This window comes from Arhodomonas sp. KWT2 (assembly GCF_041949875.1).
GTDB lineage: Bacteria > Pseudomonadota > Gammaproteobacteria > Nitrococcales > Nitrococcaceae > Arhodomonas > Arhodomonas aquaeolei.
In genome coordinates, this window is record NZ_JBHFPQ010000039.1 from 57,672 (window position 1) to 114,460 (window position 56,789).

General features: G+C 68.6%; 51 protein-coding genes, 1 tRNA gene and 2 CRISPR repeat arrays (2 of these 54 cut by a window edge). Of the genes, 10 read left to right on the forward strand and 42 right to left on the reverse strand.

What is annotated here, in order from left to right:
* From ACEZHJ_RS07130 to ACEZHJ_RS07145, 4 genes are all read left to right on the forward strand, one after another.
* Positions 1–2,422 carry the 3' portion of an inverse autotransporter beta domain-containing protein gene (locus ACEZHJ_RS07130; RefSeq protein WP_375036368.1) on the forward strand. Its footprint begins 530 nt before the window's first position, so only the last 2,422 of its 2,952 coding nucleotides appear in the window; the start codon falls outside the window, past its left edge; the stop codon is at positions 2,420–2,422.
* A gap of 296 nt (positions 2,423–2,718) precedes the next feature.
* Complete coding sequence (locus tag ACEZHJ_RS07135) at positions 2,719–3,729, forward strand: methionine ABC transporter ATP-binding protein (RefSeq protein ID WP_018718570.1); 1,011 nt, start codon at positions 2,719–2,721, stop codon at positions 3,727–3,729.
* The gene (locus ACEZHJ_RS07140; protein WP_018718571.1) at positions 3,726–4,403 is read left to right on the forward strand and encodes a methionine ABC transporter permease; all 678 of its coding nucleotides are present in this window, start codon (positions 3,726–3,728) and stop codon (positions 4,401–4,403) included. Before ACEZHJ_RS07135 ends, ACEZHJ_RS07140 begins: the two co-directional genes overlap by 4 nt.
* Before the next feature lie 39 nt (positions 4,404–4,442).
* A complete protein-coding gene (locus ACEZHJ_RS07145; protein WP_018718572.1) occupies positions 4,443–5,222 on the forward strand; it encodes a MetQ/NlpA family ABC transporter substrate-binding protein in 780 nt (259 codons plus the stop codon).
* A gap of 307 nt (positions 5,223–5,529) precedes the next feature.
* Here the strand turns inward: ACEZHJ_RS07145 and ACEZHJ_RS07150 are convergent, their stop codons facing one another.
* Both ACEZHJ_RS07150 and uvrB read right to left on the reverse strand, forming a co-directional pair.
* A complete protein-coding gene (locus ACEZHJ_RS07150) occupies positions 5,530–6,504 on the reverse strand; it encodes a radical SAM protein (protein ID WP_375036369.1) in 975 nt (324 codons plus the stop codon).
* A gap of 106 nt (positions 6,505–6,610) precedes the next feature.
* Positions 6,611–8,635, reverse strand: a complete 2,025-nt coding sequence (uvrB, locus tag ACEZHJ_RS07155; protein ID WP_163139174.1) for an excinuclease ABC subunit UvrB — start codon at positions 8,633–8,635, stop codon at positions 6,611–6,613.
* Between the two features lie 137 nt (positions 8,636–8,772).
* On the opposite strand from uvrB, the gene ACEZHJ_RS07160 reads away from it, so the two are divergent.
* Together ACEZHJ_RS07160 and ACEZHJ_RS07165 are read left to right on the forward strand one after the other, a co-directional pair.
* A complete protein-coding gene (locus ACEZHJ_RS07160) occupies positions 8,773–9,966 on the forward strand; it encodes a pyridoxal phosphate-dependent aminotransferase (protein WP_205599749.1) in 1,194 nt (397 codons plus the stop codon).
* Between the two features lie 63 nt (positions 9,967–10,029).
* Positions 10,030–10,104, forward strand: a tRNA-Asn gene (locus ACEZHJ_RS07165).
* Between the two features lie 137 nt (positions 10,105–10,241).
* Here the strand turns inward: ACEZHJ_RS07165 and ACEZHJ_RS07170 are convergent.
* From ACEZHJ_RS07170 to ACEZHJ_RS07185, 4 genes are all read right to left on the reverse strand, one after another.
* Positions 10,242–11,045, reverse strand: coding sequence for a ComEA family DNA-binding protein (locus ACEZHJ_RS07170; RefSeq protein ID WP_375036370.1), 804 nt, complete (start codon positions 11,043–11,045; stop codon positions 10,242–10,244).
* Positions 11,046–11,163: 118 nt separating this feature from the next.
* Positions 11,164–11,415, reverse strand: a complete 252-nt coding sequence (locus ACEZHJ_RS07175; protein WP_205599747.1) for a hypothetical protein — start codon at positions 11,413–11,415, stop codon at positions 11,164–11,166.
* A gap of 134 nt (positions 11,416–11,549) precedes the next feature.
* The gene (locus tag ACEZHJ_RS07180) at positions 11,550–12,038 is read right to left on the reverse strand and encodes a hypothetical protein (RefSeq protein WP_375036371.1); all 489 of its coding nucleotides are present in this window, start codon (positions 12,036–12,038) and stop codon (positions 11,550–11,552) included.
* Positions 12,035–12,976, reverse strand: a complete 942-nt coding sequence (locus tag ACEZHJ_RS07185) for a metallophosphoesterase (RefSeq protein WP_163139172.1) — start codon at positions 12,974–12,976, stop codon at positions 12,035–12,037. Before ACEZHJ_RS07185 ends, ACEZHJ_RS07180 begins: the two co-directional genes overlap by 4 nt.
* 96 nt (positions 12,977–13,072) lie before the next feature.
* Between ACEZHJ_RS07185 and ACEZHJ_RS07190 the strand changes: the two genes are divergently transcribed.
* Positions 13,073–14,062, forward strand: coding sequence for a YafY family protein (locus ACEZHJ_RS07190; RefSeq protein WP_163139171.1), 990 nt, complete (start codon positions 13,073–13,075; stop codon positions 14,060–14,062).
* Positions 14,063–14,157: 95 nt separating this feature from the next.
* On the opposite strand, the gene ACEZHJ_RS07195 is transcribed toward ACEZHJ_RS07190, so the two are convergent.
* The 35 genes from ACEZHJ_RS07195 to mtnA form a co-directional block, all read right to left on the reverse strand.
* The gene (locus tag ACEZHJ_RS07195) at positions 14,158–14,766 is read right to left on the reverse strand and encodes a hypothetical protein (protein WP_375036372.1); all 609 of its coding nucleotides are present in this window, start codon (positions 14,764–14,766) and stop codon (positions 14,158–14,160) included.
* 326 nt (positions 14,767–15,092) lie between these two features.
* Positions 15,093–16,245: direct repeats of the CRISPR family, unit length 36 nt; unit sequence GTCTTAATCCCTTTTCCAACAGGGCACCGTTCAGAC.
* A gap of 67 nt (positions 16,246–16,312) precedes the next feature.
* Positions 16,313–16,633 (reverse strand): CRISPR-associated endonuclease Cas2, encoded by a 321-nt coding sequence (gene cas2 / locus ACEZHJ_RS07200; RefSeq protein WP_163141071.1) that lies wholly within the window; start codon positions 16,631–16,633, stop codon positions 16,313–16,315.
* Between the two features lie 3 nt (positions 16,634–16,636).
* A complete protein-coding gene (locus tag ACEZHJ_RS07205) occupies positions 16,637–17,428 on the reverse strand; it encodes a hypothetical protein (protein WP_375036373.1) in 792 nt (263 codons plus the stop codon).
* The gene (gene cas1 / locus ACEZHJ_RS07210) at positions 17,415–18,398 is read right to left on the reverse strand and encodes a CRISPR-associated endonuclease Cas1 (RefSeq protein WP_375036374.1); all 984 of its coding nucleotides are present in this window, start codon (positions 18,396–18,398) and stop codon (positions 17,415–17,417) included. The genes ACEZHJ_RS07205 and cas1 overlap by 14 nt, the downstream gene beginning before the upstream one ends.
* Before the next feature lie 18 nt (positions 18,399–18,416).
* On the reverse strand, positions 18,417–18,698 hold the full coding sequence (locus ACEZHJ_RS07215) for a CRISPR-associated endonuclease Cas2 (RefSeq protein WP_163141062.1): 282 nt from the start codon (positions 18,696–18,698) through the stop codon (positions 18,417–18,419).
* Between the two features lie 80 nt (positions 18,699–18,778).
* A complete protein-coding gene (csx16, locus tag ACEZHJ_RS07220) occupies positions 18,779–19,078 on the reverse strand; it encodes a CRISPR-associated protein Csx16 (protein ID WP_163141059.1) in 300 nt (99 codons plus the stop codon).
* Positions 19,075–19,986 (reverse strand): CRISPR system precrRNA processing endoribonuclease RAMP protein Cas6, encoded by a 912-nt coding sequence (cas6, locus tag ACEZHJ_RS07225; RefSeq protein ID WP_163141056.1) that lies wholly within the window; start codon positions 19,984–19,986, stop codon positions 19,075–19,077. The genes csx16 and cas6 overlap by 4 nt, the downstream gene beginning before the upstream one ends.
* Positions 19,986–21,188, reverse strand: a complete 1,203-nt coding sequence (gene csx2, locus ACEZHJ_RS07230; protein WP_375036375.1) for a TIGR02221 family CRISPR-associated protein — start codon at positions 21,186–21,188, stop codon at positions 19,986–19,988. The genes cas6 and csx2 overlap by 1 nt, the downstream gene beginning before the upstream one ends.
* A gap of 3 nt (positions 21,189–21,191) precedes the next feature.
* A complete protein-coding gene (cmr6, locus tag ACEZHJ_RS07235; RefSeq protein ID WP_163141050.1) occupies positions 21,192–22,403 on the reverse strand; it encodes a type III-B CRISPR module RAMP protein Cmr6 in 1,212 nt (403 codons plus the stop codon).
* A 3-nt stretch (positions 22,404–22,406) separates the two neighbouring features.
* A complete protein-coding gene (locus ACEZHJ_RS07240; RefSeq protein WP_163141047.1) occupies positions 22,407–22,823 on the reverse strand; it encodes a type III-B CRISPR module-associated protein Cmr5 in 417 nt (138 codons plus the stop codon).
* A complete protein-coding gene (gene cmr4, locus ACEZHJ_RS07245; protein ID WP_163141044.1) occupies positions 22,820–23,731 on the reverse strand; it encodes a type III-B CRISPR module RAMP protein Cmr4 in 912 nt (303 codons plus the stop codon). The genes ACEZHJ_RS07240 and cmr4 overlap by 4 nt, the downstream gene beginning before the upstream one ends.
* Positions 23,732–23,743: 12 nt before the next feature.
* Positions 23,744–24,892: a type III-B CRISPR module-associated Cmr3 family protein gene (locus tag ACEZHJ_RS07250; RefSeq protein WP_375036376.1), complete on the reverse strand. Its 1,149-nt coding sequence runs from the start codon at positions 24,890–24,892 to the stop codon at positions 23,744–23,746.
* Between the two features lie 2 nt (positions 24,893–24,894).
* Positions 24,895–27,834: a type III-B CRISPR-associated protein Cas10/Cmr2 gene (cas10, locus tag ACEZHJ_RS07255; protein ID WP_375036377.1), complete on the reverse strand. Its 2,940-nt coding sequence runs from the start codon at positions 27,832–27,834 to the stop codon at positions 24,895–24,897.
* 17 nt (positions 27,835–27,851) lie between these two features.
* A complete protein-coding gene (locus ACEZHJ_RS07260) occupies positions 27,852–28,862 on the reverse strand; it encodes an RAMP superfamily CRISPR-associated protein (RefSeq protein ID WP_375036378.1) in 1,011 nt (336 codons plus the stop codon).
* Between the two features lie 73 nt (positions 28,863–28,935).
* Complete coding sequence (gene csm6, locus ACEZHJ_RS07265) at positions 28,936–30,081, reverse strand: CRISPR-associated ring nuclease Csm6 (protein ID WP_163139609.1); 1,146 nt, start codon at positions 30,079–30,081, stop codon at positions 28,936–28,938.
* Positions 30,082–30,218: 137 nt separating this feature from the next.
* Positions 30,219–31,382 carry a Card1-like endonuclease domain-containing protein gene (locus ACEZHJ_RS07270; RefSeq protein WP_375036379.1) on the reverse strand — a complete coding sequence of 388 codons (1,164 nt, stop codon included), beginning with the start codon at positions 31,380–31,382 and terminating at the stop codon, positions 30,219–30,221.
* 133 nt (positions 31,383–31,515) lie between these two features.
* On the reverse strand, positions 31,516–32,226 hold the full coding sequence (locus tag ACEZHJ_RS07275) for a hypothetical protein (RefSeq protein ID WP_163139605.1): 711 nt from the start codon (positions 32,224–32,226) through the stop codon (positions 31,516–31,518).
* A gap of 184 nt (positions 32,227–32,410) precedes the next feature.
* Positions 32,411–32,937: a CRISPR direct-repeat array (repeat unit 36 nt; unit sequence GTCTTAATCCCTTTTCCATCAGGGCATCGTTCAGAC).
* 182 nt (positions 32,938–33,119) lie between these two features.
* Positions 33,120–35,117 (reverse strand): UvrD-helicase domain-containing protein, encoded by a 1,998-nt coding sequence (locus tag ACEZHJ_RS07280; protein WP_375036380.1) that lies wholly within the window; start codon positions 35,115–35,117, stop codon positions 33,120–33,122.
* Positions 35,118–35,689: 572 nt separating this feature from the next.
* Positions 35,690–36,577, reverse strand: coding sequence for a UTP--glucose-1-phosphate uridylyltransferase GalU (gene galU / locus ACEZHJ_RS07285; RefSeq protein WP_375036381.1), 888 nt, complete (start codon positions 36,575–36,577; stop codon positions 35,690–35,692).
* A gap of 124 nt (positions 36,578–36,701) precedes the next feature.
* Positions 36,702–36,959 (reverse strand): helix-hairpin-helix domain-containing protein, encoded by a 258-nt coding sequence (locus tag ACEZHJ_RS07290; RefSeq protein WP_163139599.1) that lies wholly within the window; start codon positions 36,957–36,959, stop codon positions 36,702–36,704.
* 115 nt (positions 36,960–37,074) lie between these two features.
* The gene (gene pyrF / locus ACEZHJ_RS07295) at positions 37,075–37,800 is read right to left on the reverse strand and encodes an orotidine-5'-phosphate decarboxylase (RefSeq protein WP_259202192.1); all 726 of its coding nucleotides are present in this window, start codon (positions 37,798–37,800) and stop codon (positions 37,075–37,077) included.
* Position 37,801: 1 nt separating this feature from the next.
* Positions 37,802–38,977 (reverse strand): lipopolysaccharide assembly protein LapB, encoded by a 1,176-nt coding sequence (gene lapB / locus ACEZHJ_RS07300; RefSeq protein WP_018718585.1) that lies wholly within the window; start codon positions 38,975–38,977, stop codon positions 37,802–37,804.
* A gap of 2 nt (positions 38,978–38,979) precedes the next feature.
* A complete protein-coding gene (locus ACEZHJ_RS07305) occupies positions 38,980–39,273 on the reverse strand; it encodes a lipopolysaccharide assembly LapA domain-containing protein (protein WP_026321136.1) in 294 nt (97 codons plus the stop codon).
* Between the two features lie 119 nt (positions 39,274–39,392).
* Positions 39,393–39,695 carry an integration host factor subunit beta gene (locus ACEZHJ_RS07310; RefSeq protein ID WP_018718587.1) on the reverse strand — a complete coding sequence of 101 codons (303 nt, stop codon included), beginning with the start codon at positions 39,693–39,695 and terminating at the stop codon, positions 39,393–39,395.
* Positions 39,696–39,800: 105 nt separating this feature from the next.
* On the reverse strand, positions 39,801–41,480 hold the full coding sequence (rpsA, locus tag ACEZHJ_RS07315; RefSeq protein ID WP_018718588.1) for a 30S ribosomal protein S1: 1,680 nt from the start codon (positions 41,478–41,480) through the stop codon (positions 39,801–39,803).
* Between the two features lie 116 nt (positions 41,481–41,596).
* Entirely contained in the window at positions 41,597–42,280 is a 684-nt protein-coding gene (gene cmk / locus ACEZHJ_RS07320; RefSeq protein WP_018718589.1) for a (d)CMP kinase, read from the reverse strand.
* Positions 42,277–43,620, reverse strand: a complete 1,344-nt coding sequence (aroA, locus tag ACEZHJ_RS07325) for a 3-phosphoshikimate 1-carboxyvinyltransferase (RefSeq protein WP_018718590.1) — start codon at positions 43,618–43,620, stop codon at positions 42,277–42,279. Before aroA ends, cmk begins: the two co-directional genes overlap by 4 nt.
* Positions 43,621–43,633: 13 nt before the next feature.
* Positions 43,634–44,509, reverse strand: coding sequence for a prephenate dehydrogenase/arogenate dehydrogenase family protein (locus tag ACEZHJ_RS07330; protein WP_018718591.1), 876 nt, complete (start codon positions 44,507–44,509; stop codon positions 43,634–43,636).
* Positions 44,506–45,648 (reverse strand): histidinol-phosphate transaminase, encoded by a 1,143-nt coding sequence (gene hisC / locus ACEZHJ_RS07335; RefSeq protein WP_163139595.1) that lies wholly within the window; start codon positions 45,646–45,648, stop codon positions 44,506–44,508. Before hisC ends, ACEZHJ_RS07330 begins: the two co-directional genes overlap by 4 nt.
* Before the next feature lie 35 nt (positions 45,649–45,683).
* Positions 45,684–46,772 carry a bifunctional chorismate mutase/prephenate dehydratase gene (gene pheA, locus ACEZHJ_RS07340; RefSeq protein ID WP_375036382.1) on the reverse strand — a complete coding sequence of 363 codons (1,089 nt, stop codon included), beginning with the start codon at positions 46,770–46,772 and terminating at the stop codon, positions 45,684–45,686.
* Between the two features lie 9 nt (positions 46,773–46,781).
* Positions 46,782–47,951, reverse strand: a complete 1,170-nt coding sequence (locus ACEZHJ_RS07345; RefSeq protein WP_018718594.1) for a phosphoglycerate dehydrogenase — start codon at positions 47,949–47,951, stop codon at positions 46,782–46,784.
* Between the two features lie 39 nt (positions 47,952–47,990).
* Positions 47,991–49,073 (reverse strand): 3-phosphoserine/phosphohydroxythreonine transaminase, encoded by a 1,083-nt coding sequence (gene serC, locus ACEZHJ_RS07350; RefSeq protein ID WP_018718595.1) that lies wholly within the window; start codon positions 49,071–49,073, stop codon positions 47,991–47,993.
* A gap of 47 nt (positions 49,074–49,120) precedes the next feature.
* Positions 49,121–51,673 carry a DNA gyrase subunit A gene (gyrA, locus tag ACEZHJ_RS07355; RefSeq protein WP_018718596.1) on the reverse strand — a complete coding sequence of 851 codons (2,553 nt, stop codon included), beginning with the start codon at positions 51,671–51,673 and terminating at the stop codon, positions 49,121–49,123.
* A gap of 123 nt (positions 51,674–51,796) precedes the next feature.
* Positions 51,797–52,354, reverse strand: a complete 558-nt coding sequence (locus ACEZHJ_RS07360) for a peptidylprolyl isomerase (protein ID WP_018718597.1) — start codon at positions 52,352–52,354, stop codon at positions 51,797–51,799.
* 35 nt (positions 52,355–52,389) lie between these two features.
* On the reverse strand, positions 52,390–53,406 hold the full coding sequence (gene mtnA, locus ACEZHJ_RS07365) for an S-methyl-5-thioribose-1-phosphate isomerase (RefSeq protein ID WP_018718598.1): 1,017 nt from the start codon (positions 53,404–53,406) through the stop codon (positions 52,390–52,392).
* A gap of 199 nt (positions 53,407–53,605) precedes the next feature.
* Here mtnA and ACEZHJ_RS07370 point away from each other — a divergent pair, with 199 nt between their 5' ends.
* The 3 genes from ACEZHJ_RS07370 to ACEZHJ_RS07380 are packed head-to-tail and all read left to right on the forward strand — an operon-like array spanning position 53,606 to position 56,343.
* Entirely contained in the window at positions 53,606–54,928 is a 1,323-nt protein-coding gene (locus tag ACEZHJ_RS07370) for a TRZ/ATZ family hydrolase (RefSeq protein WP_018718599.1), read from the forward strand.
* A gap of 13 nt (positions 54,929–54,941) precedes the next feature.
* The gene (gene ubiG, locus ACEZHJ_RS07375; protein WP_259202186.1) at positions 54,942–55,673 is read left to right on the forward strand and encodes a bifunctional 2-polyprenyl-6-hydroxyphenol methylase/3-demethylubiquinol 3-O-methyltransferase UbiG; all 732 of its coding nucleotides are present in this window, start codon (positions 54,942–54,944) and stop codon (positions 55,671–55,673) included.
* Positions 55,674–55,677: 4 nt separating this feature from the next.
* Positions 55,678–56,343, forward strand: a complete 666-nt coding sequence (locus tag ACEZHJ_RS07380) for an HAD-IA family hydrolase (RefSeq protein ID WP_375036383.1) — start codon at positions 55,678–55,680, stop codon at positions 56,341–56,343.
* Between the two features lie 107 nt (positions 56,344–56,450).
* Here the strand turns inward: ACEZHJ_RS07380 and ACEZHJ_RS07385 are convergent, their stop codons facing one another.
* On the reverse strand, positions 56,451–56,789 hold the 3' portion of the coding sequence (locus ACEZHJ_RS07385; protein ID WP_375036384.1) for a hypothetical protein. It continues 255 nt past the right edge of the window; only the last 339 of its 594 coding nucleotides appear in the window; the start codon falls outside the window, past its right edge — the gene reads right to left on this strand; the stop codon is at positions 56,451–56,453.

Below are 56,789 nucleotides of genomic sequence, written 5' to 3' on the forward strand. Positions count from 1 at the left end.
CTACCGCATTATCAACGGTGACGGCTATGACGTGCGCGCCTATGCCGGCGGCTTCCGCTTCGATGCCGACGGTGTCGATCCGGTGACCGGCCCGCGTGGCCGCCTGGAGCTGTCCCTGGACAACGCCTTCGGCATCGAGGGCGGCCGCGTGACGTTCGGCGGCGAGGTCCGTGACGATGACATGCGCGGAACGGACGGCTTCGCGGAGGTCCGCCTGGAGATCCCGCTGGGCACGCCCGCCGAACGGCCGAGCCTGTCGCCCATCGAGCGCCGCATGACCGAACGCGTGCGCCGCGACCCGGACGTCGTGCTCGCCAGCGGCCATGACCGCTCCGCCGAGCCGCTGCGCTCCCCGGATGGTGAGCGGATCCGGGTCCTGCACGTGGACAGCAACGCCGGCACCAACGGCGACGGCGGCGTGGACTCGCCCTACCAGCTGCTCACGAGCGCCGACGGCGACACCTCCGGGGCGGACATCGTCCTGCTCTGGTCCGGCAGCACCTTCAACGGCGAATCGATCACGCTCGAACCCGGCCAGCGCCTCCTCGCCGACGACACCGACCTGACCTACCGAGTGACCACCCAGGACGGGACGGTCACCCTCCCCTCCCCCACCGGCGGCGACCAGGGCGCGGAGATCGCGGGTGCCACGGACGCGGCCGTCACCCTGACCGGCGACAACGAGGTCCGGGGCCTGACGATCAGCGCCACCCAGTCGGACACGTTCCCCGGGCATGCGGTCTTCGGTGAACCGACCCTGTCCGGTGACGTCGCCATCCGCGACAACCGCTTCGTGGACAATAACGGCTCCGGCGTCTTCCTGGAGGGCAGCGACGCGGACCTGCACCTGAGCGTCACCGGCAACACCGTCGAGAACGGCAACGGCAACAGCGAGCCCGGCCTCGCCCTGACCGACATGAACGGCCGCCTGACGTTCTCCGGCAACCATGTCGCGGACAACCCCATCGGCACGCGCTCGATCCGCATCACCGGCGACAGCGCACTGACCATCACGGGATTCGCGGACAACAGCGTCGCCGGCGGCTCCGGGCGCTTCTCCGTGCGCAATGCCACCTTCGACGCCGACCCGGATGCCAGCGGTATCCAGGCCGTGAGCGGCGGTGCCACGCAGCTCGGCACCTCCGGCAATCGTGTCTTCGCCGGTGGAACGAGCTCCGGCGCCCTGGCGCTCGACAACGTCTCCGGCCGCATCGACTACGACAGCCTCGCCGTCTTCTCCGACGGTGACGCCGTGCACGTGCGTGGCGGCAACGACTTCACCGTCACCGCGGACGCCGGGCACGTGACCGCCCACACCGGGACGGCACTCGACATGCGCGAGACCGCCATCGACCTGGAGCTGGCCTCGGTCGCCTCGATCAACCAGTCGGGGGACGACATCAGCCACGGCGTCGATCTGCAGGATGTAAACGGTCCGCTGACCGTCGGTGAGACGACCGTGCAGAACACCTCCGCCGCCGGCGTGAACCTCTCGGACGCCGACTCCCGCATCGACCTCGGCCAGGTGGACATCAGCAGCACCGGCGGGGAGGGCGTATCGCTGTCCAACGCCAACCAGGTCGGTAGCTTCCATATCAGCGGCGGCACGATCATGGACACTGACCTCGCGGGCGTCGATCTCACCAACGTTTCCACCGGCTCCATAAACGGAGTCGCCATCGATAACGCACTTCGCGGCAGCGGCATCCGCCTTTCCGGCGTAGGCAGCTTCGATGGTTCGGCGACCAATGACTTCGTCATTGACGGCGTCACCATCTCGAATGTCGGTGATACCGACAGCACCAACGGCGCCCCCAATGGCATGGAGCTGATCTCGGACACCCAAGCAGTACGGGTCGCCAACTCGACCATCACCGGTGGGGAGGGCAACGGCATCGAGATCCGGGGGATGGCCATCGATATTGTCAACACGACGATCGACAGCCCCGGCAGTGACGGCATACATGTCGGCCTCAGCGACGGCTCGATCGGGGACACCTATGGTGCTGTGAATATCATCAACAGCACTATCACCGGCATCAATCAAAGCGAGAGCGGCGTCGAGATCTCCGACGGACCGGTGCGGATCGACGCAACCACCATATCGGGCGGCGTCGGAGTGGCACTATTTGGCAGCGGTACCATATTCAACCGCGTGGAACTCGATGGGCTGACGATGGATGTCAACAATGCCGGCCTCCTTGTCAGCGGCACCGGCGGCGGCGCGGAGGTGACGGTCGACAACACCACCATCCGCAACACGCAGGGCGGCAGCAGCGACGCCTTCCGGCTTGCCGACAACATCACGATCGGCGGCAGCGGCAACACCGTGGAGTCGAGCGTGTCGACCGCCTGCGACACCACGAACGCCGGCACCGTCACCGGCAGCATCGCCTACAACGGCGGCAACTCCTGCCCGTAACGGCGGCAAACCGGGCCCCGGCCACGCCGGGGCCCGGCCCTGACGCCTCCCCCGCCGTGACGTCCCACGGCGTTGCCACCGTGCCCGCCCATCGCTACCCTGTCGCCCCGGCCGCGCGACACAGCGCCGCACCGGGTGTACCGGCATCCCTGTCTGCCTGCATCCGCACTCAGTACCAGCCGCTATTTGCAAAGCATGAATCGCGTTATCGGCGGTCGGCGTCACTGATTTATAATTTTTCGGTTGCGGCGATACCGTTTTTATAACCCATCAACATTCAGCCCATCGATGACGCAGTGATCGAATTCCAGGGTATCGACAAGACATACGAGATCGAGGACCGCCGCATCGAGGCACTCCGGGACGTCTCCCTGGACATCCGCCCCGGCGAGGTCTTCGGCATCATCGGCCACTCCGGTGCGGGCAAGTCGACGCTGCTACGGATGATCAATCTCATCGAGCGGCCGAGCAGCGGGCGGGTGCGGGTCAACGACCGCGACGTCACCGACTACCGCAACGAGCGCCTGCGCACCCTGCGCCGCGAGACGGGGATGATCTTCCAGCACTTCAACCTGCTCTCCTCGAAGAGCGTGCGCGCGAACGTCGCCTTCCCCATGAAGCTCGCGGGCGGCTACAGTCGCGGGCAGATCCGCGAGCGCGTCGACTCCCTGCTCGAGCGCGTCGGGCTCGCCGGCCAGGCAGACAAGTACCCCGCGCAGCTCTCCGGCGGCCAGAAGCAGCGCGTGGGCATCGCCCGCGCGCTGGCCTGCCGACCGGGCATCCTCCTCTGCGACGAGGCCACCAGCGCGCTGGACCCGCAGACCACGCAGTCCGTGCTGCAGCTGCTCGCCGACCTCAACGAGGAGCTCGGCATCACCGTGGTGCTGGTCACCCACGAGATGGACGCGATCCGCCGGATCTGCCACCGCGTCGCGGTGATGGACGACGGCGCCGTGGTGGAGAGCGGCGACACCGCCGAGGTCTTCCTCCACCCGCGGCACCCGACGAGCCGCCGGTTCGTCTTCGAGCGCGAGCACGTGGACGAGGACGAGCGGCGGGACGACTTCCACAACGTCGAGGGGCGCATCATCAAGCTCACGCTCCGCGGCGAGGCCACCTACACCCCGATCCTCGGCGAGCTCGCCCGGGAGACGGGCGTGGACTTCAGCATCCTCTCCGGCCGGGTGGACCACATCCGCAACACCCCCTACGGCCAGCTCACGCTCTCCATGGTCGGCGGTGACGTGGACGAGGCGCTGCGCCGGCTCGACGCCGAGGACGTGCACGTGGAGGTGGTCCGGCGATGAGCGGGCTGATGAACGAGCTGTTGCCCAACGTCCAGTGGTGGGAGCTCGGCAGCGCCACCTGGGACACGGCGCTGATGGTGGGCGGCTCACTGCTGTTCATCGTCGCCTTCGGCCTGCCCCTGGGCGTGCTGCTGTTCCTCACCGGCAAGCGCCAGCCGCTGGCGCAGCCGGCGGTCTACGGCGTCGTCTCCTTCGTGGTGAACGTGCTGCGCTCGGTGCCGTTCATCATCCTGCTGATCGTGATGATCCCGGTGACGGTGCTCATCGTCGGCACCTCGCTGGGCGTGGCCGGCGTGATCCCGCCGCTGGTGGCGGCGGGCACACCGTTCTTCGCCCGCCTGGTGGAGACCTCGCTGCGCGAGGTCGACCGCGGGGTGATCGAAGCGGCGGAGGCCATGGGCGCGACCACGCCCCAGATCGTCTTCGGCGCGCTGCTCCCGGAGGCCCTGCCCGGGATCATCGCCGGGGTCACCGTCACCGCCATTACCCTGGTCTCCTACGCCGCGATGGCCGGCGTGGTCGGTGGAGGCGGCCTCGGCGACCTGGCCATCCGCTACGGCTACCAGCGCTTCCAGACCGACGTGATGATCGTCACCGTCATCCTGCTGGTGGTGCTCGTGCAGCTGCTGCAGATGCTCGGCGACCGGCTGGTGCTGTACTTCAGCCGCCGCTGAGCCATCCCCTATCCGGATACACCGACACGGAGGACCCCCATGAAACGTCTGCTCCTGATCGCCCTCGTGGCCCTCGCGACCCCGTTCGCCAGCGCCGGTGCCGAGACCCTCAGCGTCGCGGCAACACCGGTGCCCCACGCCGAGATCCTGAAGTTCATCAAGCCCCGCCTCGCGAAGGAGGGTGTGGACCTCGAGATCCGTGTGTTCACCGACTATGTGCAGCCCAACGTGCAGGTCGCGGAGGGACGCATCGACGCCAACTACTTCCAGCACACGCCCTATCTCAAGGAATTCAACAAGGGCCGCGGCACCTCGCTCGTGCCGGTGACCGGCGTGCACATCGAGCCCTTCGGCGCCTACTCCAGCGAGGTCGACTCCCTGGACGCCCTCCCGGACGGCGCGACCGTTGCCATCCCCAACGATCCGACCAACGGCGGGCGGGCGCTGCTGCTGCTGGAGAAGGCGGGCGTGATCGGGCTCTCCGACGAGGCGGGCATCCTGGCCACGCCGCAGGACATCACCGCCAACCCGAAGGACCTGACGTTCCAGGCGCTGGAGGCGGCCATGCTGCCCCGCGTGCTCAACCAGGTGGACCTGGCGCTGATCAACACCAACTACGCGCTGGAGGCGGACCTCAACCCGACGGAGGACGCGCTGGCGATCGAGGGCGCGGACTCCCCCTACGTCAACGTGCTGGTGACCCGCGAGGACAACCGCGACAGCGAGGCGGTGCAGAAGCTCGCCGACGCGCTCACCAGCCAGGCGGTGGCGGACTTCATCGAGCGCAAGTACGACGGCGCGGTCGTGCCGGCGTTCTGACCCGCCCCGCCGCATGCGGGCCATCGGGGCCATACCCCGGCGGCCCGCTCGTCACGGGACCGCCATGCCCTCGCACCGGCGGCCCCGACACCCGCCCGGGTGGCACCCCCTGAACGGCATACGCTCCCCGATCCGCACCGGGGTCGTCGCTCGACCTGCAAAAGGATCCGTGACGCACCTGCACGGGAAGCTGCCCCCGCCCCGCGCTCGCACGGCGGACATCGCGCCACGGTCTCGTGAATGACGCAGCCCGACGCGTGCCCCGGAGGACCCGCGGGGCGCACGGACGCGGCGGCAGCGCGCCGGCTCAGTCGCCGGCGCTGCAGCTCGCGCCGCCGAGCACGCAGAACTGCGCGCAGAAGGGATGGTTCAGCGCCACCTCGCCGGCCGCCTCGGCCAGGGTGCTGCCGAGCTCGAAACCGGGGTCGTAGGGCAGCAACGTGCAGGCGACCACCGACGGGCGCTCGGCGCCGCGGTGCTTGACCACCATGCGCGAGCCGGCGCACATGACGCTGTCCGGCGAGCGCCCGAGCTTCGACCAGCAGCCCTCGGTGATCTCGGGCACGTCCACGGCCGTGTCCATCTCCGGGAACAGCACCAGCGCCGCGGGATCGCCGGCATCAATGGCAATGCCCTCGCGCTCGAAGTGCGCGGCAAAGCCGGCACGGACCACGGCCTCCGTCTCACCGGAGAACAGCCGCCCCGCGACGGCGATATTGAAGCCCTCCGCCGAGAGCCAGCGCAGGCCGTCCATCGCCGGGCGCCAGGTACGCGCCCCGCGCTCCCACTCGTGCCACTCCGGCGTGTAGTGGTCCATGGACACGCGCATCACCAGCCGCCCGCCGTAACGGGCGTTGAGCGCCGCCAGGGCCTCGGCGTGCTTCATCATCGGGCGCATGGCGTTGGTGAGCACCAGCGCCCGGTAGCCCCGGGCGAGCACCGTCTCCAGCATCGCCAGCATGTCCGGGTTCATGAACGGCTCGCCACCGGTGAAGCCGATCTCGGTAGTGCCCATGCCCTGCGTCTCGATCTCGTCGAGATACGCGACGACCTCCTCGTGAGCGATATAGACCAGGCGGTCGTTGCGGGGCGAGGATTCGATGTAGCAGTTCCGGCAGGTGAGGTTGCACAGGGTGCCGGTGTTGAACCACAGCGTCTCCAGGCGGCGCAGGGCCACCCGGGCACGTGCCTCGCCGTCTGCGGTGGTCACTGGATCACTGAACTTGCCCGGCTGCAGGAAGTAGCCGGTCTGCGCGGCGGTCTTTTCGGCGTGGGTACTCAAACGGCCCGCTCCTTGTCGCTGCCCTGCCCGGGCGCGCCGGGCCACGGGGTCGTTATAGCCCGCGGACGCGCGGGCACGGAATACGCCGGATTACGTACGCAGGCGTTCACGCGCTCTGGCGGCCCGGCTCGCCCAGGGCATGGGTCTCCAGCCGACGGATCTCGTCGCGCCGCCTCGCGGCCTCCTCGAACTCCAGGTTGCGGGCGTGCTCGTGCATCTCCCGCTCCAGGCGCTTGATCTCCTTGACCGCCTCCGCAGCGGAGAGCCGGGCGTACGGCAGCGCGGAGTCCGTCTCCTCGGCGAAGTGCTCGGCCGTGTCCGGGGCACCGGGCGCCTCGCGCTCCATCACGTCCGCCACCGCCTTGCGGATGGTCTGCGGGGTGATGCCGTGCTCCTCGTTGAAGGCGAGCTGCTTCTCGCGCCGACGCTCGGTCTCGTCCATGGCCCGGCGCATGGAGTCGGTAACCGCGTCCGCGTACAGGATCGCCTTGCCGTGGACATTGCGCGCCGCGCGGCCGATGGTCTGGATCAGCGAGCGCTCCGCGCGCAGGAAGCCCTCCTTGTCCGCGTCGAATATCGCCACCAGCGAGACCTCGGGGATATCCAGGCCCTCGCGCAGCAGGTTGATGCCCACGAGCACGTCGAACACCCCCAGGCGCAGGTCGCGGATGATCTCCACGCGCTCGACGGTGTCGATGTCGGAATGGAGGTAGCGCACCTTCACGCCGTGCTCGTGGAGGTACTCGGTGAGGTCCTCCGCCATGCGCTTGGTCAGCGTGGTGATCAGCGTGCGCTCGCCGGCCCCGACCCGGTCGCGGATCTCGGAGAGCACGTCGTCCACCTGGGTGGAGGCGGGACGCAGCTCGATGGCCGGGTCCACCAGCCCCGTGGGCCGCACCACCTGCTCGGCGGTGGCCGCCGAGTGGCGCGCCTCGAACGGCCCGGGCGTGGCCGAGACGTAGATGGACTGCGGCTGAAGCCGGCGGAACTCCTCGAACTTCAGCGGCCGGTTATCCAGCGCCGAGGGCAGCCGGAAGCCGTACTCCACCAGCGTCTCCTTGCGCGCCCGGTCGCCCCGGTACATACCGCCGAGCTGGGGTACGGTGACGTGGGACTCGTCGACGAACAGGATCGCGTCCTCGGGCACGTAGTCGAACAGGCACGGTGGCGGCTCGCCGGCGGCACGGCCGGAGAGGTAGCGAGAGTAGTTCTCGATGCCGTTGCAGTAACCGAGTTCCTGCATCATCTCCAGATCGAACAGGGTGCGCTGCTCCAGGCGCTGGGCCTCCAGCAGCTTGCCCGCGCCCTTGAGCTCGTCGAGGCGCTCGCGCAGCTCGACCTTGATGTCCTCCACCGCCGCGATCAGCCGCTCGCGGGGGGTGACGTAGTGGGTCTTGGGGTAGATCGTCAGCCGCGGCACCCGGCGCAGAACCTCGCCGGTGAGCGGGTCGAACCAGGCGAGCTGCTCGATCTCGTCGTCGAAGAGCTCGACGCGCACCGCCTCCTCGTCGGACTCCGCGGGGAAGATGTCGATGACGTCGCCGCGGGCGCGGTAGGTGCCACGGGAGAAGTCCTGATCGTTGCGCCGGTACTGCAGCTGCGCGAGCCGGCGCAGGATCTGGCGCTGGTCGATGCGCTCGCCCCGGGAGAGGTGCAGCACCATCGACAGGTAGGCCTGCGGGTCGCCGAGGCCGTAGATCGAGGACACCGAGGCGACGATGATGGTGTCCCGCCGCTCCAGGATGGCCTTGGTGGCGGACAGGCGCATCTGCTCGATGTGCTCGTTCACCGAGGCGTCCTTCTCGATATAGGTGTCCGAGGCGGGCACGTAGGCCTCGGGCTGGTAGTAGTCGTAGTAGGAGACGAAGTACTCCACGGCGTTGTCGGGGAAGAATGCCTTGAACTCGCCGTAGAGCTGCGCGGCGAGCGTCTTGTTCGGCGCGAGGATCACCGCCGGGCGCTGCTCGCGCGCGATCAGGCTCGCCATGGTGAAGGTCTTGCCGGAGCCGGTCACGCCCAGCAGGGTCTGGTCCAGGTGCCCGTCCTCCAGGCTCTCTGCCAGGGTCTCGATGGCCGCCGGCTGGTCGCCGGCCGGCTCGAAATCGGAATTCAGGACGAATTCATCAGCCATAGGGGATTTCGGCCTCCGTTGGCCGTTGGCGTATCATCCCCGGCATTATGCCGGGTAACGGACCCGGTGCGGCGTGTCGCCGCCGGACGGCGGCGTCGCGCTACCCGCGTGTGTGCCGGTACAGGTGGAGGTGGATCTTGGCGTTTCAACTCGCACGACGGGTGCAGCGGGTGCGGCCGTCGCCGACCATGAGCGTGACCGCGCGGGCCGCGGCACTACGGGCCGACGGCCGCGACGTGATCGGCCTGAGCGCCGGCGAGCCCGACTTCGACACCCCCGAGCCTATCAGGGAGGCGGCGGTCGCGGCGATCCGCGCCGGCGAGACCCGCTATACCCCGGTCCCGGGCACGGACGCGCTCCGCGACGCCGTCGCCGCCAAGCTGGCGCGCGAAAACGGCCTGCACTACGGGCGCGACGAGGTCATGGTCAGCACCGGCGCCAAGCAGTGCCTCTACAACCTCGCCGCCGCCGTCCTCGACGCCGGTGACGAGGCCATCATCCAGGCGCCGTACTGGGTCTCCTACCCGGACATCGTGCGCCTGGTCGACGGCGTGCCGGAGATCGTGGAGACCGACGAGCGCACGCACTTCCGCCTTACCCCGGACACCCTGGATGCCGCGGTCAGCGACCGCACCCGGCTGCTGATCCTCAACAGCCCCGCCAACCCGACCGGGATCGCCTACACCCGCGACGAGCTGGCCGCCCTGGGCGAGGTCCTGCAGGGCTATCCGGACGTGCTCGTCGCCAGCGACGACATCTACGAGCACATCCACTGGGGCGGCGCGCCGTTCGCGAACATCGTCAACGCCTGCCCGGCGCTGCGCGAGCGGACCGTGGTGATCAATGGCGTGTCCAAGGCCTACGCCATGACCGGCTGGCGGATCGGCTACGCCGCCGGCCCGGCGCCGGTGATCACCGCGATGGCACGGGTCCAGTCCCAGTCCACCTCCTGCGCCAGCAGCGTCTCCCAGGCCGCGGCCCTCGCCGCCCTGGAGCACGGCGGCGAGGCGATCGCGCCCATGCGCGAGGCCTTCCGGCGCCGCCACGACCTGCTCGTCTCGCGCCTGGACGCCCTGCCCGGCGTGCGCTGCCGCCCCGCCGAGGGCACGTTCTACTGCTTCCCGGACTGCCGCCGGCTGATCCGCGAACTGCCGCAGGTCGGCGACGATACGGCGCTCGCCGAGTGGCTGCTGGAACACGCGGAGGTCGCGGTGGTACCCGGCTCCGCCTTCGGCCTGCCCGGGCGGCTGCGCTTCTCCTTCGCCACGAGCGAGGAGCGCCTGAGCGAGGCCGTGGACCGGATCGAACGCTGCCTGGCGGAGGCCCTCTGAGGGCCGCGGGTATTGACGCCACCGGCGCGGCCATTACAATACGCAGCTCACGGCTAACGCCATTCCCCGGTAGCTCAGCGGTAGAGCAAGTGGCTGTTAACCACTGGGTCGGCGGTTCGAATCCGTCCCGGGGAGCCAAATTCCACAGGGGCTCGCACGAAGCCCCTGGTCCCCCCAAAGCCTTCCCCGCAATCGAAACGTTTCCCTGCGGACGCGGGATCCACGGGTAGGCACAGCGCGCAGACCTCCCGCTCGGCCGTCACCCTCGGTGCCCGTCACGCCGAAATCCCGAATCTCTGCAGCCGCTTCGGGCTGATACCGCCGAGGGCGGTGAGCTGCTCGATACCCTCGAGCGGACGCCTGCCGATGATCGCCTGCGCCCGCTCGGGCCCGATGTGCGGGATGGCATGCAGGCAGTCGAAATCCGCGGTATCGATGTCGATGTCCCCGCTCTCCGAGTAGGCGGTCGTCCCCGACGTTTCGGCCCGCCTCTGCGCCTGCCCCTGTTCCTGGTCCTCTTCCTGCGGTACCAGGTGCAGGCCGGCCGCATCCGCGAAGACCTCCAGCATCCAGTCCTGGAGACGCGTTCGCGGCCCGTTCTCGCGCGCCAGGTCGTCCACCTCGTACAGGAGCCCGGTCACCGTCTCCGCCGGGAGCCGTACGCCCAGCCGTCGCCCGACGAGAACGAGCAAGGCGAGGGCGTCCTCCGTCCCGCGGTTCGCCGCCACACGCCGCCCGTCCAGGGCCGCGGCGATTCCGGGCAGACGATCGCTGGCCCCAACCAGGGGGGCGCTGTTGGCGTGCCGTCGCAGTGTCTCCGCCAGTCGCGCGACCGCCGCGCCGGCCTGCTCGCCCCGCCCACGCGCCGCGACGATCAGCACAAGCGCAGCGACGGCCTCGGCCGGTGTCCACTCCGCCGCGGCCCTGTCGCCGCGTTCGATCTCCCGTGCCCGCCGCTCGAGGCGTGCCGACTGCCGCCGTCGCCGCCACTCCCGAACAAGCACCGGCACGGCGGCGGCCCCGCGGGCCAACAACGCGAACGCCGCCAGTGCCAGCTGCAAGGCCAGCAGCCCGGCCATGACCGCCGCCCGCGCACCTGTATACCCGCGAACTTCGCGGAAGAGCGCAGCGGATTCGTCCAGTTGAACGAATCCAGCGCGTTGCGCGAGGACAGCGACAGCCCGCTCTTCGAGAGATTCACCCGGAGGGGCCGCTGCCATAACGGCCCCGGAGTATGAACCGGCCGTTCTGGAGGGCGACCTGGGTATTGCGTGCCGGGGTCATCGACACCCGAACCCCGCGGGCGGTATTGCCCGTAAGCGTCAGGCCCGCGGCCTTCATCTGCGCGCGCAGCGCGATGCCGCCGGTCCGGCTGGCCCGCAGGTGCCGGCCACGATGCTCGATGCGGCGCTGACGTCCGTAGCTGTCGTTCCTGCCGATGTTGAACAAAGTGGGCCTCCCTGATCCCCGGCTGTTTCTGTCCACCTACCGATCCCGTGCCGGTCATGATAGGGAATCGGCATGATCGCGATCACGGAGAGACTCACCGGGAGGCATGCCGCCGACCATGCCGACAGGTCCCTTCAGCCCTCCCCCGCGATATCCTCGATGCGCAGCCAGCCCGCGGGTTCCGGCGACGGGAGGTCGGCCGCGTGGATCTCGAGGACCTCGCCGACGCCGCCCGAGAACTCGGCGTTCTCCCGTTTTGAGAGCTCGACGAGGTGCAGGCGGTCCAGCGGATGCAGCTTGCCAGCGGCGACCTTCCGGGCACCCCAGGCACGGAGGCGGTCGCGCACATCCCCCGACAGGCGATGCACGGTCACGGAAACGTATCCCCGGTGGCCCCGGATCCGAATCCAGCCGGAGCGCAGCACGCGCGCGATGAGCGCACCACGCGCCGCACCCTCGCGGACGGCCGACCGGGGCTCGCCGTGCGAGGCGAAGGCCCTGTCGATATCGGCCTGGCTCAGGCCGAAACACTGCGGGTACACCACGACATCGGAGATGTGGTACTGACGCGCGCGCACGATGCGCCCGTCCGGGGTGATCCATTCCCCGCGCACGCGTATCACGACGACGCCTCCACCCACACGAAGTTGTCCGCGCTGAGCCTGGACTCACCGTTCCAGCGGTAGGCGCAGAGCCTCCCCTGCTCTGCGACGCTGTAATCCAGGCACGCCACCTGTGGCGCCATGGGCGCCGGAGCGCCGCGCATCCAGTAGTGGCCCACGAACATCGGCTTGTCTCCGTCATAGCCCAGCCGGCCCGTTTCCGGCATGGGGCTGTCGGGCAGTGTCTGCCGCGTTGCTTCGTCGATGACGGCACCGTCTCGGTAGGTCATTGGCGGGTGGGACCACCAGCGCACCCGCACCGCCTCGCGGGGATGGCCGTCCTTGTCCCTGAACGAGTGCCCCTCGGGCAGCGGAACCTCCAGGCCCTTGAGCAGGGTCTCCAGCGCCTCGTACTCGGGGGTGCCGCGCCGCGACGTGGCCACGTAGCCGGCCGTGGTGAGGCGGTTACCCGCGTCCAGGAAGGGCGCGAGGGCACGCTGGTGGCCGGGATGCCAGCAGGCGTGCACCACGCGCAGGCCCTCCTCCTCGAGCCACAGCGGGAGCGTGCTGAACCAGTCCACCCATTCCCGGTGGGCGACCGACCAGACCTCCAGCGCCGCCATCTGCTCGAGAAAGCGGCGATGCTGACCGACGTTCTTTTCGCTGTGGGGCCGCAGGTGCTCGCCGGGACGGGCCGGATCGGGCGTGGCGAAACACACGGCGTTGTATTCGTGGTTACCCATGACCGCCCGCGCCTGGCCGGCATCGCACATCCGCCGCACCACCTCCAGGACCCGCTGCTGCATCGGGCCGCGATCGATGAAGTCCCCGACGAAGATCACGCGGCGCTCGGCATGACGATACACGCCGCCGACTTCCCGGTAGCCCAGCTTCCCCAGCAGCGCTTCCAGGGCGTCGGCGTGCCCGTGGATGTCTCCGATGAGGTCGATACCCGGCATGGCGCCTCCTTGTCGTCCATTCGCGTCCATGATATCCAGCCTGTGCGACATATCACGTCGCACACGAGAAGTGCCGCACAGGGAGCATGGTGACACATGGCCGAGGCGATCACGCGGCAATGGTGGATGCTGCAGCGGATCCCCCGCGCACCCCGCAAGATTTCGGCGAACGCGCTCGCCGAGGAGCTCGCTGCGGCGGGCTACCCCGTCAGCAGGCGCACCGTCGAGCGCGACCTGCGCACGCTCTCCGCGGTCTTCCCGCTGATTTCCGACGAGCGCAGCCGGCCCTTCGGCTGGTCCTGGGCGGACGGGGCGGCAACCATCAGCATTCCGGCCATGACCCCGCAGGCGGCCCTGGTCCTGCGCATGGCCCGCGAGCACCTCACACGGGTATTACCCGGAAACACGCTGGAGACCCTCGCGCCGCAGTTCGAGCAGGCACGGCGGGCACTCGCACACGCCCCCGAGGGGCTGGCCTCCTGGCCGGACAAGGTCCGCACCGTCTCCCGCGGCCAGCCGCTGATCCCCCCGGCGATCGCGACCGAGACGCTGGAAACGGTCTATGCCGCCCTGCAGTCGGGGCACCAGCTCGCCATCCGGTATCGCCGGCGACGCGAACCGCGGGTGCGGGACTATGTCGCTCACCCCCTCGGGGTGGTCCTGCGGGACGGCATGGTCACGCTGGTGGCGACCCTGTTTCACTACCGCAACCCCGTTCAGCTGCACCTGCACCGGGTCCTGCAGGCCAATGCACTGACCGAGCCCGCCCGCGTCCCCACGGATTTCGATCTCGACGCCTGGCTCGCGCGCGATCCACTGGGCTTTCGCCTCGGCGAGCGGCTGCACCTGCGCATGCGCATGGCCGTGGAACCGGCGAAACACCTGGAGGAGACGCCGCTATCCCGCGACCAGGTGATCGGTCCGGTGGAGAACGGCTGGCGGGAAATCACGGCCACCGTGGAGGACACCGCCCAGTTACGCTGGTGGCTGCTCGGCTTCGGCCCGCGCGTGGAGGTCCTGGGCCCCGACGCCCTGCGCGGGGAGATCATCGGGGAGCTCAAGCGGGCCGTGGCGACCTACGGCTGATGGGTGCCCCGCGCAAGGCGTCGCCGGCGCCGCCGGGCTCGGGGCCCTGCGCCGGGACGCGCCCGGTCAGCGCCCTACCCTGCTCACGGTCAGGCTCAACCGATCGAGACCCCGGATTGCGGCTCGTTGACCAGCCCCTGGTCCCCGGAGACGATGCGGCCATCGAGTGACACCGCGTAGCTCTGCTCGTAACGAGGCCGGTAGAGGTAGCCGACAGTCCGTCCCATGGAGAACACCGGGCGCCCCTCGCCACACTCCGCCGCGTGCGCCTCGACGGCCTCACGCACGAGGCGCCGCTGCACGCCGGTACCGCGTTCGGCGATGTCCTCCGGCAGCGGCAGCTTCAGCCAGCGGTCCACCCCGCCCGAGAGGCCGAACATCGTGATCTGACGCGGACGCGAGCGTTCGGTGCGGATGAACAGATGCGGGCGAAACAGCGCCTTCATCGCGGCATGCCGTTGCGCCACCCGCTCGGCACGCGTCTGTTCAATGGCGATGGACAATGCCTCCCTGTCCTCCGGGAACGCCTGCAGGAGGCGCTCCGCCAAGTCCGGCGGGCACGCCCCGTCGTCGACGAGCGCGTGGACACGCCGGAACGCCTTGTTCCGGTTGCCCGGGCCCAACCGATCAACCAGGGCGCGCGCGAGCGCACGCCGATCCGCCGTGTTCAGCAGACGGGCAAGCAGGTCCACAACAGCCGACATGACACACCGCAAGGCGACGAATGACGCCTTCACCGTAGCGAGTGCGGAATCCCGAAAACAACAGGCACGCCACCACCATGCGACGTGGGCTGTCGCACCCGAACGCCGCCGAGTGAACGAATCCGGCGGGGACCCGGATTCCTATAAGGCGAAGACGCTCCGGCTACCCATTCTTTCAGCGTGGCGGCGCCGCACACTCCGACATGGGGTCACGCCATCGCCCGGGCACACAACATCCAGACCATGCCGCTCCCCTTCTCATATCCACAGCACCCCCTCATGAGGACCTGAACTCAGGTCGCCACCGCGAGCGAACTGGCGCAGTGGTCTTAATCCCTTTTCCAACAGGGCACCGTTCAGACCTTTGTCCGTGGTGCCCTATAACGGGCGGATTGTCTTAATCCCTTTTCCAACAGGGCACCGTTCAGACACGGTGAGACGGTCTACTCCGATAAGCCGTGTGGGTCTTAATCCCTTTTCCAACAGGGCACCGTTCAGACCCGCCCTCTTCGCCTGCTATGTCGCGCGTCACCGGTCTTAATCCCTTTTCCAACAGGGCACCGTTCAGACAAAAGCCCGCCTGCAACCCCCGTGCCAGAGCGCACGTCTTAATCCCTTTTCCAACAGGGCACCGTTCAGACGTGTTGGTGCCGCCCAAGGCTTAACCCGTAGCGCTGTCTTAATCCCTTTTCCAACAGGGCACCGTTCAGACGCGACACCACGATTACGTTTGCGCCACCATTGCCGTCTTAATCCCTTTTCCAACAGGGCACCGTTCAGACATGGACAGAACTGTAAGTTACTGGTCCGTATATCGTCTTAATCCCTTTTCCAACAGGGCACCGTTCAGACGGGCAGCCGGCTGCCAGCTTTGCCAAAAGTTGGCGTCTTAATCCCTTTTCCAACAGGGCACCGTTCAGACCCGGACGGCCATCAACACGCTGTTGGACGCTGCGTCTTAATCCCTTTTCCAACAGGGCACCGTTCAGACGCCCGTCGTGGTGAGCTGCCGGCTGAGGTGGTCGTCTTAATCCCTTTTCCAACAGGGCACCGTTCAGACAGGCGCTCGCGCTCGCTATGTTCTGTGTTGCGGGTCTTAATCCCTTTTCCAACAGGGCACCGTTCAGACGCGTGGTGCCTTAGCAAGGTGGCCAGCGGGGGGCCGTCTTAATCCCTTTTCCAACAGGGCACCGTTCAGACCACTAACCCCAAGCGCCCCAACACGGCCGCCTAGTCTTAATCCCTTTTCCAACAGGGCACCGTTCAGACCCCGCAATTCGCTTACAATTGACGTTTCGCAAGCGTCTTAATCCCTTTTCCAACAGGGCACCGTTCAGACATGGCGTCCGACGCTGACATGAAGGCGAACGATAAGTCTTAATCCCTTTTCCAACAGGGCACCGTTCAGACAACCGCTATGTAGAAAAGCAGTCCATTCCACAGGTCTTAATCCCTTTTCCAACAGGGCACCGTTCAGACTGCTGGCTCTATAAAACGCTTATTGATCAGAGTCTTGCAGACGGGGTTGGAACAACCAGCCCTCTGCTCAGAGTTGAGAACCGCTCTCATCTCGTTGCAGCCGCAAGCCACTGATATTCAACCCCTCTGGTAGTGGACTCCGACCCTGAAAGTGTATCGTCCCCCTAGACTGCATGCTATAGATACGGACGTCATCTGCGCGGTCGTCGATACGCTCGCGCAGCTCGGCGATCAGCGCTTTTCTCAGGGCGGGCGTAAGCCGGCAGTAGAACACGCTGTACTGCAATGGCAGCCCCCAACCACGCATACAGCGATGAACTCTTCGCAGACGCTTCGGGTCACGAATGTCGTAACACACCAGGTAATTGCCACTCCGGTCGTCGCCCATCGCTCACTCCTGTCCGGAGGCGCCTTCAATACGATTCCAGCTGCTGTGGTACTCGTGGGCGAGGGCGCGTAAGTGGCGGTCCAGCTGCCTCGGTAGCGCGGCGACCGTACGTAACTCGAAAAAACGGGTCAGCTCCCGGTCCGTCACGTGCCGAGGCTGCTCGCGCCTCCAGCGGACATAGGCCCAACAACTCGTCAACGAGAGGCACTGATGCAGCGTCCGGAGCAGATCGCCGCCGTGCTCCGCGAGGGCGCGGACGACCGGCTGGAGTCCCTGGCGGGCGAGTTCCGCCTGAATCCAGGCGTGGAGCTTACCATCCAGGCGGTGACGTTCCTGCTCGACCGGTACGCCGGGCACCATCACCCCGAGGTAGGTCATAAGCCGGTCGTAACCACGCTCGAAATCCCCCCTCAAAGTGCGCCGAAACACGACGCTCCAGGCGTGGCGACGCTGGGCGTCCTGCCACCAATGAAACGGACCAAGGCCACCGTGTTGCTCGATGATACCGGCAAGTTCACGGGCCGATCGGTTTTCGGCGGGATTGGCATGCTGCATTATCGCGCGCATGCCGCCGTCACGGCCCTCGAAATGGACGACTCCTCCCCGGGCCACTATTGCGAGGCACGCCTCGAGCAGGCCGCGATCGCTGCCACGAACCACGACCCGTCCGACACGGCTCAACGGGATGTAAGCAGGCGCCGAGTCCGGTGTATCCATGCGAAGCGCACCACTGTCCAGCCTGACCTCGGTCGAATCGGCGTCGACGTACACGGTCTTCGCATCATCGCGGCGCATCATTTCCCCCGGCCGCTGCCCCCGGTATGTCGGACAGATCCTGGCAGGCCCTGGCAAAGTGTCGTGCGATCCGGAACAACCAGCGCCGATGGAGGCGGGCGCCGCCCTCGTACGCACGGAAGAACGCCTCGCGCCCCGATTTGGCGAGTAGCACTCCGCTCTGCGAGCTGGCGAAATTGTGCTCGCTGAGTTCCCTTTCAGCGAACAGCCGCCAGACCAAGCGTTCCGCTCGGGTGCGGGCGACCTCTGCGAGGTCGCAGGCGAGGGAGTCCCGGCCGTAGAACGGCTCGTGGAGCACCCCCAGTGTCGGCTCGAGTCCATTCGCTGACACCGCCTTTAGGGCGTCACCGTGGACCAGCGTGTATGCGAGAGAAAGGGCCGCGTTCACCGGGTCCCGTGGTGGCCTGCGATTGCGCTGCTCGAAGCACAGGCTCGCCGGGAAAAGGGTCCTGTAACCACGGAAGAACGTTGCCGTGGCCGCCCCCTCCCGGCCCCGAAGGCCCGACGCCGCCACCCCCTGCGAACGGATCCCGGCCATTGCCATGTGCAGATCACTCAGGGCGCCTCCCAGGGGATGTCGCAGGTCAGGCCGCGTACGCATTGCCGCATTCAGCAGCCGGCGCTGTCCGGCAAGGCGCAACCAGACCAGCCGTCTCGCCCACTCGGTCTTCAGTGCGACATTCGTGACGAGACGGTATTGGCCAATTCGCCGATCAACGTCCCCGTGGCCATGGGCATTCAGGAACGTCCCCCGACGCCCGCCCCGTCCGGGCAGGATGGTTACGCCACTGCCGTTCTCGGCGAGACGGGTCAAGAGACGCGCGCTGAGCTGAACGTCACCCACGACGACCAGACGCTCCACCAGCGACAGCGGTACGGACCGCGGTGTCGCGTCCGGCTCTCGAACGACCATTGCACCGCGGTCGAACTCCAGGCGAGTCCCCCGACGATCGATGTAGGGCGTTCCCACTTCCAGTCCTCCTGCCCCCTACCCGAAATAGAAGAAGTCCGGGTCAACGGGGCGTACCGCCTGGCCAAGCGTGGCCAGTGGTTTGCCGGGTTCCAGCGGGATGACGGCAAAGACGTCTTCCGATAGGTCCAGAACCGCCGCCATCTCGCTATGCAGGCCTTTACGCTCCTGGGGGGTTAACCAGCACTCGTAGGCGGATTTCTGCCCGCCACTGGCATAGCCGCGAACCACGCGGACCGCCTTCGCAAGACGCTTTGGATCGCGAACGTCGTAGGCGGCGAGGAAGAGCTTGCGGTGCACGGGCGACTCCGGTCGATGGCGTTCGATTCAACATACCGTGCACCGCCGACCGGGCCGGGCATGGGAAGATTCCGGCGCCGCTACGGCACGGGGATGCGTTTCGCGGCAAATCGTTGCAGGCAGGCGCCCAGGTGTTCGAGCTCATCCGCGGAGAGCTCCGTGCCACGGCGTTCCGCCGGCACGGGGATAGTGAGGTGGAGGTAGTCGACGCCCCGTTCAGTGAGCCTCGCTATCAGCGGCACCGGGAGCGTACCGACCACCGTGTCGCCCTTTGCCGGTCGTGCCGGATCGAGGTGCGCAACATGATGCCCCGCCCCGAAACCTCGGCGGGCTAACCATTCGATGGCACCGGGGTGGCGGGAGACGATCCAGGTAGTCATGCGCCGAAATGGTCTACACGGTAACGGCCGAGCCCCATGACGGCGCCCTTGCCTACGTGGGTCCACTGGCCGGCCCACAACCACGGCCAGAGCGGTTCCAGCTCGCCGGCGATGGTGAAGCAGCCGATCAGCCCGCCGATGGGAACCCGGCGCTTCTGGCGCGCGGAATGGCGCTCGCCGTCCAGCCACGACAGCCGGACGTCCCGGAGCGCGACATGGTCCCGGGCGTGGTCGACCAGGGTGCGGTAGTCCGCTTCCAGCGGGACCTCGGCGACCGCGTCGTGCAGGCTCGAGATCCGCCGCAGGAGTGCGCCGGCGAAGCGCTCCAGCGTGAACCGCTCCGGCCCCACGGGCTGGCCCTCGTGCTGCAGGCGCAGCGGATGCTCGAGGACGATGCGCGCCTTTCCGGGGGCCGGCGGGGTGCTGATGCCGTAGCCCTTCGCACTTACCGCGGGCTCGTGGGTGACCGTGTCCGGGCCGCCGGGCGGACGGACCCGGACGTCGGCGACCCGCATCGGGACCCCGTGTAGTTCCAGTCGGGAGAGAGCGCTTTCCGCCGCCTTGAGATGGGACAGCGCCGGCTGCGCGAGGATGCAGTCCAGCTCTAGTCTTTGCCCGGCGCCGTGCGTGCCTCCACCGTGGACCGGCGAGATCACGTAGGGACGCGGCGGATCACGGAAGCGGGGAGCGAGCCCCTGTGCCCGCGGCGCCGGCGCCGGCTCAAAGACGGCGCCGTAGGCGCAGCGCTGGCGCACGCGGCACCCGTCGCAGCTCGCGGCCCCGGTGATGCAGGCGTCCCGGCGCAGGCGGGCCCCAAAGGCACTGCGCCAGAGGACCCCGGGGTATTCCGGCAGCCGCACCGCAGCTTCGGGCTCGAAGGTGAGCCGGAGGGGGAGTAAACGGAGCATCAGCGGCGCGTCTCCGGAAGGAGTTCCGCGAGCGCCTGCGCGAGTGTGTCGCGCATCGACTCGGGAGAGTGCAGGGCCGTCTCGTCCAGCTCGCCCGCCTTTTCGCGGTGGCCATGGGTCAAAACGTTGCGCAGCGCACGTAGACGCTTGAACGGTCTCCAGTCGCGGTTCGACGGACCATTATCTTCGTACTCCTTCTTGGCCGCCTGGCGCGTCTCCCGGTCGTTGGGATCGGCATTCACCGGACCGGTCTCCTGCACCAGGCGCGTGACATAGGCCTCAAAACCGTACAGCGCCGCCCGCAGCAGGTCTCCGCGGTCGAGCGCATTGAAGGCATGGCCGCGTTGGCGCTGGTAGAGCTGGGGTTCGTCGACCCAGTCCGTGCGCGCCTCCAGCAGCGGCTGAAAAAGGGCGCCGGCGCCCGGTAAGGGGTGCTCCCGGAGGCGGGCCCGTGCATTGCGGAAATGCTTTCGGGCCAGCTGACCCTGATGGATGGTTTCCAGGAATCCGCCCCGCGCTATGTCGTCGGCCAGTGCCGGGTCGGGGATGAGCGCGGCTACCCCCCGGTAGTCCCCTGTGAGCTCGCTGCGCTGGAGCGCTTCCAGCCAGTCGGCGAAGTGGAGAAGGCCTGCGACGTTGTACAGCGTCGCGCTACCCGCCGATGCGTGGAGCATGGCGTACCAGATCGCGCGTATCGACAGCGCAGGGCGGCGGGCACGAAGGTAGAGAACAGCCATCACCATGAGCATGGGCAGGTGCCGGTACCCATGGGTGATGTCGAGGGAGAGCGAATCGGCGCCCTCGGTGGCGTCCAAGAGTGCGCTGAGCAGCGCGACCTGCTCGGCCTCGTCGAGCCCTTCGGGGATCAGCCGCAGCTCGACCTCGTGACCGAGCGCCTCGGTGAGCGCCGCCGCGAGCACATCGAGCTGAGCGGGCGTGGCGGCCGCCTCGTCCACGCCCTGCATCAGCCCTTCCACCGTCTCATCGGGCAGGCTGATACTCCGGCCATCTGAGACCAACTGATCCCACATGCTGCCAGCGGTGCCCAGCACGACCAGGCGGTCCGGCCTCTCGTGGGCCGCCAGGCTGTAGCCCACGAACGCCGCGCGACGGCTCTGCCCGTCGGGGAACCGATAGTCCACCCTCTGATAGCCGTCGGCGGGCCGGTTCGTACGGCCGAGCAGGGTAATCAGCGTGTGCATGCGTCACTCCCCGAGGAACGAGCGGAGGCGGGCCTCGTGCTCGTCCAGTTCCGAAAGCCGGCTCTGCCGCCTTCTCCTGTTGCCAAGTTTGCGGACTTCCTGGCGCCGCTGCTCGAGCCATCGCCGCACCACGGTGGCGAATGCCGGGACATGCTCGTCGGGCACCTCGCCAGCGTCGAGCCGGTCCAGCAGGTAGCGGTATTCCGCCTGGTCGGGGTCCGCCTTACCCTCCAGCATCTCGGATGCCAGCCGCTCGCCGGCGGGCATTTCGGCGCGCTCGGCCTCCTTGCGGGCTTCTTCCGCCCTCTTGCGCCGATGCTCCTCTTCGTGCCGGCGCGCCTTTTCGTCGACGGCCATTTCGCCATAGCCTACGGCGGTCTTGGCGCCGAAGCCGAGCCAGGTGAAGGCGTGATCGAACAGCTCCTCCAGCACCGTCCTCCAGCGGTCACCTTCCAGCAGGCCGGGGGCGGCGGTTTCCAGAAGGGCCCGGTTGCACTGAACGGTGAACCGGAAGGCGCTCCCGGGCGGCACGGTTAGGAAGTGGATGGGCACGGGCGCGGCGTTGTCGTGCGGCGGGGTCCGGCCGGACCGGTCCTGGTGGTAGCCGCCGTGGTGCGGCGTCATGATCTCCCACTGCAGGTGGGCGCCCTCGGGCAACACGGGGAAGACGTCCCAGAAGAGCAGCGCGCCGCGGCGGCGTTCCAGACCTGCCGTTCTATCGTCGTCCGCACCCGCGGTCCCGAACAGGGCGTCGATCTCGGCACGGCCCCAGTCCCGGTCCGGGTTCTCGAACGCCCCGCCGGCGTCGAGCTCGCGCGCGGCCTGGCGGAGCACGCCCTTCACCGAGCTGCCGGGCAGGTAGGGCAGTCCGTACGGGGTGAGGAAGGCGAAGCCGTTCTCCAGCGGGTGCTCGATGCCCAGCCCGGTGGTGAACGGGGCGAGGCTCGTCCCCGGTACGGTGACGACCGTCGCGCTTTCGTCAACGGCGGCCTCCTCGGCGAGGCTGCGCTGGCGCTCCGCGAGGGCCTTCATGCGCGCCCGGTCATCGTCCGTGAGCCGGACGAGGTCGTCGCTGGCGCCGCCGTTGATCTTGGTCCAGTCGGCCTTCCAGAGGCGGAGGTAGAGGTAGAAGCGGTGACCCGGTGCGGCGTCCCGGAAATCCGTGCCGAGATACGCCGGTACCGCGGCCCGTCCCTGCTGCGCTGCGGTAGCCATGGGTCAGCCCTCCCCCTGCTGACGGGTCGGTGCGATCTGCCGGACCCAGCGGAGCCAGGCCATGGCCTCGGCGGTGATGGCCTGGAACTCCCTGGGCTCCGCGTTCATCAGGGCATCCATGAACGGCCCGTAGCCGGGATCGGCCGGCTCGCCAGCCTGGCGGCCGAAACGCTCCGGGAACTGTCCGGCCAGCCAGCGACGTAGGGCAATGCCGAGTGTCAAGTGATGATTATCCATGCGACGAACCCCGGACGTCTCCGCCTTTAGGGCCTTGTCACTAACGAAGGCGGCCGTCTGCATGAGGCCGCTGTTCATGATCAGTGCGGGCATCGCTTTAGCCAGGTTGACGAACTCGGGCGAACAGCTCTGCGAGATCGTCCAAGCGTCGGCGGCACGGCGTTGCTCCAGGGTCATCGTCATTGCTCACCCTCCACGATCCGGGTCATGACCAGGCCGCGGCCGGTAGTCGCGTCACCGCCGAGCTGCAGCAACCGCTTGCCGTTAAGCGCTGTTTGCATTTGCTGCATCACCGCGGCCGCATCCATTTCGCCATCGCCGGTTCGCTCCCGGGAAGCCATCAGCGGGGCAACCAGCAGCGACTCGGGGGGCAGGTTCTCCGCGTAGAACAGCCCCCCCTCGGCGGCGGTGCCCGTCTGCGGGTCGATACGCACGTGCGGCTCCACCAGCGTGGCGTTCCGGCTGAAGTAGTCGAAGTCGGTGTCGGACAGCACCACGAGGTCCCGGGCCAGCTTGTCGCGGAAGTACCGGTGACCCTCGTCCCCGCCGAGGGCGCTCCCGGCGAGCCAGTCCGCGATCCGCTCGATGCCGGAATCCGCCTGCGCCGCGTATTCAAAGACCTCCAGATGCAGGCGCCCCCCGTCGCCCACCAGGGCCTCGCTGCCCGCGGCGGTCGTCAGGCAGTCGCCCTCGGGCACCTCCGGGACGGGCCAGTCGGCGCTGATGCCGGTGGCGGCCAGCAGTCGCATGAGACGCGAGAGGGCCATGGGGCAGGTGGCGTAGACATAGCCCTGACGTCGCGCCCGGACCGGGAAGGCCACGAGTTGCGCATCACCGAAGCTGACCGCACCCGCATGGAGTTTTTCGCTCCGCGGCGCCGGTCCGAACAGCTGATCGGCCTTGTCGGCGTCGCCGCCGAGTGCGCCGAAGCCGTGTCGCACGGCCCCCTTGATCCCGGAGCCGGCGAAGCTCGGGTGGCCGGTGTGGGCCTCGCGCTGGATGGGGCTGTCGATCACGCCCGTGGCGGAGCCGGCGCCCATGTGCACGGGGCTGACGCAGTAGAGGAACAGGGCTGCAGTTTTCTCGAACATCGTGATCGTCCTTCACGCGTTGGCGATGGCGAAGCGGTTGAACCCTTCGGCGCGCCGCATCGGGTCGTCATTGTCGGGGGTGAGCCCCCAGAGGCCCGTTTCGGCAAGTTTTCGCAGGGCACCGGTGTCACCCTGCAGCAATTCCAGCCAGTACACCGATCCGGCGGGGGCAACGCGCACGGCCGGCTTGGGGCGTTTGTTGGCCAGGTCCCAGCCGCTGATGACCCCGCCCCGGGGAACGCTCGCGGCGGTAACCCGTGCACGCAGGCCGTTAGTGGTCCAGAGCCCGTCCGCGGACAGCCCGGGTAGCCGCCAGCCGTCCGGGAAGATCCCCGGGCTGGTGAGCACGATCCGGCAGCGGCCCGTGGCCTGGATGGCGGCGAAGTCGGGGGTCGGTTCCGGTGGCGGCTCGACGGTGGCGATGCCCGCGCCCCGGCCGTCGCCGCCGAGGCGCAGCACGCCGCCGGCGGGGAGCGGGCCGCCGCCGCCAACGCCGACCAGGAACCCCGTTTCCGGCTGACGGCACAGGCGCAGCGCGTCGGTGGTGTAGAGCTGCCCTTCGACGGTGCTCCGCCGGTTGTGGTCCAGCTCGATGCCGAGCCGTCGCTCGGTCTCCCAGAGCCGGCCGCTGTGGATCAGGTCGCCTCCAGCGAGCTCTTCTCCGCGCAGGTAGCGTTCCCATCCGGAGGCGGTGAGCCAGTAGCCGCCGCGGGGCTTGCCGCGTTCGTCGCGTCGCAGCAGCGGCGCCTGCTCCAGGGGCAGGCTCGCGGATACGCCCGGCGGCAGCGCCCGGGGTTGAAGGCGGTGCGGTTCCGGGGGGCCGGCCGCTTCGTCCTCCAGGAATACCTCCACGTCCGCGGGTACCGGCCGGAGTGGCTCGACCCCGTCGCGGTCCCGCCGGGCGAGAGTGACGGACTCGATGGTGAAAGGGCCCGGGCGGTCCGGGGCGCCCAGCACTTCGGTGATTGGCGCGTCGTCGTGCTCGCCGTTTGCGTATCGCGCCGGGTCCACACCGGCGTCCACCAGCATGCGGCTGCGCAGGGCGCCGGCGAACACCGACGGCCAGGGCGGCATCAGGCCCTGGCCGCCACCGTCGCCGAACAGCCGGTTACCGCGCAGGTGGAGCACGTCCAGGGGCTGGATGAACCGGTATTCGGTCATGGTCAACTCCTCGTCTCCCGGGCGAAGAATTCGGCGATGCCCGTGAGGTTCGCAATGCGTTCCCGAATGGCCTTCGCCTCTTGCGGCGTCTCGTCGCTCACAGGGTCTCGAGTGCCGAGTTTGGCCAGTCGGCGGGAATGGATGGGCTGCCCCTTGTCCTCGAGGCCCTGGCGCTGGAACTGGTGATGCAGCACCGCCTCCAGGTATTCGCGCACGCCATCGCCACCGCCGAGGGATGCAGGCTCCGGCAGGTCCGTCAGCCAGTTCTCGACGTTGTAGGCCGCGCGGCGTGAAGCCTCGGGGTTTTCCCGCAGATCCTTCGCCAGCTCGCGCAGGACAGTCATCTCGTCGGCGTTGTCCTCGGCGGCGGATGACCAGCTCGCCGTGTGCCGCAACGCGCCGCCGGAACGCTTGAGCACGGACAGCGAGAAGGCGTCGCGGCCGCCTTCGTTCTTGGCGCGCTTCTCGGCGGCGCGCAGCTCCTCCAGGGCCGCGAGCAGGGGCGTCTGGTGGTGCACGACCACCGCGCCCATGGACGCGGTGGCCCGACCACCCATGCACAGGTGTATACGCCCCTTGCGCCGCACGAAGCCCGAGCCGAGCCAGTGGGTGTCACCATCCTCGCCGGCGCCCGCGTCCCCGGAGTACGCGAGCCGCAGGGCGCGCATGGCGCTCAGCAGGTCCGTGGTGGGCAGCATCGCCATGAGGTCGTCGCCGCCCGCGTAGAGCACGCGACCGGCGTGGCGTTCCTCGACGATCCAGCGCGCGATGACGCTGGAGAAGTCGTTGAGCGCGCTGGAGATCGCGATGTGCCGTCCGGGCGACACCGCGCGCGGGGCCCGCAGGTAAGCCTGCAGGGCCTCGTTGCCCGCGAACCGCTGCTTGAGTCCTTGGGCCAGTTTCGGGTGGAAGGCGTCGATGTACGGGATCGACAGCTCCTCGTCTCCGGAAAGCCATTTGCCCATGTAGTCGCCGTCCATAAGCAACAGCGCGTAATAGGTTTCCGGCTTGCCGCCGAGCACCTGTTCCACTGTGCGCTGAGCAGCATCGCCATCGGCGTCTTCGTCCTCACGTTGCGCCTCGAGCCAGCTCGGGATGCGGGCGATCAGCGCGCCGTGCTCGCTTTGATGCAGGTGCTTGGCCAGGCGGTGGGGCAGGGCAGCAGGCGGTTCGTTTTCAATAGACTCCTGCTGCTCCGGGGTGAGTGCCTCGACCGAGCACCGGTTGTTCAACAGTGACGTGCTGAGGGCCATGGTATGGGTCGAGACCACGAACCGCCGCGGCGCCCGGTCCTCACCGAGCACGTCGCGGATCTCGCGGCAGAACAGCGTCGGCCAGAGCCGCTTGATGGCGGCCAGTCCGCCCAGGTGCTCACCCTTTCGGGCCCAGGCCGGGCGTTTCCGGGCAATCCGGCTCCAGAGCGTGTCGGCCGCATCGCGTTGTCCGGGTGGCAGCGCGAGGTGTGTCTCGTCGTGAGTCAGCCATTCCGTCTCGCCGGTGAGCGAGCAGCGATACCCGTTCTGTGTGAGCGCGGCGAACGGCCGGACGGTCTTGGCGGCGCCCATGGTTCGTTCGCCGAGCTCGTAGATGGCGGGATACAGGACCCCGGGGTTCGGCCGGTAGAACACTGCTGCCTCACCGGCCTCGGGATCGGTGATCTCCACCGGACGCTGCAGTACGGACCAGGCCTGGCTGCCAAGGAAGCCGGGTTCGCCGCCGTTCTGCGGGAGGAAGGCGGTCAGGGCGTCGCGCAGGGCCGTCGTGTCCACGGCTGCATCGCCGTCGCCTCCCGCCAACTCGTCGTAGTCGACGGCGCTCCAGTACACCTCCGGGAAGCCATCGAGCTGCTCGCCCATCTGCGTGTAGGCATGAGCGTCCGCGGACGGGTCGAGTCCGGCGGTCTCCAGCAGCTTGCCGACCGTCCGCTGTCCGCGTTCGGCGATCCATGCCCGGACGTGGTCCCGCACGGCCATCGCGATCTCCTCGGTGAGGGCCGCGGGCACGATCGCCAGGAAACGGTTCGGCAGGGCGGCACTGAACAGCGGGTTGGCGTCGGTCGTCACGCGCTGTTCGCCATTGACCGTTCTTGTCCAGTTCGCCTGCTGAAAGAGCGCGCGGTCCAGCCCGTTCTCCACCAGCCAGAGGTCCACCTGGGGCACGCCGCGGAGATTCGGGAAGAGGATGGCGTCCGGTCCCAGCCGCTCGCAGACGACCCGCATCGCCTCCCAGGAAAGGCGGGCGAGCAGGTGGGAGCCGGCCCACAGGTCCGAGGTGGTGCGGGCCGCGGAGATGAAGTCCTGGACCGGCCCGAGGGCGACGTGCAGCAGCGCGCAGCGGCCGTCGTCATCCGCGTGGAAGGCCCCGGTGAATCCCGAGACCAGGTCCAGGTGATCCCAGATGGTGTGATCGGGGATGCGCGTGTCCGCGGGCAGTCGGCGCCACAGCTCGCCGAGGCCCGCCCGGTCGTCGCTGCGCCGGATCTCCGGACCGAAACGCCAGAAAGCGAGCAGCGTGCGTTGCCAGTCCACGGCACCGTCGCTAGTCGTCTGTATCAGCGACCGGAAGTGCGTGAGGCTCTGGGCCTTGATCTCCCGGATGTCGGTGTCGCCGAGTCCGCCGGTCGTCCGGAGGTCCAGCTTCTGGCCAGTAAGCGGATGCCGTATCACCGGCTCCTCGGCGAAGCGGACCTGCGACCAATCCGGGTAGCGGCCGTCGTGGGCGCCCTTGGGGAACTGCGGCCGGTCCGCGGCCGAGGCCCACCAGTCCGCCTTTTTAACCCAGCGCGCCGCGCCGCTCGGCAGTGCCTCCCCGAAGAGATCCTCGCGGAGCGTGCGGCTGGTGCCGCCCTCGTGGCCCGCCGGGTCGCGAAGCAGCACGAGGGCCTTCTCGGCCGGGTCATGCAGGCGCGCGAGCAGCTTCGCCTGCGCGAGGGTCTTGTCCATGCTGTCACTCTCCCGCGTCATTGCGACACCCGCTGCAGGTCCTTCTGGAACTCGTCGTCCAGCAATTCGTGGCATGCCTCCCAAAGATCCGGGAAGCGGGCCTCCTCCTGGGCGGTGAACTTCTGCCGCAGAAAGTCGGCCGGACCGCAGGGAACGTGGGCAATCTGGCCATGCAGGCCCTTTTCCCCCTTGATGACCTTGAAGCGGAGGGAACTCGGGATGCGTGCGCTCAGCTTGTCCCAGTCCGGTCGGTTGCCCTTCGTCACGGGATAGGAGAGCAGTGGCCTGCGGCCCTGCTGCTTGGCCTCGCCGCAGAGGGCCTTGCGGACTTCCGCAAGAACCCGGATAGCACCTTCCCAGCTCCTCTGTGGCCGGGTTTGCCATACAAGAGGCCCGGCCTTGTCCCGACCGACACCGATCGTCCAATCGTGGTTGTTCACGGCATCACGCCAGTCCACCAGGTAACGGTCGAGGTGGATCTTGGGCGGCGACTCGATTTCGTACGATCCCCAGCCGTTGCGGTTGCGCCCGCCAACGGTGCCGAAGCGGTGCATCAGGCCCAGAGCCTGTTCCAGCGCGTCGTTGTCATCGCCGGCCGGCCAGGCCATTCGCAGCGTGGCGGACTCGCCCGCGGGTATTGCCGGATCGGTCTTCCGGTCGGTCTCCTTGCGCTGGGTTTCCGCCCGCCCGAACCCGAGATAGCCTGCCGCACTCAGGCCACTGGTCATGCGCAACTGATTCCGGTCCACCGCCAAGTGCCAGTCCGGCTCGGTGTGGCGTTTCCAAGCGTTCAGCCGTAGCCGCAGCGCGCTGCGTTTGCCGCTATTGCCGGCAGCGTCGCCGAAAAGCTCGCCCTCCAAGCGGCGAACGGTGGCCAGGTCGTGCCCGTGCGAGGCGATCGCCATGCGCCACCACCGACGCAGCTCGGCCTTGAACGGCGGTGTCCGCCAGGCCGCGTTCTGGCGGGCATCGCCGAGAAATGCCGGCGTCAGGAAGGTGATCGTGTGCTGTCTCTGTTCCATGCTCATGGGTTCAGCTCCAGGGCCGTGCTCAGGCTAGAAGGTGGCGGCGCTTGCGCCGGCACGCGCAAATCTCCGCGGGTCACGGCTCCCCCTCGATGCGGACCTGCTCCGCGGCGAGCGGCAACCCGTAGACCGTGTGGGGGCGCCGGCCATACGAACGGAGCTGGTAGCGCGCCACGGCGGCCGGGTGGAGTCCACTACGTTCCGATAGGGCGGTATTCAGGCGCGTTCGGGTGCGGCTGAAATAGCCACTGTCTCCGGTCTGCCGCAGCTCGTCCCGGGCTGCTTCGACGTGGTCCTTGAGCGTGCTCGGGCCCTCACCTTCCAGCCAGTCCACCGTGGCGCGCAGATCATCGGCGGCCTCCTCACCGAAACCGATTGGCGGCCTTCCGGCCAGCACGCGACGCGCGAAACAGGTCAGCCAGGCAAAATGCGTCGCGGAGAGCTCCACCGGATGGCCCTGCAGCCACGCCACCCGCTCACCGACGTCGATAACCAGCTCGGGGCGTTCCAGGACCTGCTGGGCGCGGGCGACCGCCTCGCTGAAGCTCAGCTCGCCGTAGAGCAGGGTCTTGTCCATTTCCTCGCGCAGGCGCACGAACGGGATATCCGCCAACTGGAGCCGCGCGTCCGCCGTGCTCACATAGTCATTACGGCCGCGCAGGGTCAGGGTCCGCGGATACGGCGGTGGATAGAAGAAATCGGGATGCGACTCGAAAGGCGGATTCACCAGCACGTGCGAGAGCCGATCCTGCGGGCGCGCATACAGGGAAAGCGCGTAGCCCGCGTAGAAGCCCATGGTCTTACGCCCCCCAGCGAGGGATACGTGCAACCGGACGTCATCGTCTGTGGTCCAGGCGCGGATACGGTCGTTGATGAGGTCCGCGGCATGCGCGTTGTCGTCCGCGTTCACGATGTCCCCGAGGGGCTCATCCTCGCCGTTACGGATGACGTGAATGCACGACTCATCGAAGGTAATGGCATCCCGGTCGATGCCGCAGTCGCTGCAGAGCTGATCGAAATGGCCCTGCCCCCCGGCACGCGAAAACAGGGACAGCTGGATCCGGCGCCGGCCTTCGGTCGTCGTGATGACTTCGATTCGCTCAGGGATCCGGCTTTTGCCACCCGCCGCCGCTTCCTGGGCAAGGGCGTAAACCGTCTCGGTAACCACCTGGGGCGTCAGGCCGGTCACGCAAAGGAGGGTGTCCCTGAATCGTTCTGGCATTTGTCGGCGATCCTTGCTGTTGTCCTGCTGCCCCAAAGGCTAGGTGACTGCCAGCCCCGGCGCGCTAACGGGAAGTTTTCGACGTCCCGGACGGGGCATTCAGCGAACGGGCCAACCGCCGGCCGCAGCCGCCGCGGTCACGCCGGCTTCGGCCTCACCGCCTCGAGCCATCCGCGCACTTCCGAACGAAAGGTCGGCAACCGGCCTGGGCCGATCACCTCGATGCCGTGCTGCCTGGCGCGCTTGTGCATTTCCTCGGAGGGGTGTCGCGCGGTCACGAACCAGGTGTGGCCGAACAGCCCCCGAACGTCCTGGCTCAGGCTGTCGAGCTTGTAGAACTGCTGGTCGTCGGCACTCACATCCCGACCGTGGCGCGTCGTCTTGCACTCCACGACCAGGAGCCGGTTGGCGTGCACGGCGACCACGTCGAGTTCATTACGTGCACCGTGAGTGCCTTCCCACGTGCCCGTCACGCTCAGGTCGACGTGGTCGGCACCTTCGTCAACGAACCAGTGGTAGACGTATTCCTCTAGCCAGCCCCCATTGAGAAAGCGGGTGCGCTCCGGATCCAGGAACGCGATGTCCGGGCCGCCCTCCCAGTCCAGCAGGCCTTCGGACGATAGCCAGTCGAGGGCCTTCGCCCACCGCCCGTGCGGAGCGCTCTCGAATCGCTGTTCCGGCCACACGAGTTCATCGCCATCCATGGCCCGACTCGCCAGGTTGTTGAGTGCGCCCAGGAAGTCGCCCCAATCCGGCGCCTGTCGCCCAAGCCGCTTGCACAGCTGTTTACGGTCCGCGACCCCGTCCATGTACTCGTCATTCGCCGAGCCCGTTTGCCGGACACGGAACCCCTGGGCGAGCAGATAGGTAGGAATGTCGAGCACCGAACCGAGTGGCCTCGGTGCCTGTCGCGGCTCACGCGCAGGCAGTATTTCCAGACGCCCATGGGCCGTATCGGTGTACACACACCGGTCGACATCGCTGCGCAGCACGTCCAGAAAGCCAATCGCCATCAGCTTCGTCCCACCGGTCAGGTTGAGCACGAGCTCATCAGCCTGACCGGCGAGCCTCGATAGGACATCGAGCGCGAACTCCTCGAGCCGGGGCATATCCACTTCCGGCGCATCGTCAAAGCGCTGCACGCCGATGCCCTGCTGCTCGAGGATCTCGGTGAGACGCGCAGCCTGGGGACGCATGGACTCCGTCACGACCAACGCCGCCCTGTCGGGGCGATCCATCAGCGTGGGGATGATGTTTCCGAGCAGCTGATTGGACACTAGAAGTATATGCATGCTGGCCATGCGCTCTCCCTTTCCCTGGCCGTTCTACCCTCGGACGATACCTCGGAGCGGGGGCGCCTTTCCGGCGTTTTGTAGAAACATAATATAGCCGTTACCGCGGGCAATGCAGCCATTGACAGGGGAGAAAATGCGACTACCAGTCGCATTCAAGGAGCCCACGTATCCTGTCGTCCACCCGGGCCTTCCGATACCGACCACCAAAAGTCGAGGGATGAGCGATCTTAACGATGGTCACGTGCCGCGCGAGCACCGGCACCCGGTAGCGATACGCCTCGTAGAGCATGGTGGAATGCGGCCCCGCGGGCGTCAGGACCGGCTCGTCGACAGGCTCCAGGTCACCCTCGCCGTAAAGCGCGGTGAAACGCGGAAGCAACTGCCCCTCCAGGAGGATCATTGCGGGATCGGTGCGCGCCATGATGTCAGTGACGAACGGACGTGCCTCTTCCGCCGCCTCGTTCATATCAATGCCGTGAAAGGCACGAAAGCCCCGATCCCCCCTTGCGCTGCGCCGGAACACGAGGTTGGACTTGACCACGCTGCCGGCGAGCCGTGGCACGCGAAGGGCGCTGTTAAGGAGGTGACGCATCGCGCGTGCCTCCGGGTAATCGCAGACGTCGAAGTCGTGGCTTCCGTCCCCGTAGAACGGGTCACGGCTGCCCGCGGTCTCCGGCACCGAAAGCCGCCAGGTGGCGGGGTCACCCCCAGGATTCAGGCCCAGCACCAGAACCGGAGCCGGGATCACCGGGCCGGAGAAGATCTTGTATTCATTGAAACCGGCGACACCCGACGCCCGCCGGTACGCCGCGTCCAGGTTCTGCATCCATTTAACCGTCTCGTCGCTCAACTACGCCTCCGTGAGTCCTTTATGCCAATTGCCGGGGCACGATAAGCAACCGACCGGTCGAGGAATCACGGCGGAAAGTTTTCGGACGGTTTGCCCAAACGGTCCCGAAATCCGGGTTAGCGCTCATGGCCTATCCCCGCCCCGCGTAAACCCTGCCGCCAAAACAGCGCCCTGGCGTACGGGGATCACGTTCCAATGTCCGCCAGGGCACCGTTCAGACACCGACTGGATTCGCATTTAACCTCGGAACCTTGTCTTAATCCCTTTTCCATCAGGGCATCGTTCAGACAGCAGGCGCCCACCCTGCCCAACACGTATGGGCAGTCTTAATCCCTTTTCCATCAGGGCATCGTTCAGACGTCACGTCCGGCTCTTCCGCAATCCGCGGCACTGTCTTAATCCCTTTTCCATCAGGGCATCGTTCAGACCTGGCAGCAGGCGGTAAACCAGCAGCGGCCGTTTGTCTTAATCCCTTTTCCATCAGGGCATCGTTCAGACCCGCCGCGAAGAAGTGGAAGGCGACCGACTGGATCGGTCTTAATCCCTTTTCCATCAGGGCATCGTTCAGACGGTGCCGCCCAAGTAACCCGTAGCGCCCTAACGCCGTCTTAATCCCTTTTCCATCAGGGCATCGTTCAGACGGACTCACAGGGTCGCGTCTACTCCTTGAGCGTCGTCTTAATCCCTTTTCCATCAGGGCATCGTTCAGACCGCCGGCACCTGCAAAGCCTTTTTTATCAATGGCTTAAAGACACCCTTGGGGAAAATTAACCATCGCCGAAAGTTGAGAACGGTTCGCATCCCGAAGCTACCCTCACGTACGACCGTCATTCCCATGCTGCCTCGTGCCGCGCCCGCTGTGGAGCGGCTCCTTTTATTGCCAGCATACCGTATCAGGCGCTTGCCCCGGAGCCAGCCACCCCGGTTTCATCGATGAACACCGGCCAGTCGCAACCATACTGCCTCAGCTGCGGGTCGGACGTCACCACCGCGACATAGCTGCATACGCCTGTTTCGGATACTTTGAGTCGCGTGAGAGCCACGTACAGAGCCCGCCTCACTTTTTCACTCTCGGCGGCTTCGACGCACACGACCAGGTATCGAGCCTCCCACCCCTTCATGCCGTGCATCGTCGTGACCTTGACTCCGTTGTTGCCGACGGAGAACCCTCGTTTCGCGGCGCTCGCCGCCCGGCTGTCCTGCTGCAGGGTGTGCACGGTGTTTATCCCGAGATGCTCGAGATGGGTCACCAGTTCGACCCCCAGTGAGCGCGTTGGCACGACGACGACCACGTCCGAGTACGCGGCCGGATCCTCACGCGCAACAGGCTCGAGCTCGGCCACGGCAAGCGCCCCGTATTGCGGGACCCGGCCCCCTGGCACTTGGCGCCAGCGCATCTGCGTCGGGGCATGGAGTTGCAGTGGCCGCGTGCCGGGTATCTGGTCCCCTTCCTTGTGACTGAGTACGCGTGACGCGAATTCACTCACGAAAGGAAGGTAGTCACCTGGGAGACGATGGCAGGTGTACAGTTCGCTCCATTTCCCCCTGAACCCCGCGCCCGACATGGCCTCGTCGGTCCATGACTCGGCCCTGCCGTAGAGATCCTGCGTGGCGTCCGCCGCCAGGATGAATTCGCCGCCGTTACGTATCGCGCGGCGTGCGACATGCCACCAGTGGGGCGACCAGTCCTGCCCTTCATCCACGAGCAACGCGTCGTAGCCGGTGTGCCGGTGGCCACCAAGCCTGTCGAGGGTTTCCAGGGCCCTTTCGGTCAGACGGGGCAGTTCCTCGTCGCATACGTGTTTAAGCGCGACCTGCCGGCCCTCCTCGGTCCGTTGTTCGTCCGGTTTATGGTGCCGCCAGAGCGCCCTGTACGATTCCGTGAACCCCGCCTGCTCACAAATGAGTTTGCACCAGGCATGGAAACCGAGAACGGTCACGCGTTCGTCGCGGCAATAGGGCGCACGTGCCCGGTCCACGAGATCCCTGATGTAGCGAATCAGCGCGTTATTGAAGGTCAGGACAAGCACCCGCCGCCCCTGGGCCTCCAGGTGGGCCGCACGACCGGCGATCACGTGGGTCTTGCCCGTCCCGGCCGCGCCGCGGATGCGGCGAAGGCCTGACCGCGTTCTCGTGCTCACCAGCGGCTTCTGAACCGGGTCGAATACCAGTGGTTGTCGTTGGGCCGCGCGATACTCCGGTTCTCTCAGCCAGGCCCTCAACTCCGCGGCGGCGGTTTCGCTCATCAGCTTCGACCGGGATCGACCGGACTCGGGGAAGACACGGTGAACGCGTTCTCGCGCCAGCGCTTCCCGACTCACGGCTGGCGCGTAGCGGTGGGGCTGGAATGCGGCGTCCGCGCAGAACCGGGTCACCTCCTCTTCGCTCGCGTAAGGGAATATGAGTCCCGCGGTAACCGCGCCGAAGCCAACACTACCCCATTCCCGGCGGACGGTCGGGATATAGAGCTCTGCCACGTTTTCCCGCGTCGAGCGGAGTGCCGCGAATGGATTGATCACGGGTACGGCCCCCGCTTCGTCCTGAACATAAAGGGTTAGCGGGCTGCCGGGGGAGTCTCGCCGGAAGGCATACCCGCCTTCCCAGATCGGATACTCGACGAGCCGATAGACGGCGAGCCCGACCTCCGGGTTGAGTAGGACCACGTCCGGGGATAGGCCATTGAAATGGGGGCGGACATAGATCTCCCACGCCAACGGCAGACGCGCGTGGAAAAAGCGCACCACTTCCTCGAGCCCCGGGCTGGCAGCTGACCGCAAGTGAGGAAGGGCCTCCAGGCGTGGCATTACGATGCGCTGAGGAGAGGAATCCATGGGTACACCCTGCCATCGCGAATCGCCCGCGCCGGGAAGCGCAAACTTGCGAGCCGGCATGCCCGGGATATGCCTCGTATGGAGTGCAACGCTGGCAGGCAAAGGCGGCCGGTGGCCGACACGGGCCGGGGCTGCCCGTCTGGAGCACGCGGCGCGGGACGCGCAGGCCACTTCGTGGACATGGTTCACGGCCAGATCGGCGAACCGACGGGGCCGGGCGGCAGTCAGCCACGCGCCGGGGACGGTTGCAACAAGCTCCCTGCGATCTGCGAGCGCGGCCTCGAGGGGCTGCCACACGAGCGGGTGCACTCCAGCATAACGACACCATCGGAAACCTGGGCGCTGTTACCGCCGGTTACCACCGCCGCTATTCACGCCCGCGACATGCCGTCTCACCCGCCCACACATTCCGCGGCCACCGGTGTGACGGACGCATTCGCCCCGGCCAGGCCGGGCCGCACGGTGAACGGCCCGCGCGCCGGCCAACTCCGCCAGGTGAGGCGTCGTCAACGTCCGTCACTACCACGTCGATACCGGCCAGGTCCGTGGGGCCCAGGAATGGCACCCAACGTCACGCCGGCGTCTCGCCCGCCACCGGCAGGAGAGCTGTCGCAGAGTGCCTCACCTGCGTCTCAGTGACTACGCTGGTGCAACGCCTCGAGGTACTCGCGGAACTGCGCGCCGAGCTCCGGGTGCTTGAGGGCGTACTCCACGGTGGCCTGCAGGTAACCGAGCTTGTCACCACAGTCGTAACGCGTGCCGCGGAACTCGTAGGCGAACACCGGCTCATCGCGCATCAGCGCGGCGATGGCGTCGGTGAGCTGGATCTCGCCGCCGGCGCCGGGCCGGGTCTGGCGGAGCTTGTTGAAGATCGCCGGATTGAGGATGTAGCGCCCGACCACGCCGAGGGTCGACGGCGCGGCCTCCGGCGCGGGCTTCTCGACGATGCCGCGCACCTCGCTCAGCCGCTCGGCCACCGGCGAGGCGTCGACGATGCCGTAGCGGTCAGTGTGCTCCTCGGGTACCCGCTGCACACCGAGGATGCTCGCGACATGGGCGTCGTACTGATCGGTCATCTGGGCCAGGCAGCCGCTGCCCTCCGGGTCGTCGATGAGGTCGTCGGCCAGGATCACGGCAAAGGGCTCGTCGCCCACGATGGGCTCGGCGCAGAGCACGGCATGGCCCAGGCCGAGGGCCTCGGACTGGCGGATGTAGACCACCGCCACGCCGTTGGGCAGGATCTCGCGGACCTGGCGCAGGCGGTCCTGCTTGCCCTTGGCCTCGAGCTCGGTCTCCAGCTCATAGGCCTTGTCGAAGTGGTCCGGGATGCTGCGCTTGTTGCGCCCGGTCACGAAGATCAGGGTCTCGATCCCGGCCTTGGCGGCCTCCTCCGCGGCATACTGCACCAGCGGCTTGTCCACCACCGGCAGCATCTCCTTGGGGTTGGCCTTGGTCGCGGGCAGGAAGCGCGTCCCCAGCCCGGCGACGGGAAATACGGCCTTGCGGATGCGTCGCGTCATAGTGCTCGATTCCTGGTTGCGGACCCCGTGCGGGGGATGGCGCCTATCGATACACCGACCGCCGGGGGCGCACAAGAGGGCCGCGCCGGGAGGCGCGGCCGCAAACGCCGCAGGGCCACGGGTGTCACCGGACGGTGACGTCCTCGCGAATGCCCTCCAGCGTCGTCTCGCCGATGCCGTCCACCGCGGTCAGCCCCTGCTTGGACTCGAACGGCCCGTGGGCCGCCCGGTAGTCGACGATGGCCGCCGCCTTGACCGGGCCGATGCCGTCGAGGCGCTGCAGCGCCTCCACGTCCGCCTCGTTGAGGTTGATGGCCGCGGCGAACACCGCGGGCGCCACAGCGAGTGCGGCCGCACACAGGGCGGTCTTGAGCAGTTTCATGGCAAAGCCCTCCTTGGTTTCGGGATTTCCTTGACGGCGATGACTCCCATCGCCGGGATGCCACCGCGTGCGGATCACGCGGTGACGAAAGAGCTTACCCCGCGGCGGACGGCGATCACAAACCCGGTGCGTCGCCGGCGCCCGACAGCTCGGCCTCCGCGCTCGCCAGGGCGGCCGGCGGGTCCACCGCACGGGTAATGGGACGGCCGATAACCAGGTCCGTGGCCCCGGCCGCGAGCGCTGCCGCGGGCGTCATCACCCGGCTCTGGTCGCCGGCGGCGACACCCGCCGGGCGGATGCCCGGCGTCACGCGGCGGAAACCCGGCCCGCCCAGCGCCCGCATGGACGCCGCCTCCCGTGCGGCGCAGACGACACCGTCCAGCCCCGCCTCCACGGCGAGGCCGCCGAGCCGGCTCACCGCGGCATCCACCGGGCCGGCGATACCAATACGCTCGAGGTCGGCGTCGGAGTGGCTGGTGAGGATAGTGACGCCGGTAAGCAGGGTGGCGTGACCGCCGGCGTCCACAGCGGCACGTGCGGCCTCCATCATGGCGGGACCGCCGAGGGTGTGGACATTGACCATCCACACGCCCAGATCGGCGGCGGCCCGGCAGGCGCCGGCCACGGTGTTGGGGATATCGTGGAACTTGAGGTCGAGGAACACGTCCCAGCCCGCGACGCTCCAGCGCCGCACCACCTCGGGACCGGCGCGCAGGAACAGCTCCTTGCCAACCTTCAGCCGACAGCGGCCGACCGGCAGCGAGGCGACCAGCGTCTCGGCGGCGGCGACATCGTCGAAGTCCAGCGCGACGATGATCCGCGGCGTTTCCGCCTTGTCCATGCTACTCCCCCTGCAGCCCCTTGACGGGCTTGATGGTGCTCCAGGCGCGGCAGCTCGGGCACTGCCAGTGCAGCTGCCGGGCGGCGAAGCCGCAGCGCTCGCACCGGTAGGGCTGGCGGTCGCCGATCAGCGCCTGGAAGAGCTGATGAAGGACGCGGAGGTCGCGCTGGCGGCGCCGGTCCGGGTCCTCGTCGTCGATGTTGAGCTCGATGAGCCGGTTGAGCCCGCGCACGGAGGGCCGGCGCCGCAGCTGGGAGGCCATGAACTCCACCGCCGCCTGGCGCCCCTCGGCCTCGGCGATGAGCTCGGAGAGCTTCATTACCACGGAGGCGCCGTCGTAGGCATGCATGGTCCGGTAGAGGAACCGCCGGAAGCGGTTGAGCTGGCCCAGCTCCCGATAGCATGCCTCCAGCGGCGGCAGCACCTCGGGGAGGTAGTCGAGGTCCTGGTTCTGGACGTGGCGATAGGCCCGGGCGGCGGCGCGGACATGGCCGCGGCTGCGCTCCAGGTCACCGCGGAGCATGTTTGCGCGCACGCAGGTGGGATCGAAGCCGAGCGCGCGCTTGAGCAGGCCGCGCACCTCGTCGTCGCTGTCACCGCGACGCATCGCCTCCTCGGCCTGCTCACAGCAGAACTGGGCGCAGCGCCCGCCGAGATCCTCGCCGGTCACCCGCGCCAGGCGCTGGGCGACCCGCACGGCCTCCTCCCACTCCCGCTCCTGCTGGTAGATATCCAGGAGATGGCGCAGCGCGGTGACTGCGTGGTCATCGAGCTCGGCGACCTCACCGAAGATCGCCTCGGCCCGATCGAGGAGCCCGGCGCTCATGTAATCCTTGGCGAGCTCCAGCATGGCGTAGGCATGCTGGCCGCGTTCCAGCGACGGCCGCGCGATGAGGTTCTGGTGGATGCGGATCGCACGGTCGACCTCGCCCCGCCGGCGGAAGAGGTTCCCCAGGGCGAGGTGGGTCTCCACGGTGTCGGAATCCACCTCGACCATCCGGGTGAAGACCTCGATGGCCTTGTCCGGCTGCTCGTTGAGGAGGAAGTTGAGGCCGCGGAAGTACTCCGGCGAGAAGCTCGCGCGGCGACCGCGCTGACCGCCTCCGGCGTCACGCCGGCCGATCACCCACCCGGACAGGGCCGCGACCGGCAACAGCAGCCACAGCAGCTCAAGCATCGTCAGGGGTTGTCGCGCAGCGGCAGCTTGCGCAGCTCGTCCACCTCGGTACGCGCCTGTTTCGCCTCACGGCGCAGACGGGCGAGCTCGCGGCGCTGGCGCACGATCAGTGCCGTCGTGGAAACCGCCCCGAGCACGGCGCCGCCGAGCAACGTCACCGCCAGCCACAGGGAGAGCGGCATGGTCGCGGTACCGAAGTAGTAGTTCACCTGGGCGTCCCCGGCGTTGAGCATGGCGAAGCTCAGCCCGAGGGCGATCACGGCGAGGGCGAGGATGAATAGCACTAGACGTCGCATCGGTGTGCAGGTCCCTTCATGCAGCTGGAGTCCGGGGAGGTGCGGACATTCTGAAGCAAGCCATGACGGGAGTCACGCCGGCGGGGCGAAGCGGCCCCGCCCGATACGGCGTCGCCGGGTCACTCGCGAATGGGGTGGTCGCTGCCGTCGTTCACCCGCTCACGCATCTCCTTGCCCGGCTTGAAATGCGGAACGTACTTGCCGGGCAGCGCGACCGGATCCCCCGTCTTGGGGTTACGGCCGATGCGCGGGGGACGATGGTGCAGCGCGAAGCTGCCGAAACCGCGGATCTCGATCCGCTGCCCCGAGGCCATCGCCTCGCTCATCTGCTCCAGCAGGGTTTTGACCGCCAGCTCGACATCCTTGTGGGGGAGGTGTTGCTGACGATCGGCAATGAGGTCAATTAGCTCGGATTTGGTCATCGTTCTACCAGCAAGCCTGATCCGCCACGGACGCAGCGGAGCCCCCAATCAGAAAGGCCGGGAGGTCGCCCACGGCATGAGCGACCCCCCGGCCCCGCGGCCGCGTTACTCGTGGTCCTTGTTCTGCATCTGCTCCTTGAGCAGATCACCGAGCGCGGTGGTGCCCGCATTGGACGGCCGGCCGAAGTCCTCCACGGCCTCGCGGTCCTCCTGCTGGTCCTTGGCGCGGACCGACAGGTTGATCATGCGGTTGCGGCGGTCGACGGCGGTGAACTTGGCCTCCACCTCGTCGCCCTCGCTGATCACCTGGCGGGCATCCTCGACCCGGTCGCGACCGAGATCGGAGGCACGCAGATAGCCCTCGACCTCCTCGGCCAGCCGGATGGTGGCGCCCTTGGCGTCCACCTCGATGACGGTGCCCGTCACGACGCTGCCCTTCGGGTGCTCGGCGACCCAGCTGGACAGCGGATCCTGCTCCAGCTGCTTGATACCGAGGGAGATGCGCTCACGCTCCGGATCCACGGAGAGGACCACGGCCTCGACCTCGTCGCCCTTCTTGAACTGGCGCACGACCTCCTCGCCGGCGTCGTTCCAGGACAGGTCGGAGAGGTGCACGAGGCCGTCGATCCCGCCGTCGAGACCCACGAAGATGCCGAAGTCCGTAATGGACTTGATCGCCCCGGCGACCCGGTCGCCCTTGTTGTACTGGGCGGCGAACTCGTCCCAGGGGTTGGGCTGGCACTGCTTCATGCCCAGCGAGATACGGCGGCGCTCACCGTCGATATCGAGGATCATGACCTCGACCTCGTCACCGATCGCCACGACCTTGGCCGGGTTGACGTTCTTGTTGGTCCAGTCCATCTCGGAGACGTGGACGAGACCCTCGACACCCTCCTCGATCTCGACGAAGGCACCGTAGTCGGTGATGTTGGTCACGCGACCGTTGACGCGCGCACCCTCGGGGTAGCGGCCGGCGATGTTCTCCCACGGATCCTCGCCAAGCTGCTTGAGGCCCAGGGAGACGCGATTGCGCTCGCGGTCGAACTTGAGGACCTTGACCTGGATCTCGTCGCCGACGTTGACCACCTCGGAGGGGTGCTTGACGCGACGCCAGGCCATGTCCGTGATGTGCAGCAGGCCGTCGATGCCGCCGAGGTCCACGAAGGCACCGTAGTCGGTGAGGTTCTTGACGATGCCCGGGAGCACCTGGCCTTCCTGGAGCTTCTCCAGCAGCGCCTCGCGCTCGGCACTGTACTCCTCCTCGACGACGGCGCGGCGGGAGACCACCACGTTGTTGCGCCGGGGGTCGAGCTTGATCACCTTGAACTCGAGGTCCTTGCCCTCGAGGTAGGTAGTGTCGCGCACCGGACGGATGTCCACCAGCGAGCCGGGCAGGAACGCGCGAACGTTGCCCAGGTCCACGGTGAAGCCACCCTTGACCTTGCCGCTGATCTGGCCGGTCACGGTCTCGCTCGCCTCGTAGGCGGATTCGAGCTTCTTCCAGACACGGGCACGCTTGGCCTTCTCGCGGGACAGGCGCGTCTCGCCGAAGCCGTCCTCGACGGCGTCCAGCGCGACCTCGACCTCGCTGCCCACCTCGACCTCGACGTTGCCCTCGTCGTCGATGAACTGCTCCAGGGGAATGACCGCCTCGGACTTGAGGCCGGCGTTGACGATGACGTCGTCACCGTCGATTGCCACCACGGTGCCGTTGACGATCGCACCGGGGCGCATGTCGGTGTTCGAAAGGCTCTGTTCGAACAGTTCAGCAAAGCTTTCGCTCATGGATGAGTTGATCCCAGACCGTAACCAGTCAAGTTGTTGCCATACATACGGGAAGCGGCCCCCACCGGTTTACGGGGGTCGCTCCCACTTTCTTGTCGAGTCTCCAGGGGTCGGGTTCAGCGGCGCTGCTGCCAGCGACGCACCTGGCTCATCACCGCCTCGGCGGCCTGATCGACGTCGAGCTCGGTCGTATCGAGCACAACGGCATCTTCTGCCGGGGCGAGAGGGGCCACCGTGCGGGACGCGTCGCGCCGGTCACGCGCGGCGATCTCCTCTACAAGACCGCGAAGACTAGCACCAAGCCCTTGGTCTATCAACTGTTTATAGCGTCTGCGGGCGCGCTCGTCCACCGACGCGGTGAGGAAGACCTTCACCACGGCATCCGGGAAGACCACCGTCCCCATATCGCGGCCGTCCGCGACCAGCCCCGGGGGCTGGCGGAAGTCGCGCTGGCGCTGCAGCAACGCCTCGCGCACGGCCGGCAGTGCCGCGATCCGCGAGGCCGTATCGCCGCAGTCCTCGGTGCGGATGGCGGCGGTCACGTCCTCGCCGTCAACGAACACGCTGGAGTCGGTCTCGCCGCTGGCGAAACGGATATGGATGCGCCGGGCGAGATCCACCACGGCGGCCTCGTCGGCGGGATCGACACCGTCGCGGACCACCGCGTGGGCGAGCACACGGTAGATCGCGCCGCTATCGAGCAGGTGCCAGCCCAGGCTGTGCGCGAGGCGGCGGGCGATGGTCCCCTTGCCGGAGCCGCCGGGGCCATCCAGGGCGATAACGGGCACGGACTCGCTCATGTTGCCTCCGGCGTATGCCACTGCTCGGCCAGCATCAGACCAACGGCGCGCGCCTCAGCGGCGAAGGTGGGGTAGGAGGTGGCCACGTTGGCGCAGTCGTCGATCACCACCGCATCCCGGGCCATCAGGGAGGCGACCGCGAACGACATGGCAACACGGTGGTCACCGTGGGCATGCACACGGCCGCCGGTGAGGCCGCGGCCGCCGCGCACGATCATGCCGTCCGGCGTGGCGGTGACGTCGGCCCCCAGGGCGGCGAGCCCCTCGGCCATCACCGCGATGCGATCGCTCTCCTTCACCCGCAGCTCCTCCGCCCCGGTGACGCGGGTCTCGCCGCTCGCCGCCGCGGCGGCGACGAACAGCACCGGGAACTCGTCGATCGCAAGCGGCACCAGGCGCGCCGGCACGTCGATGCCGTGCAGCGGCGCATGGCGCACGCGCAGGTCCGCCACCGGCTCACCGCCGACCACGTCCTCGCGCACGGCGGTGATGTCCGCACCCATCAGGCGCAGGATCTCGATCACGCCGGTGCGGGTCGGGTTCATGCCGACGTGCTCCAGGATCAGATCGGAGCCCGGGGTGATGCTCGCCGCCACCAGGAAGAACGCCGCGGAGGACACGTCCGCCGGCACGCTCACCGGCGTCGCCGTCAGCCGGCCGCCCCCGGCGAGGGTCACGGTGCCCGCCTCGCGCCGCACCGGATAGCCGAAGCCGGCGAGCATGCGCTCGGTGTGGTCCCGGCAGGGCGCGGGCTCGCTGATGCGGGTCTCGCCCTCGGCGTAGAGGCCGGCGAGGAGCAGCGCGGACTTGATCTGGGCGCTGGCGACGGGCAGCGCATAATCGATGCCGTGCAGCCGGCGGCCACCGCGCACGGTGAGCGGCGCGGTGCCGCCCTCCGCGGTCTCGATCAGCGCGCCCATCTCCGCGAGGGGCGCGGTCACCCGGCGCATGGGCCGGCGGGTGAGCGAGGCGTCGCCGGTGAGCGTGGTATCGAAGGCCTGACCGGCGAGCAGCCCGCAGAGCAGCCGCATGGCCGTGCCCGAGTTGCCCATGTCCAGCGCCGCCGCCGGCGCGCCCAGCCCGTGGAGCCCTGCCCCGGCGAGCCGCAGGGCGCCGCTGTCCGGACCCTCCGCGGCCACGCCCATGGCGCGGAAGGCGGCCAGGGTGGCGAGCACGTCCTCGCCCTCGAGGAGGCCGTCGATCACGGTCTCTCCCTCGGCGAGGGCCCCGAACATCACCGCCCGGTGGGAGATGGACTTGTCGCCCGGGACCCGCAGGCGGCCGCGCAGCCGCTCGCCGCCGGAGGCGGTGAAGGTCAGTCGTGATTGAGCGTGTGTCATGCCCTGCCCGGCCCTAGCGTTCGAACACGTGGAGGAAGTCGTCCCGCGTGGCCTTCGCCCGTGAGAACACCGCCTCGAGGCTGTCACCGTCGCCGGCGCGCACCCACTCGGTGAGCGCATCCAGGTCCTCGCGGTAGCGCAGCAGCGTCTCCAGTACCGCCTCCCGGTTGGCCAGGCAGATGTCGCGCCACATCACCGGATCGCTGGAGGCGATGCGGGTGAAGTCCCGGAAACCGCCGGCGGCGTACTCGAAGACCTCGTGGCTGGCGTCCCAGCGGCTCAGGGTGTCCACCAGCCCGTAGGCCAGCAGGTGCGGCAGGTGGGAGGTCGCCGCGAGCATGCGGTCGTGATGGGCGACGGCCATCTCGCTGACCTCCGCGCCGGCGCTGGTCCACATGCCGCGCACGCGCGACAGCGCCGCGGGGTCGGTGTCCGGCCCCGGCGTGAGGATGACCCGGCGGCCGCGAAACAGCTCGGGGAACCCGGCCTCCACACCGGAGCGCTCGGTGCCCGCCACCGGATGGCCGGGCACGAACCAGGGCGGCACGGCACCGAACACCGCGCGCGCGTCCTCGACCACGCTGCCCTTGGCGCTGCCCACGTCGGTGACCACGCAGTCCGCCGGCAGGGCGTCGGCAACGGCCTCGAACACGCCGCGCACCGCGCCCAGCGGGACGCCGATCACGACCATGTCGGCATCCGCCACGCCCCGCGCGGGATCCGTGGTGCCCCGGTCGGCAACGCCCAGCGCCACCGCGCGGTCGACGCCCTCACGGCGCCGGCCCACGGCGACGACCTCATCCACGGCGCCGGCCTCGCGCAGCGCCCGCGCCAGCGAGCCGCCGATCAGCCCCATACCGATGACGGTTAGCTGGCCGATGCGGATCATGCGCGCTCCCCGGACAGCGCCTCGCCCAAGGCCTCGACGAAGCGGGCGTTCTCCCCGGCGGTGCCCACGGTCACGCGCAGGAACCGCGGCAGCCCGTAGCCGCCGATCGGCCGCACGATCACGCCGCGGCGCAGCAGCGCCTCGTTGACAGCACCCGCGTCGTCGCCCACCTCCACGGCGAGGAAGTTGCCCGCGCTGGGCAGCACCGTGAGGCCCAGACCCTCGAGGCGAGCGCGCAGCCACTCGCGCTGCTCGCTGTTGAGCGCGACCGAGCGGTCCACGTGGTCCGTGTCGGTGAGCGCGGCCTCCGCCGCCGCCTGGGCCACGGAGTTCAGATTGAAGGGGTGGCGCGCACGGTTGAGCAGATCGGCGATCTCGGGACTGGACAGGGCATAGCCCGCACGCAGGCCGGCGAGACCGTGGATCTTGGAGAAGGTCCGTGTAATCACCAGGTTCGGATAAGTCTCCAGCCAGCGGCGGCCGTCCACGTAGCCGGTACAGTCACGGGCGTAATCGACGTACGCCTCGTCGAGCACCACCACCACCTCGCGGGGCACACGCGCGATCAGCGACTCCAGGGTGTCGCCGTCCAGCCAGGTACCCGTCGGGTTGTTGGGGTTGGCGATGAACAGCACCCGTGTCTGTCCGCCGATACCGGCGAGCAGCGCCTCCGGGTCGTGACCGTAGGGCTGGGGATGGTCGGCGGCGTTGGCCGCCGCCACCACCGCCTCGGCGCCGACGGTGCGCGTGGCGATGGCGTACACCGCAAAGGCGTGCTGCGAGAACACCGCCTCGCGCCCCGGGCCGAGGAAGGCGCGGGCCAGCAGGTCGAGGACGTCGTTGGAGCCGTTACCGAAGGTGATGCACTCCGGGGCGACGTCGTGATGACGCGCCACCGCGTGGCGCAGGGCATGGGCGCTGCCCTCCGGATAGCGGTGCACACCGGTGACGGCGTCCCGCGCCGCGGCCACCGCGGCCTCGCCCGGGCCGAGGGGATTCTCGTTGGAGGCGAGCTTGACGATGTCGCTCACCCCGTACTCGCGGGCGAGCTCGGCCTCGGGTTTGCCCGGCTGGTAGGGCTGGAGGTCCCGCACGCCGGGCACCGCCAGATCGCAGAAGGGGATCGCGTCGCTGCTCATCGCTCTCGCCTGTGTGCTATGTCTGCCGCCGCCGCTCAGTCGCCGGCACGCGGGTAGGAGCCGAGCACCTTGATCAGGCTCGCCAGCTGCTCCATCTCGCCGAGGGCACGCTTGAGCGTCGGATCCTCGGCGTGGCCGAGGACGTCGATGAAGAACACGTATTCCCACACCCCCTGGCGCGAGGGCCGCGACTCGATCCGGCTCATGTTGAGCCCGTAGCGCGCGAGCGGCGCCAGCAGTCCGGCGAGGCCGCCCGGCTGGTTGGGGCGCGAGACCACGACGGAGGTCTTGTCCTCGCCGGTGGCGGGCGGGGTCGTGTTGCCGAGGATCAGGAAGCGGGTGGTATTCACCGCGCCGTCCTGGATGTTGGGGAAGAGGACCTCGAGCTCGTAGCGCTCGGCGGCGGCATCGGAGGCCACCGCCGCGGCCCCCGGCGCCGACGCCGCCAGGCGCGCCGCCTCGGCGGTGCTCGATACCGGGATGCGCTCGGCCTGGGGCAGGTGTAAATCCAGCCAGGCGCGGCACTGGGCCAGCCCCTGCTGGTGGGAGTACACCCGCAGGATCGCCGCGAGGTCCTCCACGCGGCTGACCAGGTTGTGACGCACCGGCAGCTCCACCTCGCCGACGATCTTCAGGTGCGAGGTCAGGAAGCGGTCGAGGGTATGGGAAACCACGCCCTCGGTGGAGTTCTCCACCGGCACCACGCCGTAGTCGGCGTTGCCGGCCTCCACCTCGCGGAAGACCGCGTCGATCCCCTCCTGGGACATGGCCCTCATGCCATGGCCGAAGTGCTTGAGCGCGGCCTCCTGGGTGTAGGTCCCCTCCGGACCGAGGTAGGCGACGGACAGCGGCTGCTGCAGGGCCAGGCACGACGACATCAGCTCGCGGAAGAGCCTGAGCACGTCGCCGTCCGGCAGCGGCCCCGGGTTGGCCGCCCGCAGGCGCTTGAGCACCGAGACCTCGCGCGAGGGGCGGTAGAAATCCCCGGGCTCGCCGCTCTCGCGCTTGATCCGTGCGACCTCGCCCGCCGCCTCGGCACGGGCGTTGATCAGCCGCAGGATCTCGTCATCGATGCTGTCGATGCGCTCGCGCACCTGCTGCAGCCGGTCCGTCTCGTCGCTCATGGCCCGCTCCTACTCGATGACCCGCACCGCGAGCACGCCCTCGATGCCGCGGATGCGCTCGACCAGCTCGCCGGGGATGCTGCCCTCGACATCCACCACGGTGTAGGCGAGGTCGTTGCGGGACTTGTTGTACATGTCCGCAATGTTGAGCCCCGCGTCCGCGAGCGCGGTGGAGATCTGACCGAGCATGTTCGGGACGTTGTTGTTGGCCACCGTCAGCCGGTCGCCCGCCCCGTTGCGCGGCAGCATCATCTCCGGGAAGTTCACCGAGTTCACCACGTTACCGGTCTCCAGGTAGTCCCGGAGCTGGTCGGCGGCCATGATCGCGCAGTTGTCCTGCGCCTCGTTGGTGGACGCACCGATGTGCGGCAGGGTGACCGCCCGGTCATGGTCCTTGAGGGCGTTGCTCGGGAAGTCGCAGATGTAGGCGCCCAGGCGCCCGGCATCCAGGGCTTCCACCACCGCCGGCTCCTCGACGATGCCGGAGCGCGCGAAGTTGAGCAGCACGGCGCCCTCGCGCACCTGGGCGAGACGGTCGGCATTGACCAGCCCGCGGGTGGCGTCGATCTCGGGCACGTGCAGGGTGATCGCGTCGGACTCGGCGAACACCTCGTCGACGCTGTGCGCCCGGCGCACGTCCGCCTCCAGCTTCCACGCGCTGTGGATGGTGATCTGCGGGTCGTAACCGATGACCTTCATGCCCAGCGCGCGGGCCGCGTTGGCCACCTGCACGCCGATGGCACCTAGGCCGATCACGCCGAGGGTGCGGCCCGGCAGCTCGAAGCCGACGAACTGCTTCTTGCCGGACTCGGCCTGACGGTTGATCTCGGCATCGTCGCCTTCCAGGCCGCGGGCGAAGGCCCACGCCGGGCAGATGTTGCGGGCGGCGAGCAGCAGCCCGGCGACCACCAGCTCCTTGACCGCGTTGGCGTTGGCACCGGGGGTATTGAACACCGGGATACCGCGATGGCTGAGCTCGTCCACCGGCACGTTGTTCACGCCGGCACCGGCACGCGCCACGGCCTTCACCGTCTCCGGCAGGGCCATGCCGTGCATCTTGTGCGAGCGCAGCAGAATGCCGTCCGGGTGCTGGATCTCCGAGGACGCCTCGTAGCGCTCCCGCGGCAGTCGGTCGAGCCCCTTAACGGAGATATTGTTGAGAGTGAGTATCTTGTACATCAGCGCTCCTGCTTTCTTCCGTTCGCCGTGCCGCCGGCCTCAGCCGTGGCGGCGCTCGAAGTCCTGCATGAACGACACGAGGGCGTCGACGCCCGCCTCGGGCATCGCGTTGTAGATGCTCGCCCGCATGCCGCCGACACTGCGATGGCCCTTGAGGGTGGCGAGCCCAGCCGCCTTCGCCTCGCTGAGGAAGGTGTCGTTGAGCGACTCGTCCGCCAGCACGAAGGGCACATTCATCCAGGACCGGCAGTCCGGGTCCACGGGATTGCGGTAGAAGCCGGAGGCGTCGATGGCGTCGTAGAGCTTGCCGGCCTTGCGCCGGTTGATCTCGGCCATGGCCTCGAGGCCACCCTGGCGCTTGAGCCACTTGAACACCAGCCCCGCCATGTACCAGGCGAAGGTCGGCGGCGTATTCGCCATGGAGTCGGACTCGGCCATCTTCTGGTAGTCGAGGATCGCCGGGGTCTCGGCCATCGCCGAACCGAGCAGGTCCTCGCGCACGATAACCACGGTCACGCCCGCCGGGCCGATGTTCTTCTGGGCGCCGGCGTAGATCATCCCGAATTTCGAGACGTCGATGGGCCGGGAAAGGAGCGTCGAGGACATGTCCGCGACCAGCGGGACCTCGCCGACATCCGGGACCCAGTGGAACTCCACGCCGCTGATGGTCTCGTTGGGCGTGTAGTGGAGGTAGGCGGCGTCGCTGGAGCGCTGCCAGCTCTCGAGCGCCGGGATGGACATGGGGTCGCCGTTGCCGCCCTCGGCGACGACATTGACCTCGCAGTACTTGCGCGCTTCGGCGATGGCCTTCTTCGACCAGTTGCCGGTATTCACGTAGTCGGCGGAGCCGCGCCCGCGCAGCAGGTTCATCGGCACCGCCGAGAACTGGCCGGAGGCACCGCCCTGGAGGAAGAGCACCCGGTAGTTGTCCGGGACCGCGAGCAGCTCGCGCAGGTCGGCCTCGGCCTCGGAGGCGATGGACACGAACTCCTTGCCGCGATGGCTCATCTCCATCACCGACATGCCGGAGCCCTGCCAGTCGACCAGTTCTTCCTGGGCCTGACGCAGGACCTCTTCGGGTAGCGCTCCGGGACCCGCGCTGAAGTTATACACGCGCGACATACAATCTCGCTCCTGACAGCTTGCGAAAACCGTTGGCGCGCCGGCGTCTACTCGGCGTCGGCGCCCTCCTCGTCGTCATCCAGCACCTCGATGCGCGCCACCCCGACCAGGTGCTCGCCCTCGCTCAGGCGGATGAGCATCACGCCCTGGGTGTTGCGCCCCAGCCGCGATACCTCGTCGACGCGGGTGCGCACCAGGGTGCCGGCATTGGTGATCATCATGATCTCGTCGCCGTCCACGACCTGGGCGGCACCGACCACGCCGCCGTTGCGCTCCGAGGTCTGGATCGATATCACGCCGCGGCCGCCACGACCGCGGATGGGGTAGTCGCTCACGGCGGTGCGCTTGCCGTAACCGTTCTCGGTGGCGGTGAGCACGTCACCGTCGCCCAGGATCAGCAGCTGGATCACCGCCTGCCCCGGGTCGAGGCGAATCCCGCGCACGCCGGTGGCGGTACGCCCCATCGGCCGCACGTCGGCCTCGCCGAAGCGGATGGCCTTGCCGGCGTCGGTCACCAGCATGACCTCGCGCTCGCCGTTGGTGACGCCAACGTTGACCAGGGCGTCGTCCTCGCCGAGGTTCAGCGCGATGATTCCGCTCGAGCGCAGCCGCGAGAAGTGCGACAGCGGCGTCTTCTTCACCGTACCATTGCGGGTCGCCATGAACACGAAATGCTCGTCGTCGAACTCGCGGATCGGCAGCACCGCGCTGATCCGCTCGTCGGACTCCAGCGGCAGGAGATTCACCACCGGCTTGCCGCGGGCGTTGCGGCTGCCGTGGGGCAGCTCGTAGACCCGCAGACGGTAGACCTTGCCGCGGCTGGAGAAGCACAGCAGGTGGTCGTGGGTGTTGGCGACGAACAGCTGGTCGATGAAGTCCTCGTCCTTCATGCGCGTCGCCGACTTGCCCTTGCCGCCGCGGCGCTGGGCCTGGTAGCTGTCCAGCGGCTGGCTCTTGGCGTAGCCGTTGTGCGAGAGCGTGACGACCACGTCCTCCGGCGGGATCAGGTCCTCGGTGGTGAGGTCGAGCTCGTCGTGGAGGATCTCGGTGCGGCGCTCGTCGCTGAAGCGCTCGCGCAGCGAGACCAGCTCCTCGCGGATCTCGCGCATGAGCCGGTCGCCGCTGGCGAGGATGTCGAGCAGGTCCTCGATGGTGGCGAGCAGCTCGCGGTACTCGTCCAGGATCTTGTCCTGCTCCAGCCCGGTGAGGCGGTGCAGGCGCAGGTCCAGGATCGCCTGGGCCTGCTGCGCGGTGAGCCGGTAGACGCCGTCGCGCAGGCCGAACTCCTCGGCGAGCCCCTCGGGCCGGGACGCCTCGGCACCGGCGCGCTCGAGCATGCCGGTGACCATGCCCGGAGCCCACTCCCGCGAGGCCAGCGCCTCGCGCGCCTCCGCCGGCCCCGGCGAGGCCTTGATCAGGGCGATGACCTCGTCGATGTTGGCCAGCGCCACCGCCAGGCCCTCGAGGACGTGGGCGCGCTCGCGCGCCTTGCGCAGCTCGTAGACGGTGCGCCGCGTGACCACCTCGCGGCGGTGGCGCAGGAAGGCGTCGAGGACGTCGCGCAGGTTGTGCTGCTTGGGCTGGCCCTGGTGCAGCGCGACCATGTTGATGCCGAACACGGTCTGCAGCTGGGTATGCTGGTAGAGGTTGTTGAGCACGACCTCGGGCACCTCGCCGCGACGCAGCTCGATGACCATGCGGATGCCCTGCTTGTCCGACTCGTCGCGCAGCTCGGTGATGCCCTCGATGCGCTTTTCCTTGACGAGCTCGGCGATCTTCTCGAGCAGCCGCGCCTTGTTCACCTGGTAGGGCAGCTCGCTGACCACGATCCGCGGCTTGCCGGCGCCGTCCTCCTCGAAGGCGCAGCGCGCGCGCATGACCATGCGCCCGCGGCCGGTGCGATAGGCCTCGCGGATGCCCGCGGTGCCGTTGATGATGCCGCCGGTGGGCAGGTCCGGGCCGGGGATGAAACCGATGAGGTCGTCGACGGTGAGCGAGTCGTCGTCGATGAGCGCCACGCAGGCATCCACCACCTCGCCGAGGTTGTGCGGCGGGACGTTGGTGGCCATGCCCACGGCGATGCCGGAGCCGCCGTTGACCAGGAAGTTCGGGACCTTCGTCGGCAGCACGGTGGGCTCGGACTCGGAGCCGTCGTAGTTGTCGACGAAGTCGACGGTCTCCTTGTCGATGTCCGCGAGCAGCTCGTGGGCGATGCGGCTCATGCGCACCTCGGTGTAGCGCATCGCCGCGGCGTTGTCGCCGTCGATGGAACCGAAGTTGCCCTGCCCGTCGACGAGCAGGTAGCGCATGGAGAAGTCCTGGGCCATGCGCACGATGGTGTCGTAGACCGCCGAGTCGCCGTGGGGGTGGTACTTACCGATGACGTCACCGACCACGCGCGCGGACTTCTTGTAGGGCTTGTTCCAGTCGTTGCCGAGCTCGCGCATGGCATAGAGGACGCGCCGGTGCACCGGCTTGAGGCCATCGCGCACATCCGGCAGGGCGCGGCCCACGATCACGCTCATGGCGTAATCGAGGTACGACTGCCGCATCTCGTCCTCGAGGTTGACCGGCAGGATCTCCTTGGCGACGCTCGACATCGGGTGGTCTCACTCGGCTTTGGGCGATGCTCGGAACCCGCGCGGGCGCGAGTGCGCCGGCGGGCGTGTCATAAAACACGTCATGTTATCACAACGACGGCCCCGGGACGGCCGCCGCCCGGCTCAGCCGTCGACGCGTTCGGCGCTCTCGATCACCAGCGTCTGCCGGGGCACGTCGCTCATGCCGCTGGCCCGCCCGGTGGGCACCCCCGCCATCTCGTCGACCACGTCCATGCCGTCCACGACCCGGGCGAACACCGCGTAGCCGAAGTCGCGCTCGCCGTGGTCGAGGAAGGCGTTGTCGGCGAGGTTGATGAAGAACTGCGAGGTCGCGCTGTCCACCGCCTGGGTGCGCGCCATCGACAGCGTGCCGCGCTCGTTGTCGAGCCCGTTGTCCGCCTCGTTCTCGATGGGCTCGCGGGTCGACTTGCGCTGCATGTCCTCGGTGAACCCGCCGCCCTGGATCACGAAGCCGGGGATGACCCGGTGGAAGATGGTGCCGTCGTAGAAACCGGCATCCACGTAGGCGAGGAAGTTCTCCACGGTCACCGGCGCCCGCTCGGCATAGAGCGCGATCCGGATGTCGCCCCGGTTGGTGTGGAAGACCACCTCGGGCTGCGGGGCGGCGGACGCCGTGCCGACCATGCCGGCCAGCGCGAGGGTGAGCAGTGCGTTCTTCATCGTTTCTCCTTGGCTCGGTAGTTCAGGGGCCGCGCTCACTCCTGCGCGAGGGCGGCCAGTCCGTGGGTGTCCGGGCGCTCGACCACGCCGCGCTCGGTGACGAGCACGTCCACCAGCGACGCCGGGGTGACGTCGAACACCGGATTCCAGGCGCCGGCGCCCGGGGCGGCGATGCGCTGGCCGGCGACGGACAGCACCTCCTCCGCATCGCGGTACTCGATGGGGATGTCGGCACCGCTGGCGGTGGCATAGTCCAGGGTGGAGAACGGCGCGACCACCATGAAACCGACCCCCAGCGCCCGCGCGGCGAGCGCCAGCGGGTAGGTGCCGATCTTGTTGGCGACATCGCCGTTGGCGCTGACACGGTCCGCGCCGACGATCACCCAGTCGACCACGCCGGTACGCATCAGCGACGCCGCCGCGGCATCGGCGATCACCTCCACCGGGATGCCGTCGGCGAGCAGCTCCCAGGCGGTGAGCCGCGCCCCCTGCAGCCACGGCCGGGTCTCGTCGGCGAACACCCGGCGGATGCGGCCGGCGGCCCAGCCGGTGCGGATCACCCCCAGAGCGGTGCCGAAGCCCGCCGTCGCCAGCGAGCCCGTGTTGCAGTGGGTGAGCACGCCGCAGTCGCGGCCCAGCCGCTCGGCCCCGAGCTCGCCCATGCGACGGTTCGCGGCCACGTCGGCGTCGTGCAGCGCCTGCGCCTCGGCGAGCAGCGCCGCCGCGTCGGCGCCGCCGGCGGCGGCCTCGCGCATGCGCGCCAGCGCCCAGGCCAGGTTCACCGCCGTCGGCCGGGAGGCGGCGAGCGCCGATAGCCCGGCGTCAAAGTCGTCGTCCCTTGCCGCCATGGCGGCACCGTAGGCGGCGGCGATGCCGATCGCCGGCGCCCCGCGGACCACCATGTCACGGATGGCCGCGGCCACCCCGCGGGCATCGTGGCAGCGGCGATAGGCGATGCGCTCGGGCAGCACGCGCTGGTCCAGCAGCATCAGCGATCCGTCCGCCGCGTCCCAGGCGACGGCGCGGACCCGGTCGTGTTCGGCGATACTCAACAACACCCTCCGGCAGTCGACCCCCGCGCCACACGTGCGGGGCGCGTCAGTATGCCACACCGGCGGGAAGGGAGCCGGCGGGTGAGCGCGCCCCTCCACCGGGCCTGCGGATTCACCGAAATGTAGCGGGAGCCGTGACGCGCTTAGTAGCATTCCCCCACCAACCCGCCGCACCCGCCACCCGTGCAGGAGGACAGGCATGCAGACAGTCGATCAGGTCATTCACGCCGGCTGGGTGATCCCGGTGGAGCCATCGGGACAGTGCCTGCCGGCGCACAGCGTCGTCATCGACGGCGGGCGGATCGAGGCGGTGCTGCCCACCGACGAGGCCGGCGGCCGCTACGAGCCCCGGGTCGTCCATGACCGCCGCGATCACGCCGTGCTCCCCGGCTTCGTCAACGCCCACACCCACGCGGGCATGAATCTGCTGCGCGGGCTCGCCGACGACCTCCCGCTGATGACCTGGCTCAACGAGCACATCTGGCCGGCGGAGGCCGCCCACGCCGGTCCGGAGTTCGTCCAGGACGGCACCCGGCTCGCAGTGGCGGAGATGCTGCGCGGCGGCACCACCTGCTTCAACGACATGTACTTCTTCCCCGACGTCACCGCCCGCACCGCACGCCAGGCCGGTATCCGTGCCGTGGTGGGGATGATCTTCATCGACTTCCCCACCGCCTGGGCCTCCGGGCCGGACGAGTACATCGACAAGGGACTCGCCGTACACGATGCCTGGCGCGACGACGCCCTGATCACCACGACCTTCGCACCGCACGCGCCCTACACGGTGAGCGAGCCCAACCTCGAGAGGCTGCGTACCATCGCCGACGAGCTCGCCCTGCCGGTGCATATCCACCTCCACGAGACCGCCGACGAGATCCAGCAGAGCCTGGCCGCCACCGGCGAGCGCCCGATCCGGCGCCTCGACCGACTCGGCCTGCTGGGCCCCGGACTGATCGCCGTGCACATGACACAGCTCGACGACGCCGAGATCGCCCGCATCGCCGAGACCGGCGTACAGGTCGTGCACTGCCCGGAATCCAACCTCAAGCTGGCCAGCGGCCTCGCCCCGGTGGCCGCGCTGGGCGCCGCCGGCGTGAACGTCGCGCTGGGCACCGACGGTGCCGCGAGCAACAACGACCTGGACATGCTCGGCGAGCTCCGCACCGCGGCCATGCTCGCCAAGGGCGTGGCCAGGGACCCGGCGGCCCTGCCCGCTGCCCGGGCTCTGGAAGCGGCCACCCTGGGGGGCGCCCGCGCCCTGGGCCTGGGCGATCGCGTCGGCAGCCTGACCCCCGGCAAGGAGGCCGACGTGATCGCCGTGCGCATGGACGGCATCGAGAGCGCACCGCTCTTCCACCCGATCTCCCAGCTCGTCTACGCCAGCGGCCGCGACCAGGTCAGCGACACCTGGGTCGCCGGACGGCACCTGTTCAACGACGGCGTACTCACGACCCTGGACCAGGAGGAGATCGTACGCCGGGCCCACGGCTGGCGTGATAAGATCGCCGGAAAGCCGTCCTGAGCGCGGAGCCGTCATGTCGCCACTCAGCGAAAACGCCGACCCCGGGGAACTGGCCAAGTTCAACCGCAGCGCCGCCCACTGGTGGGACCCGGAGGGCGAGTTCCGCCCCCTCCACGAGATGAACCCGCTGCGCCTGGACTTCATCGAGGAGGCCACCGGCTCGCTAGCCGGGCGCCGCGTCCTCGACGTCGGCTGCGGCGGCGGACTGCTGGCCGAGGGCATGGCCCGGCGCGGCGCCCGCGTGACCGGCGTCGACCTCGGCGACGAGGGCCTGTCCGTGGCGCGGCTGCACGCCGGCGAGAGCGGCCTGGAGATCGACTACCGCCACGCCTCGGCGGAGACCATGGCGGCCGAGGCCCCCGCCACCTTCGATGTCGTCACCTGCCTGGAGATGATCGAGCACGTCCCCGACCCGGCGGCCGTGGTCGCCGCGTGTGCACGCGCCGCCGCACCCGGGGGGACGGTGGTCTTCTCCACGGTCAGCCGCACGCCCAAGGCCTGGCTGCTCGCGGTCGTGGGCGCCGAGTACGTCGCCGGCCTGCTGCCCCGCGGGACCCACGACTACACCCAGTTCGTGCGCCCCTCCGAGCTCGCGGCCTGGGCGCGCGACGCCGGCCTGTCACTCACCCGGCTCACGGGCATCCACTACAACCCGGTGACCCGGCGATGCCGCCGCTGCCGCGACGTGAGCGTCAACTACATCGCCGCCTTCCGGGCGGACGGGGAGCAAGGGGGGCGGGACTGACGAGATGGCACCGCTGGCCCGCGCCGTCCTCCTCGACCTGGACGGCACCCTGCTCGACACCGCCCCGGACCTCATCGGCAGCCTCAACGACCTGCGCGCCGAGCAGCACCTCGCCCCTCTGCCCGCCGGCCAGCTCGCCACCGTCGTCTCCCACGGCAGCGGCCCGCTGGTGCGGCGGGGCTTCGATATCGATCCGTCCGACACCCGCTTCGCCGGACTGCGCAAGCGCTTCCTGGCCATCTACCGCGAGCGCGTTCACCGCGAGACCCGCGCCTTCGCCGGCATGGACGAGCTGCTGGCGGTCCTCGAGGCGCGGCACGTCCCGTGGGGCATCGTCACCAACAAGCCCGGCTGGCTCACCCGGCCGCTGGTGGCTGCGGTCGGGGACTACGTGAGCCGCGGCTGCCAGTTAAACGGCGTCGACCTCGCCCAGCGCAAGCCCAACCCCGACCCCGAGCTGCAGGCCTGCGACGCGCACAACCTGCCCCCGGAGGCGTGCGTGGTCGTGGGCGACGCCCAGCGCGACGTCGAGTCCGGGCAGCGCGCGGGGGCGATCACCCTGGTGGCCCTGTTCGGCTACGTCCACGCCGAGGACCGCGTCACCCACTGGGGGGCGGACGGCCTCATCGGCCACCCCCTGGACATCCTCAACTGGCTCGAGCCGGCCTGACGGAAGCACCGGCGCCACCGCCAGGGTGACGCCTGCGCGGCGGACCACTCGCCAGCCCGAGACCGTTTCCGGCCCTGGTGAGCGGGCCTCGCCGCCGATTCGCGAACCTAGCGCAGGTGCTCGGCGGCCCAGCGCCCGACCTTCTGTTCACGTGCCTTGCTCCGGCGATACCCCTGCCGCGCCAGGTAACCCTGGCTCGCCGCCACGACGAGCAGCAGGATCACCATGAATGGCGGCACGACGCCACGCACGAACGACGGCGCGTCCTCCTCGGGGATGAGCGCCAGACTGAGCGTGTCCCCCTCCAGGCCGACATGCTCGACGACCCCCTGGACACGGAACTCGCGATTGACGGTGTCGCCCAGGAGCTCCGTCAGGGCAAGACCCCGCCGTTCGAGGAACGCCTCCCGTGCGCCGCCCCCCGCCAGCTCGAAGCGGCCCTTCAG

Coding starts and splice junctions, on each gene's coding strand:
- ACEZHJ_RS07140 (WP_018718571.1), top strand. CDS start 3,726: ATGAGCGGGCTGATGAACGAGCTGTTGCCCAACGTCCAGTGGTGGGAG.
- ACEZHJ_RS07145 (WP_018718572.1), top strand. CDS start 4,443: ATGAAACGTCTGCTCCTGATCGCCCTCGTGGCCCTCGCGACCCCGTTC.
- uvrB (WP_163139174.1), bottom strand. CDS start 8,635: ATGGCTGATGAATTCGTCCTGAATTCCGATTTCGAGCCGGCCGGCGAC.
- ACEZHJ_RS07170 (WP_375036370.1), bottom strand. CDS start 11,045: ATGGCCGGGCTGCTGGCCTTGCAGCTGGCACTGGCGGCGTTCGCGTTG.
- ACEZHJ_RS07185 (WP_163139172.1), bottom strand. CDS start 12,976: ATGCCGGGTATCGACCTCATCGGAGACATCCACGGGCACGCCGACGCC.
- ACEZHJ_RS07190 (WP_163139171.1), top strand. CDS start 13,073: ATGGCCGAGGCGATCACGCGGCAATGGTGGATGCTGCAGCGGATCCCC.
- ACEZHJ_RS07195 (WP_375036372.1), bottom strand. CDS start 14,766: ATGTCGGCTGTTGTGGACCTGCTTGCCCGTCTGCTGAACACGGCGGAT.
- cas2 (WP_163141071.1), bottom strand. CDS start 16,633: ATGGGCGACGACCGGAGTGGCAATTACCTGGTGTGTTACGACATTCGT.
- ACEZHJ_RS07205 (WP_375036373.1), bottom strand. CDS start 17,428: ATGCGCCGCGATGATGCGAAGACCGTGTACGTCGACGCCGATTCGACC.
- csx16 (WP_163141059.1), bottom strand. CDS start 19,078: ATGACTACCTGGATCGTCTCCCGCCACCCCGGTGCCATCGAATGGTTA.
- cas6 (WP_163141056.1), bottom strand. CDS start 19,986: ATGCTCCGTTTACTCCCCCTCCGGCTCACCTTCGAGCCCGAAGCTGCG.
- csx2 (WP_375036375.1), bottom strand. CDS start 21,188: ATGCACACGCTGATTACCCTGCTCGGCCGTACGAACCGGCCCGCCGAC.
- cmr6 (WP_163141050.1), bottom strand. CDS start 22,403: ATGGCTACCGCAGCGCAGCAGGGACGGGCCGCGGTACCGGCGTATCTC.
- ACEZHJ_RS07240 (WP_163141047.1), bottom strand. CDS start 22,823: ATGACGATGACCCTGGAGCAACGCCGTGCCGCCGACGCTTGGACGATC.
- cmr4 (WP_163141044.1), bottom strand. CDS start 23,731: ATGTTCGAGAAAACTGCAGCCCTGTTCCTCTACTGCGTCAGCCCCGTG.
- ACEZHJ_RS07250 (WP_375036376.1), bottom strand. CDS start 24,892: ATGACCGAATACCGGTTCATCCAGCCCCTGGACGTGCTCCACCTGCGC.
- cas10 (WP_375036377.1), bottom strand. CDS start 27,834: ATGGACAAGACCCTCGCGCAGGCGAAGCTGCTCGCGCGCCTGCATGAC.
- ACEZHJ_RS07260 (WP_375036378.1), bottom strand. CDS start 28,862: ATGAGCATGGAACAGAGACAGCACACGATCACCTTCCTGACGCCGGCA.
- csm6 (WP_163139609.1), bottom strand. CDS start 30,081: ATGCCAGAACGATTCAGGGACACCCTCCTTTGCGTGACCGGCCTGACG.
- ACEZHJ_RS07270 (WP_375036379.1), bottom strand. CDS start 31,382: ATGGCCAGCATGCATATACTTCTAGTGTCCAATCAGCTGCTCGGAAAC.
- ACEZHJ_RS07280 (WP_375036380.1), bottom strand. CDS start 35,117: ATGCCGGCTCGCAAGTTTGCGCTTCCCGGCGCGGGCGATTCGCGATGG.
- galU (WP_375036381.1), bottom strand. CDS start 36,577: ATGACGCGACGCATCCGCAAGGCCGTATTTCCCGTCGCCGGGCTGGGG.
- ACEZHJ_RS07290 (WP_163139599.1), bottom strand. CDS start 36,959: ATGAAACTGCTCAAGACCGCCCTGTGTGCGGCCGCACTCGCTGTGGCG.
- pyrF (WP_259202192.1), bottom strand. CDS start 37,800: ATGGACAAGGCGGAAACGCCGCGGATCATCGTCGCGCTGGACTTCGAC.
- lapB (WP_018718585.1), bottom strand. CDS start 38,977: ATGCTTGAGCTGCTGTGGCTGCTGTTGCCGGTCGCGGCCCTGTCCGGG.
- ACEZHJ_RS07305 (WP_026321136.1), bottom strand. CDS start 39,273: ATGCGACGTCTAGTGCTATTCATCCTCGCCCTCGCCGTGATCGCCCTC.
- ACEZHJ_RS07310 (WP_018718587.1), bottom strand. CDS start 39,695: ATGACCAAATCCGAGCTAATTGACCTCATTGCCGATCGTCAGCAACAC.
- rpsA (WP_018718588.1), bottom strand. CDS start 41,480: ATGAGCGAAAGCTTTGCTGAACTGTTCGAACAGAGCCTTTCGAACACC.
- cmk (WP_018718589.1), bottom strand. CDS start 42,280: ATGAGCGAGTCCGTGCCCGTTATCGCCCTGGATGGCCCCGGCGGCTCC.
- aroA (WP_018718590.1), bottom strand. CDS start 43,620: ATGACACACGCTCAATCACGACTGACCTTCACCGCCTCCGGCGGCGAG.
- ACEZHJ_RS07330 (WP_018718591.1), bottom strand. CDS start 44,509: ATGATCCGCATCGGCCAGCTAACCGTCATCGGTATGGGGCTGATCGGC.
- hisC (WP_163139595.1), bottom strand. CDS start 45,648: ATGAGCAGCGACGCGATCCCCTTCTGCGATCTGGCGGTGCCCGGCGTG.
- pheA (WP_375036382.1), bottom strand. CDS start 46,772: ATGAGCGACGAGACGGACCGGCTGCAGCAGGTGCGCGAGCGCATCGAC.
- ACEZHJ_RS07345 (WP_018718594.1), bottom strand. CDS start 47,951: ATGTACAAGATACTCACTCTCAACAATATCTCCGTTAAGGGGCTCGAC.
- serC (WP_018718595.1), bottom strand. CDS start 49,073: ATGTCGCGCGTGTATAACTTCAGCGCGGGTCCCGGAGCGCTACCCGAA.
- gyrA (WP_018718596.1), bottom strand. CDS start 51,673: ATGTCGAGCGTCGCCAAGGAGATCCTGCCGGTCAACCTCGAGGACGAG.
- ACEZHJ_RS07360 (WP_018718597.1), bottom strand. CDS start 52,354: ATGAAGAACGCACTGCTCACCCTCGCGCTGGCCGGCATGGTCGGCACG.
- ACEZHJ_RS07370 (WP_018718599.1), top strand. CDS start 53,606: ATGCAGACAGTCGATCAGGTCATTCACGCCGGCTGGGTGATCCCGGTG.
- ubiG (WP_259202186.1), top strand. CDS start 54,942: ATGTCGCCACTCAGCGAAAACGCCGACCCCGGGGAACTGGCCAAGTTC.
- ACEZHJ_RS07380 (WP_375036383.1), top strand. CDS start 55,678: ATGGCACCGCTGGCCCGCGCCGTCCTCCTCGACCTGGACGGCACCCTG.